This window comes from Streptomyces sp. NPDC055966 (genome assembly GCF_042269865.1).
In the GTDB taxonomy this organism is placed as follows: domain Bacteria; phylum Actinomycetota; class Actinomycetes; order Streptomycetales; family Streptomycetaceae; genus Streptomyces.
Genome location: NZ_JBHJYK010000001.1, coordinates 507,187 through 564,263, shown reverse-complemented (window position 1 = coordinate 564,263; position 57,077 = coordinate 507,187). Strand labels below are relative to the sequence as shown.

Below are 57,077 nucleotides of genomic sequence, written 5' to 3'. Positions count from 1 at the left end.
CGGGGCGTTCGCCCACGCGGCGGGCCGCTGGACACCCACAATCGGGCGCACCGCTCGGTCGGCGGCGCGCTCGGCCGAGCCGCCCGGTGTGGCCGACGACCGGCACGGTCGGACCGTCGCCCGGTACGCGAAGCTCCCGCCGAGCCGGATCCACCGGTACGCATGCGTCCGCCCGCGGGCAGGGGAAGAGCCCCGGCGCTCGGAGTGTGTGCCGGGGCTCTTGGGTGTCCGCGGACCGGACCGTCGTGCCGGTCGGACGATCCTGCTCGTCGGCCTGATCAGTGGCCGTCGTTGGAGTCGCCGTAGCCAGGATCGTCCTGCTTGCCCGTCTCGCTCATGTTGACACAGGTGTTGCCGAAGGACGGGTTCAGCAGGGCGATCACGTTGACGGTGTTCCCGCACACGTTGACCGGGACGTGGACCGGGACCTGGACCGCGTTGCCGGACGCGACACCCGGGGAACCGACGGCCGCGCCCTCGGCTCCCGCGTCGGCGAGGGCCAGACCGGCCCCACCGATCACCACGGCGCCGGTGCCGAGAGCGACGACGGCTGCCTTCGCGATGCGAGACATCACGTTCTCCTTATGCGTTGCTCGGAAAGAGTGCGGCGGCAGACCAGCTGCCGCACTTTCCGTTCAACGGCGCCGCGTGGGGGTGGTCACGGTGATCGTCCGGGGATCACCCTTTTATCGTCCGGTTCCCTCGTGGCCTCAGGGCAGCCGGCGTACCGGAGAGCCGGCCAGATACGCCTGGATGTTCTCCACGGCCTGGCCGTAGTACGTCGTGTAGTTGGCCCGCGAGACATAGCCGAGGTGGGGCGTGGCGAGCAGCCGGGGCGCCGTGCGCATCGGATGGTCCGCGGGCAGCGGCTCGACGTCGAAGACGTCGACACCCGCGCCCGCGATCCGTCCCTCGTGCAGCGCGGCCAGCAGCGCGTCCTGGTCGACGACCGAGGCCCGGGCGGTGTTGACCAGGTAGGCGGTCGGTTTCATCAGGGCCAGTTCGGCGGCGCCGATGAGGCCGCGGGTGCTGTCACCGCCGGGCACCTGGACGGACACGAAGTCGCTCTCGGCGAGCAACTCCTCCTTGGACGCGGCCAGTTCGACTCCGTGCTCCGCGGCGCGCTCCTTGGTCAGGCGCGGACTCCACGCGCTGACACGCATGCCGAAGGCGAGCCCGACCCGGGCCACCCGGCCGCCGATCCTGCCGAGGCCGAGCACCCCGAGCCGGGCGCCGTGCAGGTCGACGCCGACGGTGGACTGCCAGGGGCCGCCCGTGCGCAGCGCGGTGTTCTCCTCGACGATCCCGCGGGCGAGGCCGAGCAGCAGCGCCCAGGTCAGCTCGGCCGGCGGGATGCCCGAACTCTGCGTGCCGCACACGGTGACGCCGTACTGCTCGGCGGCGGCGTAGTCGATGACGCTGTTGCGCATCCCGGAGGCCACGATCAGCTTCAGCCGGGGCAGCCGGGCGAGCAACGACCCGGGAAACGCGACGCGTTCGCGCAGGGTGACGACGATGTCGTACCCGGCGAGTGCCGCGGCGAGCTCGTCCTCGCCGGCGAGATGCTCGCGCAGCGCGACGACCTCGACCTCCTCCTCGACCACCGACCAGTCGGCCAGCGCGGCAGCCACCCCCTGGAAGTCGTCCAGCACCGCACAGCGAAGTCGCATGTCGACTCTCCTTTCCCCGCCGCGACTGTAATCCCCGACCGGTTCTTCGAAGGGAGGGGAGGGGAGGGGAGGGTGGGTACGGCGGAGGGGGCGACGACCGGGCGTCACCCGTACGGCATGTGTGGCGCGTGCGGCAGGTGAGGCGTTCCGGCACACCCTGACGGCTGGCACCCCACGAGCACGGAGCAGATCGTTCGGGTTGGCCGGGAAGCGCTGCCGGACCGCGTCGAGCACCGCCTGGAGGAGGCCACCCGGGCCCGAACGGGCGCCCCGGATCCGGCCGAATCCGTCCCGCCCCCTGTCCACCGGCAAGCGGAGACGATCTCCACATCTGCCCACCCTGCCCCTGACCAGCAAAAAGCCCTCCCGAGGGAGGGCTGTGCACGGGCGCCCCCGGCAGGACTCGAACCTGCGGCCAAGCGCTTAGAAGGCGCCTGCTCTATCCACTGAGCTACGGGGGCCTGGTGGCGGGACCAAGGATAAAGCTCCCTGTTCCTCGACCCTGTCGCTTCGCCTCCGTGGCTCGATGTGGAGGTTCGGTGAAGCGGTCCTGATAATCGCAGGCAGGTACGAATCGTGCATCGCTTTTGGCGTCCGACGCACCGGGTGTTGTGCACTCGTTATGCCTGGACAGTGCCCGCGTCCCAGTCGTCCCTTCTGCCGGTTCTGTTCCGTCGGCGCGCAGACATGTCTATATGCTTCAGAATTCCCCTAAAATTGGGCATTCTTCGCATGTGGTGACCTTGGACGTTCGGCCTCAGCTGCTCGACACACTCTCCGCGCTGCGCGACCGTGTCGCCGCCGCACGCTTTCCGCTGCCCCTGGCCGGGGCCCCACGCGCGCGTGCCAACCGCGACGAACTCCTCGCCCAGCTCGACGACTATCTCCTTCCTCGCCTGCGGGAACCCGAGGCGCCGCTGCTGGCGGTCGTCGGCGGGTCCACCGGTGCCGGCAAGTCGACGCTCGTCAACTCCCTCGTCGGCCGCAGGGTCAGCGAGGCGGGCGTACTGCGGCCGACGACCCGGACACCGGTCCTCGTCTGCCATCCGGAGGATCAGCACTGGTTCCGCCGCATGCGTGTGCTGCCCGATCTCGCGCGCGTGTGGGAGCCCCGGCAGGAGGCAGCGGACGATCTCCTGCTCCCCGGCGAGGACCCCGCGCGCGTGCTGCGTGTCGAGACCACCGAGACGCTCCCGCCCGGAATCGCCCTCCTCGACGCCCCCGACATCGACTCGCTGGTCGCCGACAACCGTGTCCTCGCCGCCGAGCTGATGTGCGCCGCCGACATCTGGATCATGGTCACGACGGCCGCCCGCTACGCGGACGCCGTCCCCTGGCACCTGCTGCGCACCGCCAAGGAGTACGACGCCACCCTCGTGACCGTCCTGGACCGGGTGCCCCACCAGGTCGTCTCCGAGGTCTCCCGGCAGTACGGCGCCCTGCTCGCCAAGGCCGGGCTCGGCGACGTACCCCGCTTCACCGTGCCGGAACTGCCCGAGTCGGCCTGGGGCGCGGGCCTGCTGCCCGCCACCGCCGTCGCGCAGCTGAAGAGCTGGCTCGTCCATCACGCCCAGGACCCCGCCGCTCGCGAGCAGGTCATGACCCGTACCGCGTCCGGCCTGCTGAACTCGCTCAAGTCCCGCATGCCCGAGCTGGCCGGTGAGGCCGCCGCCCAGTACGCCGCCGCGCTCCGGCTCACCTCCGCCGTGGAGGCCGCCTACGACAGCGAGCACGCGCGCGTACGCGACCGGCTGCAGGCGGGCGCCGTGCTCGCCGGGGACGCCCTCAAGCGCTGGCGGGCCTTCCCGCTGGACTGCGCCGCCGGGGAGCTCCTCGACGCGCTCGTGGAGAGCCTGGCGGCGCTGCTGCTGTGCTCCGTCACCGCGGCCGACGAGCGCGTCGACGAGGCCTGGCGGCGCGAGCCCGCCGGAAACGACCCCGCCCTCGCCGCCGGCGACTCCACCGTGGAGAGCACCGAGCACCGGATCGGCCTCGCCGTACGGCGCTGGCGGCGCGAGCTGGAGGAGTACGCGGAGGAGGAGTCGCGCGACCTGGAACGCAGCGCCGCTCCCGATCCGGAGGCCGTCGCCGCCCTGGTCGCCACTGCGCTGCTGGGCGGACGCCGGGCGCGCACCGCGGGCGAAGGGCTCGCCGAGCGGCTCGGCGCCCATGGCGCGCTGCGGCTGCGCGACCGGGCCGGACGGCTGCTGGGCGAGCGCGTGGACCGCGTCATGCAGCGCGAACGCGAACGGCGCCTCGCCCCGCTCGACGCCCTCGACGTCCATCCCGAACCCCAGGCCGAACTCATCGCCGCGCTGTCCGCACTGCTGAAGGAGAGGTGACCGGTGACCGCCGTCACTGACCAGGACCACACGGATCACACCGACCACATGGGGCGCACGGGGCGCACGGAACGCACGGAGCACGACGGCAACGCGCGCGTGGAGCCGATCGAGAGGGCCGCGGACGGCCGGGCCGGCGCCGACGACGCCGACGCCATCAAGGGCGCCGGAGGTGCGGACACGGCGGTCGAGGCCGCCGTACATGAGCCGTACGCGCGCGTGGCGGACTTCGCCGGCACGTACGAGGACACCCGTCACAGCAATCACAGCAATCGCAACAACCACAGCGGTCACGGCAGTCGCGCCGGTCACGTCGATCGCGATGTCTACGAAGACGACGAGGGCGGGGAGGAACGGGGCGAGGCGCACGAGAGGGGCGGCCCGGCCGGCGCCCCGTCGTACCAGCGCCGGCTCCCGCCGCCGCACCCCCGTGTCCCCACCGCACCCACCGCCCCCGCCACCCCCACCGCGCCCTCCCCCCGGGACCCCGCCGCAGGCGCCGGTCCCGAGGCGGTACGGCCGGCCGAGTCGGTGAAAACAGCCGGGTCGGCGGGGCCGGGGGAGCCGGGCGAGTCCGGGGAGCCGTGGGGCGACGGGCTGATCGCCCGGCGGCTCACGGAGGCCACCGCCGCCGCCTTCGCCGCCGAACGCGCCTCCGTACTGGACGGCGGCGGCCGTGGCTCGGGCGGCCAGATCCCCGCCCCGCTGGCCTACGACGGCACGCTGCGCTCCCGCCTGGACGCGCTGCGCGAGCTGGTCGGGCTCTCCCGGACCCGGCTGGACAGCAGCACCCTCGCCGAGGCGGGCCGGGTCCTGGAGGAGGCGGCCGCCCGCCGGAAGCTGTCCGGCCGGCACACCGTCGTCGCCATCGCGGGCGCGACCGGCAGCGGCAAGTCACAGCTGTTCAACGCGCTCGCCGGAGTGGCCATCTCGGAGACCGGGGTACGGCGTCCGACCACGGCCGCGCCCATCGCGTGCAGCTGGAGCGACGGCGCCGCGAGCCTCATCGACCGGCTGGGCATCCCGGGCCGGCTGCGCCGCCGTCCGCTGCACACCCCGGAGGGCGAGGCGCAGTTGCGCGGGCTGGTCCTGGTCGACCTGCCCGACCACGACTCCGCCGCCCCGGAGCACCGTAAGCAGGTCGACCGGATCCTGAAGCTGGTCGACGCGGTGATCTGGGTGGTCGACCCGGAGAAGTACGCCGACGCCGTGCTGCACGAGCGCTATCTGCGGCCCATGGCCGGCCACGCGGAGGTCATGTTCGTCGTCCTCAACCAGGTCGACCGGCTGCCCGGGGACGCCGCCGACCAGGTCCTGGACGACCTGCGGCGGCTGCTCGACGACGACGGCATCGCCCTCGGCGAGCACGGCGAACCCGGCGCCACCGTGCTCGCCCTGTCCGCGCTGACCGGCGACGGCGTCGACGAACTGCGCGATTCGCTCGGCCAGTTCGTGGCCGAGCGCGGCGCGGCGGCCCGCCGGGTCGCGGCCGACGTCGACGCCACCGCGTCCGGGCTGCGGCCCGTCTACGCCGCCGGGCAGCGGACGGGCCTCAGCGAGGACGCGCGCGAGGAGTTCGCCGCGCGGCTCGCGGACGCGGTGGGCGCCACCGCGGCGGGCGAGGCCGCCGAGCGCGCCTGGCTGCGCAACGCCAACCGGGCCTGCGGCACGCCCTGGCTGCGGCTGTGGCGCTGGTACCAGCACCGCGGCGAGTCCACCACCGGCCGCCACCTCGTGCGGGCCCAGCCCGACGAGGAGGCGACGGCCCGCCAGCGCGTGGAACAGGCGGTCCGTACGGTGTCCGACCGGGCCTCGGCCGGGCTGCCGGCGCCCTGGGCGCTGGCGGTGCGCGAGGCGGCCGTACGGGGGTCCGAGGGGCTGTCCGAGGCGCTGGACGAACTCGCCGAGCGGGCCGGTCTGCCGCCGGGGCGGCCGCCGCGGCCGGGATGGTGGCCCGCGGCGGTGCTGGTGCAGGCGGCGATGACGCTGTTGCAGGTCGTGGGCGGCCTGTGGCTGGTGGGCCAGATCGCCGGTGTCATGGCACCCAACCTGGGGGTTCCGGTGCTGCTGATGGTGTGCGGGATCGTCGGCGGGCCGCTGGTGGAGTGGGGCTGCCGGATGGCCGCGAGAGGCCCGGCGCGGCGCTACGGCCAGGACGCGGAACGGCGATTGCGGGAGGCGGCCGCGAGCTGCGGGCGGGGCCGGGTGCTCGATCCGGTGGCGGCGGAGCTGTTGCGGTACCGGGAGGTACGGGAGCAGTACGGGCGGGTGGCGCGGGCCGTCAGGGGGTGAGCGAAGGGGGGCGGTGGGGGGCGAGGAGGCCGACAGGGGGGCCGAGGACGGGGCGGCGGTCCGGCGGTCCGGCGGGCAGGGTCCGGTGGTCCGGTGGGCAGGGTCCGGCGGTCCGGTGGGGCAGGGTTCGGCGGGGTGCGGTCACCCGTGTGGGTGGCGGAGTTTTCCACAGGCGGGGTGGTCCTCCACAGCGCTCAGCGGGCCCGGCCCGGCGGCGGCAGTCTGGGGTCTCGGCGATCGCGGTTCGCAGCGCGGTCGCCGTGACACAGCCGTACGGGACGGGCCCGTAGGCGTGCTGCCCGTCGGCCGCAGGAGGCAGGGCGGGGGAGGGGAGCGAGGACATGAACGAGACCGTGGTCTGCGTGGTGGGCAACGTGGCGACCCAGCCGGTGTACCGGGAGCCGGCGTCGGGTCCGTCGGTCCGGTTCCGGCTGGCGGTGACCTCCCGCTACTGGGACCGGGAGAAGAGCGCCTGGACGGACGGGCACACCAACTTCTTCACGGTGTGGGCCAATCGCCAGCTCGCGGTCAACGTGGTCGCGTCGGTGGAGGTGGGCCAGCCCGTCGTCGTCCAGGGCCGGCTGAAGGTGCGCACGGAGGTGCGCGACGGGCAGCAGCAGTGGGCCTCGGCCGACATCGACGCCGTGACGATCGGCCACGACCTCGCGCGCGGTACGGCGGCCTTCGTGCGCGCGGCCAAACCGGAGGCACAGCCGGCGGTGACGAGGCCGGAGCCGAACTGGGAGACACCGCACCCCGCGGACTCCCCGGCCGAGACCAAGGTCGGGGCCGGGCAGGAGAAGCGTCAACAGGCCCAGGAACCAGCCATGGTGACATGACGTCAGTGACCGAAACGGGTCGTGCGGCCCGGTTCCGCCCGGACGCCCAACACCCCGTACGAACCGGTGGATTTGTCGATATGCCCAGCTCATGGACGGTCCCGGCGATAACGATTACGGATCGGATCGACCATCGGAACATCCGACCGGCAGGAGAGGCCCCACGTGATCCATAGGATGCCGGGCATGCCCCCCGGGGCGCCGATTCTGCTGGTGGGACCGCCCCCCACGTCCAACGGGTCCTGCTCGAAGGGGAATTCTGTGCTTGCTGCGTTCTCTGGGTTCCACCGGTCCGCCCTCGCGGAGCGCCTGGCCGCCGCCGCGGCGGTGTCCGGCATCGTGGCGGCCGGTGTGCTGTCCGGTGCCGGTACGGCCGCGGCCGAGGGGACACCACAGGCCCAGGGCGGCGCGACGGCCACGATCAACGGCCTCAAGACGTACGGCGAGGCCGTGGTCCACGAGACCGGCGGCGACCAGCGGGTGGAGGCGGGCCTGTTCGAGATGTCCGTCGACGGCGGCGGCACCTTGCAGACGTACTGCGTCGACCTGCGCACCCCGACCCAGCGCGACGCCCCGTACCAGGAGACGCCCTGGAGCAGCACCTCGCTGGGCACCAACAAGAACGCGGGCAAGGTCCGCTGGATCCTCCAGCACTCCTATCCCCAGGTCAACGACCTGGTCACACTCGCCCGCAAGGCGGGTGCGGGCAACCTCACCGAGCAGGACGCGGCGGCCGGCACCCAGGTGGCCATCTGGCGGTACTCCGACGGCGCGAAGGTCGACGCCGTCGACCCGCAGGCCGAGAAGCTCGCCGACTACCTGGACCGGAGCGCCCGCGCTCTCGCCGAGCCGCAGGCCTCGCTCACCCTGGACCCGCCCGCCGTCTCCGGCCGGCCCGGCGCTCCGCTGGGACCGGTGACCGTGCACACCAACGCGGCCAGTGTCGCGGTCGGCCCGCCGGCGGACGCGGCCATCAGCGGAGTGCGGATCACCGACAAGACCGGCAAGGCGGTCACCACCGCGAAGAACGGCAGCCAGCTGTACTTCGACGTCCCCGAGGCCGCGACGGAGGGCACCGCCCAGCTGACCGTACAGGCGTCGACCACCGTGCCGGTGGGCCGCGCCTTCGCCTCCGACAGCCGTAGCCAGACCCAGATCCTGGCCGGCTCCAGCGAGTCCACGGTCTCGGCGACCGCGAGTGCCACGTGGGCGGCCGAGGGCGCCATACCGGCGGTGTCGGCGCACAAGAACTGCGCCAAGAGCGCCGTGGACATCATCGCGTCCAACAACGGCGACAAGCCCTTCACCTTCGAGCTGATGGGCGCCGAGCACACCGTCCCCGCGGGCGCCACCCGCACGGTGTCGGTCCCGCTCCAGGAGGACCAGGCCTACGACTTCACGATCACCGGCCCGAACGGCTTCAGCCACCGCTTCACCGGCGTCCTCGACTGCAAGACCCAGGGCGCGATCACGACCCAGCAGGCCAAGGCCCACAACGCCCCCCGCCCGGCCACGGTGGGCGGCACCACGGCCCCCGACACCAACCTCGCCACGACGGGCGGTTCGGCGATCACGCCGCTGATCGCCGGCGCGGCCATCGGCCTGGTCGTCATCGGCGGCGCGGTCCTGGTCGTCCTGCGCAAGCGGGAACAGACCGACGGCTCATGACCACCGCCGCCCGAGAGGGCGGCAGCCGGTCGGCTCGACGGCTTCGGGTCGGCTTCGGATCACTTCGCACGCCTCGTCAACCGCGATTGCCCTGTCAACCCGTCAACCGTGACCGACCCGTGCCTCCGACGTGGAACGGCCGCATCATCTCGTTGTCCTCGTGTTCGGCGAGGTGGCAGTGCCAGACGAAGCGACCGGGAATGTCGAACCGGGCCTTCACCCGGGTGACCTCTCCCGGATACGCGATCACGGTGTCCTTGGAGCCGCGCTCCCAGCTCTCCGGCGGAACCGGTGATCCGTTGAAGGGCTGCCGGTTCACCACCTCGAACGCCACCTGGTGGATGTGGATCGGGTGGGCGTCCTCGGTGAAGTTGTGCAGCTCCCAGATCTCGGTCGCGTTCAGCCTCGGGTTCTCCGTGACCGGGTCGGCCCAGCCGAGCAGCGCCGGACCGCCGACGGCGTCGAGCATGCCGAGCAGGGTGTGGACCGGTGAGTTAGGCGGTACCAGGGGGCTGCTGGAGGTCACTTCGTTGAGCGACAGCCGACGGATGGCGCTCGCCCGGCCGAGCGGTTTGCGCCCGGGCAGCCTGAGCCGCTCCGGCGGGACGCTCCTGTCCCTGCTCACCAGCGGGCCGACCACGAACTTCAGCACCTGCCCGGTCGTGGCCGGATCCGCCACGGGGAAGTCCACTCCCGGCTCACCCCGTCCGAAGGGCTGGTCCGCTCCCTCGTTGACGAGGTACAGCTCGGTGCCTTCCGGGATCCCGGTGAAGTCGACGACGACGTCGGCCCGCTCCGCGTTGGCCAGCAGCAGCCGCTCCAGCCGTACCGGTGCGTGCAGGAACCCGCCCTCGTTGCCGATCTGCCAGAACGGCACGGCCGAACGCGCCGGACGGGCGGCCGGACTGTCCGCGATCTTCAGGATCAGGAACCGGGCATTGCATCCGTTGAGGAAGCGCAGCCGGTAGCGACGGGGTTCGACCGTGAGCTTCGGCCAGGTACGGCCGTTGACCACCATGGTGTCGGCGAAGAACTCGGGGTTCCAGCTGGGGGACACGTCCGTGGTGGGGAGGTACGGCCCCGCGAACCCGTCGAAGAATTCCCGGCTCGCGGGGTAGAACAGCGAGCCGTCCGAGTGGAAGGAACGGTCCTGGATGGCCAGCGGGATCTCGTGGTACCGGGTGCCCGGTGGATCACCGGCGGCGGGAGCCGGTCCGGGCAAGGCCCCCTCGGGCAGGTCGCACTCGCCGCCGCGCAGCAGATAGAACCCGGCGAGTCCGGAGTAGATGTTGAGCCGGGTCATCCCCAGCGCGTGATCGTGGAACCAGAGAGTCGTCGCCCGCTGGTCGTTGGCGTACTGGAAGGTCGCGGTGCCCGGCTCCCATGCCACACCGTGCGCACGGGCGGACTCCTCGCGGAACTCGTCGTAGAACGAGCCCACGGTGGCGAATCCGGACGGGGTGTTGTTCGCGCGGGGCAGATACCACGCCTGCGTGTGGCCGTCGCTCTCCTCGGTGGAATGGCCGCCGTGCAGATGAGTGACGATCGGCACGGGACCGGTGTACACCCCCGGCGTCGAGGCGAACACCGGCCGGGAATCACGCCCGGTCCTGCCGCCCGGCGGGTTCGCCCAGTGCAGGGTGGGATCGACCGCCAGCACGTGCGGGCGGAACCGGCCCGCACCGTCGACGAGATCGTTCACCCACGTGACGCGGACAGGCCGGTCGGCCGTGGCCTCGATGGTGAACGACGGGTAGTGGAACGTCCTTTCGTCCTCCAGCGAGCCGTATCCCCACACGGTGGTGGACGGCAGGGTGGGCGGCAGGACCTGCTGGGCGAACTGCCGCACGCCGATGACGTACGTGTCGATCGAGCCGGTGCCGTGCCCCTTCGGGCGGCGAGCCTGCGGTATCACCGGCGGGATCACCAGCTCCGTGACGTATTTCGGGATGGTCGTGGGGTCCAGGGCGGGAGCCGGGACTCTGCCGCCGTTCGCGACCCTCCGGGCCCCCGCGGTTTCCTCCGACAGCGCCACCGCCCCATCGGGCGCCGGAAAGAGCGCGGCCGCCCCACAGACGGACCCGGCCATGAGCAGGTCTCTTCGCCCGATCATTTCTCCCGCCTTCTGCGCTCCGAAGACGTCGACCTCTTACTCACACAATGCTATGCAACGAATACGGTATGTAATGCCCTGATGCCCCGTGTGTCGCCGGCCGCCCTCCGCCTCCCGGATCGATCTAGGATCGTCTGTCATGGACATAGTGGAACTCTTCCTCGTACTGGGCCTCTTCGCCGGTATCGCGGCCGTCCAGAGCCGTCTCTCCGGCATGGACAAGCGGCTGGTGCGCATCGAGCGCCGGCTCGCTCTGGTCGCCGACCGGCTGGGGCTGGAGGAATCGGACGAGGAGCGCGCGCAGCGAGATCGGGTCGAGGCGCTGGTGCGCGAGGGCAAGCAGGTCGCGGCCATCAAGGCGTACCGCGAGATGACCGGCGCCGGCCTGAAGGAGGCCAAGGACGCGGTGGACCGGATGGCCGGCCTCTAGCCGCTCACCGCCCCGCCCGGCCACACCATCGGCAGATGCCGGTAAAGCCCCAGGTCAGAGCCTCCGCCCTTTACGGGTTTCCGCACAGGGGTGGCCGTACGGCAAGATGGGGTGTTACTTGCCAGGAGAGGGCACGAAAGGGCCCCTCACCAGCGGTTTCTTCGCCAATGAGGGGCCGTGTCAGGCGGCTTGGGCCGTCTGTGGGCCGTCGGTCGGGGGGAGACGCTTCAGGGGCCGATTGCGGGTGGCTTACCCGCGACGCTTCAGAGGCCGAGATCGGCATGCATGACGGGCAGGTGGTAACCCGACACCGTTGCCAGGGAAGTCGGCCGCCCCCCCCAATCCGGCCAAAGGGAGGACTTAGCAGCCCATGTCCGCCTGGCCCCGGGCGGGCTGCGGCCCCGGAGTGCCTAGGCTGGCACCGCTATGGAAGGACGGTGCCATGGACGCTGACTCCCGGACCAGGGCCGCGATCGAGGAGCACTGGCGGGCCTCGGAACGCGGGAACACCGAAGCCGAGCATGCTATCTACGCCACGGACGCAATTCTGGACTACCCGCAGTCAGGTGAGCGGTTCCGGGGCCGCGCGACGATTTCCGCGCAACGCGGCGGGCACCCGGCCGAGCGGCACTTCACCGTCCAGCGGATCACCGGCCATGCCAATCTGTGGGTGAGCGAATGCGTCATCACCTACGACGGTGTGCCTTCGTACTCGTTGAGCATCATGGAATTCGCTGACCAGCACGTGGTGCACGAGACGCAGTACTTCGCCGACCCCTTCGGCGCACCAGCTTGGAGGGCCGCGCTTGCGGAGCCGATGCCGGGCCGGACCATCGCCGGAGCCTGATTCTTGGCCTGGCTCGGCAATCATGGGTTCGCCGAGTCAGGACACAAAGAAACCCCTCATCGGCAGGTTTCCCACCGATGAGGGGCCAACTCAGGCAGCCTTGGCCGTCTCCGGGCCGTCATGAGCGTGACCGGCGGCCTGGTACATCGCGGAGATGGCTTTCCGGGTCCGCGTCTCGCTGGACGGCATGAGGTGCGTGTAGACGCGGAGGGTGAACCCTGGGTCGGTGTGGCCGAGGTAGAGGCTCAGCGCCTTGATGTTCTCACCGGCGTCCAGGAGTACCGAGGCGTAGAAGTGGCGGAGGGCGTGCATGCCGTGTTCGCGGGCCGCCGCGTAGCGCTCACCCTTCTCCGGGGTCGGGATGATGCCGGCGGAGGCCAGCGCAGGCTTCCATGCCTGGTCGTTGAATCCCTGGCTCCAGATCGCTGAGCCGATGCCGCTCGTGAAGACGAGGCGTTGTGTGACCTTGGGGCCGGTCGGTGTCAGCCAGGGCAAGGTCACCTCGACGGGCGGGAAGCGCTCCATGTGCTCGCGGAGGGCCGCCGACACCTCGGGGTCGAGGGGGACGTCACGGAGCTTGCCGCGCTTGGGCGGGGCGAAGACGAGCGTGCCGCGAACCTTCTTCACTTGCTGGCGGACGTACAGCCAGCCCAGGTCCCCGATGTTGTCGACGGCCAGGCCGAAGATCTCGCCCTGTCGCAGGCCGCATCCTGCGCCGAGGTCGACCATGGCCCGGTAGCGCTCGGGGAGGTCAGCCCGTACGTCGAAGACTTGTTCAGCAGACCACGGGTGCACGCGTGTCGGCGTCGGACGGGGCGCCTTGACCGATCGGGCCCGGCAGGGGTTTGAGGGCAGCAGGCGGTCATCCACGGCCGCGTTCAGCACGGAGGAGACCGCGTCGAAGATGAGGCGCCGGTACTGGGCTGACGCCACTGCGTCTTCCAACTGGCGGTTCCAGTCACGGATGTGTTCGGGCTGGAAGGAGCCGATGGGGCGGGTGCCGAGGTAGGGGAGTGCGTGCAGGCGCAACCGACCCTCGACGGCAGCCCGGCTTGTCAGATCAGTCGTGAGCGAGGCGAGCCAGCGATCCGTGTACTCCCGGAACGGGTCTGCTGCACTATCTACTGACAGCGGTACCCAGGGGAAAGCATGCGGATTATTCTCGCGTACTCAACGACGCTGGAATGAAGTCCGAGGCTCAACGCCTGCTGGATCTGGAAAAAGAAACGCCGTTCTGAAACTCTGGCAACTGCGACATATAAACTGCAAAGCCCCTGCCGCGCGACTCCGCGGGGGCGTCGTGCGGCAGGGGCCTTCATCGGCTCGTCTCAGTTTCCGTCTCATTCAGACCCGTTCACCGCTGTTCAGACGAGACCACGAGTCCGGTACGACGCGAGGCCAAGACGTCCATGAACGCCGGTGAACGCGCCCGGACTCAGCCCACCGCCCCACCAACACAGTTGGAAAGCGTGCGTCTGCTCGGTGCGCGGCCGGCGCTGGCAGGTCTCTCCTTAGCCATCGACGAAGCCCGACCGTTGGTTAGGTCCCGGGTCGTGCCCGGGCCACCCCCAACAGAGCCGGGGATGCAGCTGCTCTACAGAGTTGGACACCTCGGAAGCCGACCGCGCGTCTGAGACCCTAGCCATGGGCACTGACAATGCGCCTCGCGAGCAGAGCCCCTGACGCCACGCGTCCGCACCACAAGCGCACCAGATCGAGCGGGGAACAGCGGGGAACCACGGTGAAAGCGGTCTGGCCCGGTAAGGCCTCACCGTGAATGTCCGCGCAGGTCAGTGCCCGAACCGGCCGCAAGTGACCGCAGCTTCCCAAGCTGATGTCCTGCATGTGACCGACGCCCGGGTACGGGCGGCGCGCCATGTCGGACGACTGACCTCAGTGCGACGGTCGGCTCACGGTTGGCGCAGGCGCGCGGTACGAGCCGGGAAGCGGCCTCGGCGCTCACCGGTGGGAGGCCGGTGATGGCGACGTTTCCCCCGTGCGCTACGGTGACTCGTTTTTGTCGCGCACCTATGGGGGGTTTGATGCGGCGAACCACAGCAGCCGCGAGTGTCGGCACCGTACTCGCGTCACTTGTCCTGGCTGGCGCCTCAACGGCGTCGGCAACAGCCACCGGGTCACTCACCGTCACGACGTTGGACCGGAGCGGCAAACCAGTTTACGCCCAAGTGGAGGTCTACAACCCGAAAACGTTCGACTTCCGCATCATCGAGGGCAACAAGGCGACGTCGCTTCCCGACGGCAGCTACGAGCTCGTCACGTCTTTCGGCGATGCCGGAGACGAGCGTGCCACCGTCGGCGGTCACAGTGTGACGGTCTCCGGGGCCACGAAGACCACTTTCGACGCCCGGCAGGGCCGCCCGGTCAATGTCTCGCTCAGCCCGAACCCTGGCAACGGATACGACCACACGGTCAGCGCGTACGTCTGCACCTCCGACAACGGCCCCGCCAACATGGGCACGTCGGCGCCGGCGGGTGACCTGTATGTCATCCCGACAAGCAGTAAGGCGTACGAGCTGTCCTACGGGACCACGTACCAGCCGCAATCGGCGACCGGCGGGGACTTCTGGCTGGCGTCCGCCACGCACACGGGCGGCGTGCCGTCCGGGATGTCCGCGACGCTCAAGCAGTCCGGGCTGACTGCCCTGAAGGTGTCCGCCCGTTCGGGCCCCGACAGCGGACAGGCGCGGTTCTCGTTCGACTACCAGGCGACGACGAGCACCGACAGCTGCTCGATGTCCACGAACTCACTCCAGTTCCAGCGAGAGCTGCCCAACTACTTCACCGCTCACCTCCCGCCCGGCCAATGGGAGGTAGGCCAGCAGAGCCACGACTTCGTCTTCGACGGGTTCCACAACTACGCGGCCGGCAAGACAGCCTCGCTGACCCTCGGCCACGCGGTGTGGGGGCCCGGTGGGCGGCTGCCCAACACCTGGTACCACCAGCTGTACTTCGGGTCCATCAACCCGTTCGCCGACCCGACCCTGCCGGAGGGCGGGACGCTTGCCACCGGCACCGTGACGCTGACCCACGCGGGCAAGACGCTCTACTCGCACGCCTACGCCCACTCGGAGGGCATCGACGCGCATCCGCGGATCCCCGATGCGGGCTGGTACACGATCAGTGAAGTCGGCCGACGCAGCCTGCCGTCCGGTTCACTGTCGACCACCTCCAGCCTCACCCTGCACTTCTACGCGGACCCCAGCAAGAACGACCAGATCCGCGACTACATCACCCGGTTCTGGCCCGACGCTCTGAACACCAGGAACCAGGCGGCCCCTGGGTCAACCACGACCGTCGTCCTCGGCATGCAGCGCAACGGCACGGACGACAGCACAGTGAGCCAGCTGTCGGACAGCGTGAAGTCCGTGCATGCCTGGTACACCACCGACAACGGCGCCACCTGGCACGCCACCACCGCGAAGCCGTCCGGCGGCAACTGGACCATCGCCGTCCACAACCCGTCATCCGGCCGCGTCGGCCTGCGCTCCACGGTCACCGACACCCACGGCGACAGCTCGACGACCACGGTGTACAACGCGTACGCCATGAGCTGAGGGCTGGGCGTGGCAGCAGCCTTCATGACCTTCAATGACCGATCTCTGCAAAGCTACGGACCAGGAGGTCGCTGACATCCACGGCTGACATCAACGACGCCGAACGGGGACGCACACCAGCGTCTCGGTCCGGCTGTCACACCGGCCGACGACCGCCGCCGGAGCAGGCTCGGATCGAACTCCTAAAGCGAGTGTCGCAGGTGCGAATCCCGCCGATAACTGGATGTCAAAGGCCCCGGACCAATCTTGGTCCGGGGCCTTTGACATCCAGTTATCGGCAAGCGCGAGGTCAGCCGACGGTGTAGGCCTGGTTGGAGTAGGTCTGGGGCCGGAGGGCTGTCCTCCGGCCCCGCGCCGTGTGGCCGTCAGTAGAGATTTTGGTAGTTCTGCCAGCCGGCGCCAACCTTGATTCGTGCGCCGAACGTGCCGTCTCCGCGGCCGGGGTTGACCCAGATATTTCCGGCGGAGTCGCGTTCCAGCAGGTCCGCCTTGCCGTCACCGGTCACGTCGCCCACGCCGGTGATCGTGTTGTATGCCTGCCCCCAGTCGGCGAAGACCTCTTTGCGCGCTGCGTAGTTGCTCTTGCCGTTGCCGGCCATGAGCCACAGGTTCCGCTTGGAGTCGTACGCCAGCAGGTCCCCCACCCCGTCACCGGTGACGTCCCCGACCGCGATCAGCTTGCTGTACGCCAGGCCAGTGCGCAGCAGCGTCCGCGCCCCGAACCGGCCCTGGGCGTTGCCCGGGTACAGGTACAGGTTGCCGTTCGACGCGTTCCACGCCAGCAGGTCCGGGTACCCGTCCCCGTTGGCGTCCCCGGTGTAACCGAGCCACTTGAACTGGTTCCAGCCGGTGCCCAGGTCGGTGTAGGCGTTGCCGTTGGACAGGGTCGAGTACACGCGCAGATCACCGGACGGCGTGCGTACGAGCACGTCGTTGGTCTTTCGGTCGCGCAGAGGACCGAACGGCACCACCGTGGTGCCGGCGGGCCAGGTCGACTTGTCTTTGAGCGGGATGAAGGAGCCGTTTCCGGTGCTGTCCTTGTAGGAGAAGGTGGTCGCCGAGGTGCGGACCAGGATGTCGCCGAAGGTGTCCGGCAGGCCGTTCGCCGACTGGAAGTCGTGGAACGCCGGTGCGCCGCCGGGCAGCAGGGTCGTACCCGTGGCGGTGGCGTCCGGTCCCCGGCCGTCGGCCGGCCGTGCGGTGATCTTCCACGTGTAGGGCCCGATCGAGGGCCGGGTGATGCCCGGCTCGGTGCCGTCCCATTGCGCGGTGAACTGCGCGCGGGCTGGACCGCCGGCGACGGTGCTGACGACCCTGCCGGTGGCCAAGCTCGTTACGGTCAGCGCCCAGGAGGCGATCGGCCGGGAGACCTGCCACGTGCCCCGCCACCCCGTGCCGTCGCTCCTGACGCCGGTCGTCTGGCCGTACAGGGCCACGTCGGACGGCGACACCCCGCTGGGCACCACGTGCACCGTGCCGTCGCTGCCCGCGTACGCGATCCCTCCACCGTACGGGTCGACGGTCCAGCCTTGTCCCAGCACGGGGTCGGTCAGGTCGGCGACCTTGCGGGTCTGCGCCGTACCGCTGGTGACGTCGGTGACGCTGAGGGTGCTGCCGGAGGCGGTCGCCACGAACCCGTCGCCGAGCGCGGTGTCCCCGTCGGCGGTCCACGGCACGGGCACCGACGTGCGGGTCACCGTGTTGTAGACCCCGGCGCCGCCGTCGGCCGTGGCACAGGCCCAGTAGAGCCACGGGCCGTTCGCCCGCAGTACCGACAGCGGGCAGTCCGCGACGGTGAAGGTGCCGGGCGCGGGGGCGGTGGAGGGGGACGTGTTCAGGTTGACGCCGGTGACCGTGCCCGGCGCGGTCTGGGTCCACAGGGTGGTCGCGGACAGCGCGAACGTGCTGAACGGCCGCTCCTCCGCCTCGACGCCCGTACCGACCTGGATGATCCGGGTCCCTGCCGGTGTCAGGCCGCTGAACGCCTCGGTCGAACCGGCCACCTGGACATCGCGCAGGTCGGACAGGCCGGTGGAGAACTTGGACCCGGCGCCCGAAATGATGTCGCCGTTCGCCGTGTCCACCTCGACCGGTGAGCCGTCGACGGACGCGAACAGCGCGTCACCCTGCGGCAGAGCAGTCAGTGAGGTGGTCGCACCCGTGGTCCCCGCGGCATCGACGGGCAGCTCTGTGTGCTCCATCCGGGAACTGCCCGGGGTGTACGGGCTGGTGTAGGCGGCGTCCAGTTCCCCGTTCGCCAGCGCGAGGGCGTCCGGCCGCCAGGTGGTCACTGGGAAGTCCGCGATCGCGGTCGAGACCACGGAGCCGTCGGAGGCGGCGGTCAGCACACGCATGGTCGTGCCGGACGCCGATGTCTGCGCGACCACGACCTTGCCGTCCGGGGACTCCTGATCGGTGGGCGGCACGGTGGCCGGGTATCCGGTGCCCAGGGACTGGCCGGGCCCCCCGTTCAGCGGGAGCGCCGACAACGTGAAGCCGGAACCCCCTGCCGACGTGACCACGATGAGGTTGTCCCCTACCACGCCGACCGGGCGGGACGGGCCGGGCAGACTCAGGGTGACAGACACCGGGGACGCCGTGACGTCGCTTGCGTCGAAGACCCGGACGTCGCCGGCGGCGTTCAGAAAAACGAGCTTGCCGTCACCGACAGCGAACTGTCCCGTCCCCGGCAGCGAGGACGCGTCGATCACGGAGTTACTGCCGTCAGCGTTGATCCACAAGTAGTACTGGGCGCCATTCTGCTCATAGCCGATCAGCATGTGATCGTTGTCCCCGCCGCCCCAGACCGAGCTGCTGAACACGGCGCCGGTCGGCGCGGCGACCGGGGTGAGGGTGCCGTCCGGCGAGGCGAGTGCCAGCCCCCTGCCGTGGTTGGACACCAGGGCCTTTCCGGCGAAGGCGCCGTACACGTAGCAGTCGCAGGCCGTCTGGCGGCTGCCGTCGGAAAGGCTTTCGAACACCAGCGGAGTGCCGCTGGCGCCGTTGGCGTAGAACGCCACCAGCCCGTTGCCGGCGTACCGGGCGTCCCGGGTGCCGGCCGGGAACGCCAGTTGCGTGGTCGTCCCGGAGGCGAAGTCGGTCCAGGCGTAGCTGTTCCCGTAACTGCCGTGCAGGACGCCGGACGAGGAGACGCCCGCGACCTGGCCCGGGTCGACGGAGGCCGGAACGGTCTCGGCCGGCAGGGTGATTGGCGCGGTGACCGGTCCTGGCGCGGCGGTGTCCGCCCAGGCGACGGGACCAGCGAAGGTTGCCGCGAGCACGGTCGCGATAGCCGCGGCCAGCAGACGGCCGCGTCTGTGAGGGTGTTGAGCCACCCGTTCCTCCCCATGAAGGGAGCGCACCGGGCGCTCAACGCCGGCCATGGTGGGGGGAAGGGGAGCACGCCGGCGGCCGGTACCCGGTCCGCTCAAAGTCACGACAGTGTACGCATCTTCCCCTGCGCCACAGCAGGCCCCCACCCCACGCCCGCACGTGATATCGCGGGCCTGAAGTACGGGTGTGGCCCAGCGGTGTTGGCGCGGGCGTTGGACCGGGCGCCGTGCGCGGTCTCCCTGGGCAGCGTCTCCATGTGGTTCCACATCACGGGAAAGCCCCGCCAGCGCCAGGGCTCAGTGGACGATCGGCCGAGCCGCAGGCCCAGTTGGCCAGCGTTCTGCCTGGCGACCGGCTCATTCAGTCGGCCAGCGGCCTCTATGACCCTCGTTGACCGATCTCTCTAGAGCTACGGATCAGAAGGTGTCCGTGGCCCATCCGTGTCCGATCGTGCGGGGAACCACGGGGAACAGCGGAGCCCATCGCGCTCCGACCCGGGTCGGGGAGTTGCCAGGTCAGCGGGCATCCGTATACGCGACTTCCAAATTGGGGACAACGCGGCTTGGTCGCCAACTGAATCAAGCCACCGCGTACACCGCGTCGCGGCTGTGGTCTGTAGCGTCTGACCATGCGGAAGCGGGTGACCATCGTTCTCATAGCTTCTCTGGTCAGTGCGGCGGCGATGTACGAGATCTACTACATATCCCCGTTCGGGCGTCACGATCGAGAAGCCGCAGCCTATGAGCAGTCCATGCGTAGCCGTGCGTTGCAGGTTGAGGGGACAAGAGTCATCGATGGGTCGGCTCATGTGACATCCAGTCCAGGCAACGGCGGGTACTGCTGGCTGCTGTCGACACTGGAGATCTTCCCCAGGCTGGCGACAGCCGACCGTGGAGCTTGGGCCGTCTCTGGGCCGTCCGAGGTCACCCGATGCTAACCAACAACGACAGAAGCCCACGGCATCTGAGCAGCTCAGAGCCGTGGGCTTTGTCAGTCCCGCTTTGTCAGCGAGACCGGTGATCAGTAGACCGGCAAGTCAGGCCGCACTAAGCGTGCTGTGGCAGTCAAACGCGCCGTCCCCTTCAGGGGCGATGAGGGTCGCTCGCTGCCAGGAGGTGACCGCGGCTGGTTGCGACGCGGAGCACGTCTCGCAATGCCCCGGTCAGTTCCTTGGCCAACCGTCGCAGGTCCTCCGGGCCCTGGTCGTGATCGTCGAGGGCGCCCGAGGCGTGTTCCAGCAGCTCGGCTGCCGTTCCTAGTAGTACCGCTTCGATGTTGTCCGCCAGGCGGGACATGTAGCCGCCTCTGTCGTTGGTGTTCAGGTAGCAGGGCTTGCCTTCCGGCCCCGACCACGGGAGGAGTCGTAGTTCGTTCGGTGCCGTCATCCCTGCATCTGCCTCTCGTCGGTCACGTGGTGGGTGGTGAAGACCGCGTCAACGCGATCCCCTGGGAACGCCAGAAGGGCGGCCTCGATGACTCGCCCGGCGGCGTCGGTCGCGACGCGCGTGATCGCGAGGACTGCCTTGGAGGAGCCGCTCCGGAGGGCCGATGCTTCGTCCTGCGTTGGTGGGCGGGCGCATACCGTTTCCCGGACGGTTGCCGACGGTGAGCCCAGAACGGCAAGTCGTAGAGCGGTCTCCTGCCAGGAGGGTTCGTCGTCCAGCACTCCAGCCGGTACCAGGTCGCGCGGGATGTAGATGCGGGCCAGTCCGCGCGGTGACTCTTCCTCGTGGCTGACGCAGAAGAATTCAGTGAGTGGACTTCCCGTCGGCACCTTGAGCAACGTCGTCAGATGACTGTCTGCCGGAACCGTGGTGGTGCGCACGGTGACACGCAGGGCCGCTTCAGCAGCGGTCCAGGGGTCCAGCGTCCCCCATCCGCCGACGTACACGATCTTGCGTGGTCGGCGGCGAACAAAGTTGCCCTTGCCGTGGATCTTCTCGACAAGGCCTTCGCCCTGGAGGACTGCGAGGGCGCGCCGCAGCGTCACCGTGCTGACCTTGTAGCGGTCGGCGAGGCCGGCCTCGGACGGGAGACGTTCGCCGGGCTTGATGCGACCGGTTGTGATCTGCTGCCGAAGATCCTCGGCGATGTCGTGATGGCGTGAAGACACGGCCCGGATCACCGCCTTCTCAGCATCCGTACGGCGGCGAGTCGGGTTCGCGTGTGTATGGTCAGCAGCTCGCCCGACTCGAAGAGGAGTTGCTTGGCGCCGTTGGACAGTTGGAAGAGGTTGCCCACGCGGCATGCCCGGCCGCCGACCTGGATGATGTCGCCGCGCTGAACAGTGGTCGCGGTGACCTCCACGTTGGATACCAGCTCGCCGCCGGGAACGGGAGCGTTCACCGCTGCACCTCCCCGGGCGTGGACTGGTCGTATGTCGAGTGACATGGGCAGTCGCATGTCTCGTAGACAACCGGCAGGTCGACCGGTGCCGGGGCGGGGGAGGACTCCGCGCAAGCGGGGTGTGTACCGATCCGGCACGCGGTCGATCGGTAGGAGGCAGCCGAGGCACCCTCGACGCGGGGCTGTTGGCGGGAAGGCATCAGTGGACCCCCGCCAGGGCCGACCAGACTTCAGCCGGCAGGTGGGAAGCGACGACCACCGGGCGCGGACGTACTCGTTCCTCCCGAGCCAGCACGTACGGGCGGACGAGCGCGTTTTCCTCACCTCTGAGCGGGTGTCGGTGGTTCGCGGTGTCGGAGGCCCGGCCCAGGACGACCGTCGACGCGTCAGCGGACGCACGGAGGGCGGGTGCGGCCGGCGACCTGAAGGGCGTTAAGGGGCGGCGGTGCCTGCCCCTGGGAAAGTACCGCGCTCTGGTGAGCGAGACGGCACGGCGGATACGGTTGAGCACGCTACTCAGCTCCTATCGCTGATGGCAGGTCCCCCGACATCGCCCGTCGTGGGGACCGCTTTGCGTACGACCGCCCAGAGGGTGCGGCCGTTCAGGCTGGTGGCGACGAGACCGAACCGATCGGCTTCCGCCACCGCTTCCAGAACCTCCCGCCATAAATCGGCGGAGAGCGAGTCCGGCACTTCCGCTTCGACCGATGCGTACCGGTCGTGCTCCTCCACTCGCACGACGAGCCCGACGGCGGACAGCCGGGCAGCGATGGCCGCCGCGCTAACTCCCGAAGCGGGCACAGGGCAGCCTCCGTCACCGACGAATCACTTTCAGTGAAGCTAGTTAACTAGATTAGAGCTAGTGGACTAGATTTTCCATATGCCTGAGCAGCCGCCCTATCTCCGTATCGCCGACGAACTCAGGCGGCGGATCGCGGAACACGTATGGGAGCCGGGGGACCGTCTGCCCTCCCGTGCCCAGATCGGCCAGGAGTGCAGCGTGGGCGAGAACGTCGTCCGTCGCGCGCAGGAGCTGCTGATCTCCCAGGGTGTGCTGGAGGGGCGGGCGGGATCGGGAACGTATGTCGCCGAGCCCCGGCAGCGAGTCCGGGTCGTCCGGTCGTCGGCCCGGGAGCAGCCGAGTGGATCACCGTTCCGCGCGGATATGAAGGCCGTGGGCAGGCAAGGTGATTGGGAGAGCCGGACCGATGCCAAGGTCCCGGCGCCTGCGGACATCGCGGCGCGGCTCGGCATCACCGAAGGCAGCCTGTGCGTCCGGACGACGTACGAGTTCCTGGCCGACGGCAGGCCCGTGCAGCTGTCCACGAGCTGGGAGCCGTACGACCTCACCGCCGGCACTCTCGTCGTCCTCCCCGAGGGAGGGCCGCACGCCGGGGCGGGCGTCGTGAACCGCATGGCCGCGATCGGCGTCACCGTCAGCCATGCCGTCGAGCAGCCCGAGCCGAGGCACGCGACCGCCGAGGAGGCGTCGATACTCGGCATCCAGAAGGCCGCGCTCGTCACGCACATCCGGCGGACGTACTACAGCGATCAGGGCCGGCCCGTCGAGACGGCGGACATCGTGGTGCCCGCTGCTCACTGCGAGATCGTGTACGAGATCCCGATCAACCGTTAGTCGGCGCCCTCGCCAGCGAGCCAATCTGCGAGCGCGGAGAAGTCGGCTTCTACGAGGCCTTTGGCCGGGTCGACGCGGTGAAGCAGCGACGCCCCAGGGTGCTGAGCAGCGACCCAGACGCGATCCACGGCGCTGATCTCGTCGTCGACCCAGATGAACGGTCGACCGTCCGCCCACTCGACCAAGGGGCGAGTCTTCCAGTGCAGGCCGCGCGGTCCCTCGTCGGCGCCTGCATCCGGCCACTCCACCACAGGCAGCTTCGGCAGTCCGAGGCGCGGGGCGACGACTTCGTTCGCTTCCTCCATCCACGTCGTGGCCCAAGCGAGACGACAGCCCAAGGCCAGCAGACGCGGTCCGATCCTGGGATCGAGCCGATCAAGCAGCGGGTTCCCCTGGTCGACCGATGCCGAGGAGTCGTACGACGCCCCGAACGGGATCAGCGGACCGTCGACGTCGAGGAAGAGGATGGGGCGCTCCGCCGTGCCTGTCACAGCGGCACGGTAGCCCCGGAACAGCGAGGGGGACCCGACTTCCCGGGCCGTCCCTGGGCCGTGCGAGGGTGCCCGAGGGTACTCGACAGCGACCGACAGTGACAGACGAGCTACCGTCGTCACCGCAGAAACGCCAGGTCAGAGCCCCCGGACCAAACGGGTTAACACCCAGGGCTGGCAGTCAGGCAAGATGGGGTGTATCTGCCCACTGCCAGATTTCAAGCTGCCGGACGGTTTCTCTTGGCTGAGTTCATTTACACCATGCGCAAGGCGCGTAAGGCGCACGGCGACAAGGTGATCCTCGACGATGTCACCCTGAACTTCCTGCCGGGGGCGAAGATCGGCGTCGTCGGTCCGAACGGTGCCGGTAAGTCGACCGTGCTGAAGATCATGGCAGGGCTGGAGCAGCCCTCCAACGGCGACGCCTTCCTGACGCCGGGCTACAGCGTCGGCATCCTGCTCCAGGAGCCCCCGCTCGACGAGGCGAAGACCGTCCTGGAGAACGTCCAGGACGGCGTCGCCGAGATCAAGGGCAAGCTCGACCGGTTCAACGAGATCGCCGAGCAGATGGCGGTCGAGTACACCGACGCCCTCATGGACGAGATGGGCAAGCTCCAGGAGGAGCTCGACCACGCCAATGCCTGGGACCTCGACGCCCAGCTGGAGCAGGCCATGGACGCCCTCGGGTGCCCCCCGGGCGACTGGCCCGTCACCAACCTCTCCGGTGGTGAGAAGCGCCGCGTCGCGCTCTGCAAGCTGCTGCTGGAGCAGCCCGACCTGCTGCTCCTCGACGAGCCCACCAACCACCTCGACGCCGAGTCCGTGAACTGGCTGGAGCAGCACCTCGCCAAGTACGACGGCACCGTCGTGGCCGTCACCCACGACCGGTACTTCCTCGACAACGTCGCGGGCTGGATCTGCGAGGTCGACCGCGGCCGCCTGCACGGCTACGAGGGCAACTACTCCAAGTACCTGGAGACCAAGGCCACCCGCCTCAAGGTCGAGGGCCAGAAGGACGCCAAGCGCCAGAAGCGGCTCAAGGAAGAGCTGGACTGGGTGCGGTCGAACGCCAAGGGGCGGCAGGCCAAGTCCAAGGCCCGTCTCGCGCGCTACGAGGAGATGGCTGCCGAGGCCGACAAGATGCGGAAGCTGGACTTCGAGGAGATCCAGATCCCGCCGGGCCCGCGGCTCGGCAACATCGTGGTCGAGGTCGACAAGCTCAACAAGGCCTTCGGGGAGAAGGTGCTCGTCGACGGGCTCTCCTTCACGCTGCCGCGCAACGGCATCGTCGGTGTGATCGGCCCGAACGGCGCCGGCAAGACCACGCTGTTCAAGATGATCCAGGGCCTGGAGACCCCGGACTCCGGCGACATCAAGGTCGGCGAGACCGTCAAGATCTCGTACGTCGACCAGAGCCGCGAGAACCTCGACCCCAAGAAGACGCTGTGGGAGGTCGTGTCCGACGGACTCGACTACATCAACGTCGGCCAGGTCGAGATGCCGAGCCGCGCGTATGTGTCGGCCTTCGGGTTCAAGGGCCCGGACCAGCAGAAGCCGACCGGTGTCCTCTCCGGCGGTGAGCGCAACCGGCTCAACCTGGCGCTGACCCTGAAGCAGGGCGGCAACCTGCTGCTCCTCGACGAGCCCACCAACGACCTCGACGTGGAGACCCTGTCCTCCCTGGAGAACGCGCTGCTGGAGTTCCCCGGCTGCGCCGTGGTCGTCTCCCACGACCGGTGGTTCCTCGACCGGGTCGCCACGCACATCCTCGCCTACGAGGGCGAGTCCAAGTGGTTCTGGTTCGAGGGCAACTTCGAGTCGTACGAGAAGAACAAGGTCGAGCGGCTCGGCCCGGACGCCGCGCGTCCGCACCGTGCCACCTACAAGAAGCTGACCCGGGGCTGATCGATCTTGCGGCACATCTACCGCTGCCCGCTGCGCTGGTCGGACATGGACGCCTACGGCCATGTCAACAACGCGGTCTTCCTCCGCTACCTGGAGGAGGCCCGCATCGACTTCATGTCCCGCCGGGGCGCCGAGTCGAAGGACGGGTCGGTGGTGGCACGCCATGAGATCGACTACCGCCGCCAGCTCGTCCACCGGCCCACGCCGGTGGACATCGAGCTGTGGGTCACGCACATCCGGGCCGCGTCCTTCACCGTCGCCTACGAGGTGAAGGACGCGGACGCGGTCTACGTCCAGGCCTCGACCGTGATCGTCCCGTTCGACTTCGAGAACCAGGCTCCGCGCCGGATCACCCCGCAGGAGCGCGAGTTCCTGAAGCAGTACACGGACGACACGGACGAGACAGGTGACGGCGGGGAGGCCGTCGCGGCATGAACGTGCTGCACCTCGCCGACGAGACGGAGGCGGCGGACCTCGCCGCCTTCCTCTCCCGGCTGCTCCACTACGACCGTGGAGCCGCGGTGCGCCTCCAGGCGGCCGGCACGGCGCTCGCCGTCTTCGGCCGCCCCCCGTCCTTCGAGGTGCTGGCCGTGCGCGCGGTGCGGCTGGCGAAGCCGTACGAGGACGGGCTGGAGGTCACCCTCGACGTGACCGTCTCCGCCGGTGAGCTGCTGGAGTCCGTGGACGAGCGCGCGGCCACCGCCGCCGTACCGGCCGCGGTCACCGGTCCGCCGTGGGCCGGGGTGCTGCCGCCGCGCGGCGGCTGGCGGCCCGAGCCGGGGCTGCCCGTCCCGGACGCGCTGCGGGCGACCGTCGCCGCCGCGGTCAGCGAATTCCGGTCCCGTACCGAGGAGTTGGGGCCCGAGGGGCGTACCCGCGCGGAGCTGGACCGGATCGGGCGGGACATCTGGTCCCGGGAGATCGGCCCGGCCGGCCTCCCGGTGCGGGCCGTGCACGCCGCCCAGTCCCTGGGCTTCCTGCGGCCGGGCACCGAGGCCGCCGACACCGGGCTGTTCTCGTCCGGGGCGTGGCTGCGGCTGCGTACGCCGTACGGCTCCGTCGCCGTCCGCAGGGCCGGGCTCGGCCCGCTCGGCGTCAGCGTCCGCTGAACCCACGGAACCAGCGCGCTCAGTCCGGGGTGTTGACCATCGACTGGGCGGCGTACGTCAGGTAGTTCCACAGCGTCCGCTCGTGCTCCTCGGGCAGCCCGAGCTCGTCGACGGCCACCCGCATGTGCCGCAGCCACGCGTCGTGTGCCGCGCGGTCCACCTGGAACGGCGCGTGCCGCATGCGCAGCCGGGGGTGGCCGCGGTTCGCGCTGTACGTCGTGGGGCCGCCCCAGTACTGCATCAGGAACAGCGTGAGGCGCTCCTCGGCGGGGCCCAGGTCCTCCTCCGGGTACATCGCCCGGAGCTGCGGGTCCTCGGCGACTCCCGCGTAGAAACGGTGGACGAGCCGACGGAAGGTCTCCTCCCCGCCGACCTGCTCGTAGAAGGTCTGCTCCTGAAGCGTGCCGCGCCGAATCTCATTCACCCGTACATCGTCTCAGACCCGGTGACCCAGGACTCAAGGCTTAGGACCTCCGGGGCGCTGCGCACCTACTGTGGTCGCATGGGCGCGTACGACACCGAGACCGCCGCTCCGGCCGCCGCCGCGCGGGCCGCGCTGGTGCGGGAGATCGACGCCGACGGGGCCTTCGCCGAGGACCCGGTGTGGCGGGAGGCGTTCGCCGCCGTGCCCCGGCATCTGTTCGTGCCGTACTACTACGTCGCCGGACGCGGCGGTCACCGGCGCCGCTGGGGCGAGAGCCCCGACCCGCGGGCCCGCGAGGAGTGGCTGCGCGGCGCCTACGCGGACGCCCCGCTCGCCACCCGGCTGCGCGACGGCGAACTGGTCTCCTCCAGCAGCCGGCCCTCCCTGATGGCCCGGATGCTGGCCGCGCTGCGCGTCGCGGACGGGAACCGGGTGCTGGAAGTGGGCGCCGGCACCGGCTACAACGCGGCCCTGCTGGCCCACCGGCTCGGCGACGACGACCTCGTCACCACGATCGACCTGGAACCGGAGATCGCCGAATCGGCCCGCCGGCATCTGACGGCGGCCGGGCACCGTCCGTTCGTGGCCACCGGCGACGGCGCGCGCGGCGTGCCCGAACGCGCCCCCTTCGACCGGATCATCGCCACCTGCGCGCTGCCCACGGTCCCGCGCGCCTGGCTCGCCCAGTGCCGCCCCGGCGCCCGCGTCCTGACCCCGCTGGCCACCGGGCTGCTGACCCTCACGGTCCGGGACCGCGCCCACGCCGAGGGCCGTTTCCTGCCGCCGGCCGTCTCCTTCGTACCGCTGCGCGGCGGGCGGCGGGCGCAGTCGCGGGGGCCGTCGCTCGCCGGGCTGCCGGGCCGGGTCCGCGAGCAGGACACGTTCCGCTTCCTGCTCGCCCTGACCCGGTGCGTGCTGGAGCCGCGGGAGGCCTGCGCGCTGTGGGAGCGCGAGGGCGGGCCGGGGCGCGAGCGCTACGGCGTCACGGTCGGTGCCGAGCGCGCCTGGGCGTGGCTGGACGACCCGCGGGGGCCGTACGGCTGGCCCCTGCCGTGACACGGCCCCGGCCGTGCCCGGCTCAGCCGCGGCGGACGGTGATCGTCGTCCAGGCGCCCACGTGCACCCGGTCGCCGTCCTGCAACGGGACCGGCACGAACGGCTGGATCGGCTCCTCGGAGAGGTTGACCGTGGTGCCGTTCGTCGAGTTCTGGTCGACGACCGCCCAGGTGCCGTCCGGCTGCTGCACCAGCACCGCGTGCTGGTGCGAGACGCCCGGGTCCTCCGGGGGCACCGCGAGGTCGATGTCGGGGGTGTCGCCGGTGGAGTGCCGGCGCCGGCCGATGGTGACCTGGTTGCCGCTGAGCGTGCGCTGCTGCTCGGGCGAGTACGCGGGCAGGTTGAGCCCCGCGGCCTCGGGGCCCGAGCGCTGCATCATCGCCATGAAGTACTCGCGGTCCGGACCGATGGTCGCCGTCCAGGTCGCCGGACCGGCGGCCGGCGGGAAGCCGGCGCCGGGCGCGGGCGGCTGGGAACCGGGCTGCGGGTAGCCGTAACCGCCGCCGGGGCCGCCCTGGGGGCCGCCGGGAGCCGAACCGTGTCCCGGTCCGGCCGGACCGGCGGACGACGGCGGGGAGAGCACCCAGTCGTCCTCACCGCCGCCGAAGGAGGGGCCGCCGCCGGGCGGGCCGCCGGCCGGGGGCCGGGCGGTCTCGCCCGGGAACGCGGGCGGGGCGGGCGGACCGGACTGCTGGAACGCCTGCGGGGCGCCGCCGGGACCGGCGGGCGGGGTCGGACCGGGCGGCGGGGGCACCGGACGCGAGGGGTCGGCGCCGAAGCCCGAGGGGCCGCCGGGAGGAGTGGGGGCACCGGGAACGGAGGGAGCACCGCCGAACGACGGCACACCCGTGGGACCGCCGGGACCACCGGGGCCTCCGGGACCACCCGGGCCCTGACCCGGGCCGGCACCGAAGCCGGACGGGCCGGACGGACCACCCGGGCCGCCTTGTCCGCCGGGACGCTGGCCCGGCACCTGACCGGGACCGGCACCGAACCCGGGAGGACCGGCCGGACCGCCGGGGCCGGCCGGACCCTGGCCTTGGCCCGGCCCCTGGCTCTGGCCCGGAAGCTGTGCGCCGCCGAACGCGGGCGGGCCGGGAGTCGTCGGCGGGCCGGGCGGTGTGCGCTCACCGCCGAACGGCGTCGGTCCCGACGGCTCGCTGCCGAACGACGGGATCGGCTCGGCGGGCCGGTTCACCTGCGAGGGCCGCGAGCCCTGGTACTCGTACCCGTCGCCGCCGCCGTACGTCGCGCTCGGCGGGTCGAAGCGGGGCTGGGGCGGGCGCGGGGCGGCCGGGGTGTACGAGGTGGCCGTGTTGGTGAGGAAGTTCCACCGGCACTCCTCGCAGAACGGCGCGCCGCCCTCGCGGGGCGTACGGCACTGCGGGCACAGCTCGGGCTCCGGGGCCGCCGCGGCCGGTGGCCGGCCGCCGGCCGGGCCGCCCTGCGGCGGGAAGCCGTAACCGCCGGCGGGCGGGGGCGGCGGGGGCGGAGGTACGGCACCGGCCATGCGGTGACCGCAGACCTCGCACCAGTCGTCGGAACCCGACTGGTGTCCGTTCGGGCAGGTCGGCATGTCGGCGCTTCCCCTTCTCCTACGTTTCCAGGGCTACTTCTTTACACGAACAGTCTTTGTGGACCGGGTTTCCAGAGTCATCTCGTCGGCCTCGGCCACCCTCGTCTTCAACCGCACAGTACCTGTCGCGGCGTCGACCACGTCCACCACCTTCGCAAGCAGTTTCGCAGTATCCGCGTTTCCGGAGATGCTGGCGAGCTGAACGGCACGCCCCAGTTTGGCCGTTGCGCCATCGAAATCGCCCGCTTTGCGGAGATCGAGACCCTTCTGGATGACGTGCGCCAGTTCGGCCTGTCCGGTGTAGTGGGCGACTTGGGGGTTGATCGAGGTGGAGGCCGTCATGTCGTCGGTCCACACCGCCCGCACGAGGCCCTGTGCCCCGAGGTTCTGTACCGAACTGTCCCCTTGTGGCACGACCAGCGAGACCCGGGCGGCGAGCATCTCCTGGCCGAGGCCGGCCGCCGGGACCTCCACACACAGGTGGTAGTCGCGGGACTCGTCGCCCCAGGACCCGGTCGGATAGTCCCCGGCGCGCGGCCCCGCCTCGGTGCGGCGGGCGGTCAAGTCCTCGACGGAGGGCGCGACTTGCTTGACGAACCGGATGGTCGTGCCGACCGGCGTCCACACCCGCAGACAGACGTCGGCGACCTCCTTGCCCATCGCCGTCTCCATCATCCGCGTGAAGTCGGCGGCCAGATGCGCCGGATCGGCGACGATGTCGGCGCCGCCGAGGAGCGCGGAGGCGATCCCTGTGACTTCTTTCACTTCCCAGTCGGTGCCCACGCCCCGCGCGTCACAGGTGAACCGCCCCGCACAGGCCTCCAGGGTCGCCCGCAGGTCCTCGGGAGACTCGTGTTCGTTGCGGCCGTCGGTGAGCAGGATGCCGTGCCGGATGGTGACGTCCGCCGAGTTCAGCAGCCGGTCGGCCAGCCGCAGCCAGCTGCCGATCGCCGTACCGCCGCCCGCGCTCAGCCTGCGCAGCGCCTGCTTGGCCTGCTCGCGGGTGGCGTGGTCGGCCACCGCGAGCCGCCCGCCGCCCGGATAGACCTCCTGTGCGACATGCGTGCCGCCGATCACCGCGAAGTGCGTGCCGTCGCGCAGGGTGTCGATCGCGGCGGCCGTGGCGTCGCGGGCGCCCCGCATCTTGGTCGGCGGATAGTCCATGGAGCCGGAGCAGTCGACCATGAGCGCCACGGCGGCGGACGGGCCGCGGCCCTGCGGGTACGCCGCTGCCGCGGCGCTGCCGACCGTGCCGCCGCCGGTCGAGGTCACGGTGACGATCGCGTTGACCTCGCGGCCGCCCTCCGGCAGGTACTCGTTCTGGTAGACGTCCATGGAGAACTGCGGCACGTTCGACTTCGAGAAATTGGCCATACGTACTCAAATCCCCCTTGAACGCCCTGCTGACGCAGGGCGATGGCTGTGAACGGGCCGGTCCCCTCCGGCCCGTGGCCCCAGGCCCGTGGCCTCAGGCCGATCCTGCCCCCTGGGCCGGTGCCGGGAACGGCACGACGGCCACTGTTACGTTGTCGTGGCCCCCGCCGTCCAGGGCGTGGCCGACCAGCACCCGGGCGCTGTGCAGCGGGCGTTCGGCCGCGTCCGCGGGCACGGCCTCGGCCATCTCCCCGGCCGTCTCGGCGTAGTTCCACAGGCCGTCGGTGCACACGATGACGACACCGGGCCGGTCCGGCTTGAAGGACGCGGTGTGCGGCTCCAGCTCGTAGGCGTCCGCGCCGAGCCATCCGGTGATCGCGTGGGCGCGCTCGTCGGCGTACGCCTCGGCCTCGCTCATCAGTCCCGCGGCGACCATCTGCGCGGCCCAGGAGTCGTCCTCGGTGAGCCGGGCCGGGGGCGCGCTGCGGTCGTCCGGCACCCAGTAGGCGCGGCTGTCGCCGACCCAGCCGACCACCAGCAGCCCGGGGGTGACCACCGCGCCGACGATCGTGCAGGCCGGCGCGTTCTGGTGCGGGGCGTGCTCGCGGGCCGTGGCCGGCTCCTCGGCGAGCGCGTCGACGGCCTGTGCGGCCGCGACGATCGCCTCGTGCATGGCCGCCTGCGGGTGCGTGCCGCGCGGCAGGGCGGCCAGCAGCAGGTCCCCGGCCGTCTCGGCGGCGGCCAGCGAGGCGTCGTCGGGCCGGGTGGCCGAGGAGACGCCGTCGCAGACGATCGCGACGCCGGCCGGGGTGCCGTCGGGCAGCGCGGTGCGGCCGACGGAGAAGGCGTCCTCGTTGCGGTGGTGGCGCAGGCCGCGGTCACTGACGGCGGCGATCGGGCCCGACTCCCGCTCCACGTGGTCGCGTTCGCGGGGCTGGGCGTGCCCGCAGTTCTCGCAGTAGCCGTCGTTGTCCACCCGGCCCGCCCGGCAGGCCACGCACACCTGTGCGGGCTCCGGCTCCTCCTCCGCGGCGGCCTCGGCGGCCACGCGCGGGTCGGGCGCCTGCAACGGGTACTCCTCGGGTTCGGCGGGCCGGTCGAAGCGCACCCCGGAACCGGGCCGCGCCTCCTCGCCGCCGTGCTCGTGCAGGGGCGTGTCACCGGAGTCCGTGCCCGGCAGGTCACTCGGCAGATGCACCGCGTCCGGGGCGCCGGAGCCCGCCGGCTCGGGGGCGGGCCAGGCCACGCCGTCACCGCCGTCCCCCGCGCCTCTGTCGTCCTCGGCGGCGCCGGTCATGGTCAGCGTCGGCTGGTCCTGCGGCGGCGCCGGTACGACGGAGAGGTCGTACCCGCACGCTCCGCAGAAGTGGTCACCCGGCTCCACGGGCTCCGCGCAGCTCGGGCACTTCGACAGTGCGGCCTGCTGGGGCATCTGCGACATCAACTACACCCACGTCCGGGGGCGGTAACGGTTGGCCCGTTCCACCAGTTCGATCCTCTCCTCGCCGCCGGGCGCCAGCCGGGCCAGCGTGCGGTAGGCGCGCTCCAGGCCGAAGCGGAGGCCCCGCTCGTCCAGACCGCTGCCCAGCAGCACCCGCCCGCCGGCGGCCGGCGCGGTGCCCTGGCCTCCGGAGAGTATCCAGTCCAGCGCCGAGCCGAGGACTTCCGCCGCCAATTGCTCGCGCCGCGCCGGATCCAGCCCGTACGCGTCGAGCGCCTCGACCTGCCCGGCGGCGGCGGTCAGGTCGTCCAGGAACGGTACGTCGCCCGCGCCCGCCGAGCGGTGTCTGAGACGGGCCCGGACGGCGGCGACCCGGGCGGCCGTGAAGTGGATGGAGGACTCCGGCACCGACTCCAGGGTCCGCACGGCGCCGTGCCGGTCCCCGGCCGCGAGCCGCACCCGGGCGAGCCCGAAGGCGGCGCTGACGAAGCTCGGGTCGGTCGCCCACACCAGCCGGTAGTACTCGGCCGCGTTGTCCAGCTGGCCCAGCACCTCCGCGCACAGGCCGAGCGCCAGCTTGGGCGCGGCCTCGCCGGGGAAGGCGTCGTAGATCGCGTCGAAGGCGAGCGCGGCGCCCTCGAAGTCGCCGGTGACCAGCGCGGCCAGCCCCCGGTACCAGACCACCCGCCAGTCGTCCGGCCGCTCCTCGTCCAGCGTGGCGAGGCTCGTCAGCGCGCTGTGCCGCTCGCCGCTCTCCAGCAGCGCGCGGATCCGGCGCAGCCGGGTCTCCACGGTCTGCGTCGGCGCCGTGTCGAGGGCGCCGAGCAGTTCGGCGGGCGCGGAGGTCATGAGGCCCGCCAGGAAACCGGCGTTCGGGTCGCCGGGATCGACCAGCGGCACCGGCAGCGCGAGCGCGCCGGCGGGCGTGTCGACGGGCTTCACCAGCGAGGCCGGGGGCAGCGCGGGGACGGCCGGCGCGGCCTTGCGCGGCTGCCGCGCACCCAGCCGGGACACGTCCGCGTCCAGCCGGGGGAACAACTCCCGGTCGGTGACCTTCACTTCGGGCCCGAACAGGGTCGACAGCGCGGGCCGTGCCTGGCCCGTCTGGAGGGAGACGACCTCGCGCAGCACCCCGGTCAGCTGCTCGGCCATCTCCTGGGCGGAGCCGAAGCGGCGGGCCGGGTCCGGGTCGGTGGCGCGGACCAGGAGCCGGTAGAAGGACTCGTAGCGGCGGAAGACGTCGATGGTCTCCGGGTCGGGCAGGGAGTCGACGTAGACGTTCGTGTAGCCCTGGAAGTCGAAGGTGAGCACGGCGAGGGTGCGACCGACCGTGTAGAGGTCGGAGGCGACCGACGGGCCGGCCTCGGCGACCTCCGGCGCCTGGTAGCCGACCGTGCCGTAGATGGCCGACTCCTCGTCGTCCATCCTGCGCACCGCGCCCATGTCGATCAGCTTGAGCTGGTCCTCGGACTGGATGGCGTTGTCGACCTTGAAGTCGCAGTACAGGAGGTGGCGGCTGTGCAGATGGCCGAGGGCTTCGAGGGCCTCGATGCCGTAGGCGCAGGCCTGTTCCACCGGCAGGGGGTCGCGGCGGCCCTGCGGGGTGCGGCGGGCGTTGGCGATCTCCTTCAGGGACTTGCCGCCGACGTACTCCATGACGATGTAGCCGTCGAGGGAGCCGGTGCGCTGGTCGAGGTGCTCGACGAAGTTGTAGATCCGCACGATGTTGGCGTGCTCGATCTCCGCGAGGAAGCGCCGCTCGGAGATCGCCGCCGCCATCGCGTCCTGGTCGCCGGTGTCCAGCAGGCCCTTGAGCACCACCCAGCGGTCGGACACCGCCCGGTCCACGGCGAGGTAGATCCAGCCGAGGCCGCCGTGCGCGAGACAGCCCGCGACCTCGTACTGGCCGTGCACCACGTCCCCGGCCTTCAGCTTCGGCACGAAGGAGTACGGGTGCCCGCACTTGGTGCAGAAACCTTCCGTGCGGCCCGGCCGATCGCCCCGGGCCCGCCCGACCGGCACCCCGCAGTCCGCGCGCGAGCAGAACCGCTTGCGCTCGGGCACCTCCGGGTTGTCCAGCACCATCGCGCGCGGGTCGGGGCGCGGCACCTGCGGCACGCTGACCAGTCCGGCGCCGAGGCGCCCGCGCGTCGGTGTGCCCGACGAGGAACCGGAGCTGCGCACCGACACCGAGCGGCCGGTGGAGCGGCCCGACGAGGACCGCGACAGCCGCCCGGACACGGAGCGGCGAGACTTCGACGACTGGGACGACGAGCGCGAACTGCCGCTCTCCACCGCGCCCTTGGTGACACCGGTGGGCGTCGAGCCGACCATGCCGCTCGCGGAGACGACCGGCGCGAGCCCGCACGTGTCGCAGTACAGCTCGCCGCCGCCGACGTCGTCGTACGACCCCTCGCAGCCCGGCCGCTGACAGCTCTGCCCCGGCTGACTCATGACTGCTCCCCCTTACGGTCCCGCGGCGCCCCCGGCCCGCCCAGCAGATCGGCGGCCAGCCGCTGGTAGCGCAGCACGGCCTGTTCGGCGACCCGCAGGTCGCAGGGCGCGCTCCACAGCATCCGGCGGGCCGCGTCGTACCGCTCGACGAGGAACGGGTCCTCGGCCAGCCCGTGCCGGGCCACCTTCGCCTTGTAGGCGTCGAGGCGGCCGCGCAGCTCGGCGCGGACCGCGAGCGGCGCGGTGACCGCCGTCAACGACTCGCGGGCGCGCAGCAGTTCGTCCTCTGCCTTCTCCTCCAGCGACTCCAGCAGCGGGGAGAGCCGGTGCCACTGCGCCTGCCTGCGGTACTCGGCGGCCGCCGCCAGCTGCTCCTGGAGCACCGTCGGCGGGCCGCTGACCACCGGCACCTCGGTCGCCGCGATCTTCGCCAGCACCTCGCCGCGCGCCGTGCGGGCCTCGGCGAGCGTGCGGTCGGCGCGCGAGAGCACGTCCCGCAGCCGGATCAGCCGCTGCTCGGCGTCCTGCCGGACCGTCAGCACGGCGTCGATCTCCCGGCGCACGTCCTCCAGGGCGCGCGCCTCACGGTCGTACACCGTGGTGTCCGGACGGCCGCCGCCGGGCGCCGAACTGCCCTCGGCCGGCACCCAGAACGCGAGCGGGTCGGAGACGACGTCCTCGCGCAGCTTCGTCAGTATGCGGGTGATCCGCTCCAGGTCGTCGCCCGCAGGATGCTCGCCGGGGCGCACGCCCACGGAGTGCGCCAGCTCGCGGGTGCGCCGGAGCTCGGCGGCGAGTAAATCGATCCGGGCGGGCAGCGCCGACCACACCGCGTCAGCGGCGACGACCAGGTCCAGGCTCGTCGCGTACAGCTCGTTCATCCGGTCGACCAGGGCGGCCAGCGAGAAGGACTCGCTCAGCGTGCTCTCCCCGGCGACCGTCACGCCCTCGCCGCGGAGCAGTTCGGTCAGCTCGGCCAGGTCCTCCCGGCTGGACCAGCGGCGCCGGGCGCGGATGTCGTGGGCGGAACGCAGCGCGGCCGCGTAGGCGTCGAAGTACGTCCACAGCCGGGTGATCCGGTCCTCGGCGCCCTGCCAGCGCTCCTTCGTGACACCGGTCAGCTCGGCGCCCTCCAGGAGTCTGCGGCCCGCGTGGTCCTGCAGGGCCAGCAGCGAGGTCTCGATCGCCTCGTGCTCCTGGCCGAGCCGCGCCAGCGCACGGTCCACCTCGTCCCGGTCCATCACCGGCCCGGCGGGGTCCGTGACGCCCATCGATCACCTCTCGCTGCTGTGGGGTCCAAGTCGGGTAGGGGGGTCGAACAGGGTCAACTGGTGCGCAGGTAGCGCGGTGCGGGCGGTGTCGACGCCGTCGAGTCCTTACCCAGTGTCGCCGACAGCCAGGTGTCGTACGAGTTCTGCCAGCCGTTCGCGCGGTAGTCCACGAGCACGCGGTTGACCCGGCGCACCAGATCGGCCGCGTCCTTCTTCATCGCCACTCCGTAGTACTCGGTCGTGAACGGCGCGCCCTTGAGTTCCACGGTCGGGTCCTGTGCGGCCTGGCTGGCGGCGAGGGCGCCGTCGGTCACCACCGCGTCCACCTCGCCCAGTTGCAGCCGGACCAGGCAGTCCAGCTGGTTGGGGACCGTGGTGGAGATGTCGGTGGAGGCGGGCAGGACGCCGGACTTCCGGTCGTCGGACAGCTTGGTGTACGCCGTCGAACCCGACGCCGTGCACACCTTCTTGTGGGCCAGGGAGGAGTTGTAGCCGGTGACGGACGACGACTTGGGCGCGAGGACCTGCTGGCCGGTCTTGAAGTAGGGCGCGGAGAACGCGACCTGTCCCAGCCGCTCGCACGTGATCGTCATGGTGCGCACGACCATGTCGACCCGTCCGTCCTGGATCGCGGAGATCCGCTGGTTGGTCGGGATCGCCTTGAACTGCACGGCGTCCGGGTCGCCGAGGATGTCCTGCGCGATCCGGTGCACCAGGTCGATGTCGAAGCCCTCCAGCTCCGCGCCCTCGGTGTTCGGATTGCGGTAGCCCCAGCGGTAGCTGTTCTGGTCGACGCCGACGATCAGCTTGCGCCGCTCGCCGGTACGGGCCTTGATCGCGTCGATCGTCGGCCCGTCCGCGCCGGACGGCGACAGGGTCTGGTCCTGCGCCCCGGAGTCCTGGCACGACCCGGCGTCGGCCTGGATGCCGTGGGCCACGGACGGTCCGGCGTGCTGTGTCTGCCGCGGCGCCCGCTGGGTGCACGGCAGCAGCAGGACGAAGCCCAGCGCCAGCGCGCACAGCACCGCCATCGCGCCGACCCCGCCCCAGCCCCGCAGGGCGGCCCGTACACGGCTCGCGTACATCGTCCCGCCCCCTGTCACCGGTACTCCGAGAGTCTGCGCCCGATGCCGGCCACCGCACCGGCCGCGCCGATCAGCGCGAGGACGGCCGCGCCCGCCGGCAGCGGTGCCAGGGCGCCCCGGCCGTCGGTGGCGGCCCGCTGGAACTCGCCCTGCTCGTGGTCGATGGCCCGGGCGAGCGAGGTGTCGACGCCGTCGAAGCACTCGCCGGTGGTGCCCTTGGCACCGATGACCTTGTCCAGCGCCTGCTGGTAGTTGCCGTTCTCGTCGTCGTCGCGGACCGTGCCGTGGCGCTGCTTCCACACCGCCATGTTGCTCTCGGCCGTCTGCACCGGGGCGCTGCCGCCCCGGTCGTCGGCGAGCTGCGCCGCCCGGGTCAGGCCCTTGCCGAGGGCGGCCATGTCCTTGTCGAAGTCGTAGTAGTAGGCGTCGTACTGCTGTCCGTTCACCGTGAGGGTCTCGGCGCCGCGCGCCACCAGGCTCAGGTTCTCGTTGCCGCGCGCCTTCAGGGAGGCGATCCGGGCGTCGTGCAGCACGGTCAGCGAGCGGATCCCGTGGTCGTAGGAGCCGTTCAGCTCGGCGCGGGCCACGGTGTGCCCGACGACCAGCCACAGCAGGGCGACGGTGGTGGCGGCGGAGGCCGCGACCAGGCCGTGGTTGAGGACGCGGTTGGTGCGCCGGTAGGTGCGGTGCTGGGCCCAGCCGAGCCCGGCCAGGGCGAGCACGCCGAGCCCGATCGCGAGCCAGGGGTACGGCGTCGCGTCGCCGTAGTCGGCGTCCAGCCGGGCGTTCTCCGTGGTGTAGAGGTCCTCCGCCGCCGGGAGCATCTCCTGCTGCATCTTCTCGTTGGCGTAGCGCAGGTACGCGCCGCCGACCGGATAGCCCTGCCGGTTGTAGGTCCGGGCCCGCTCCACGAGCCCCTTGTACTCGGGCAGGAGACCGTTCAGCCTGGCGATCGTGGCCTCGGAGGCCGAGCCGGGCTCGGCGTTCGCGGCGGCCGTCACCAGGCCCTTCGCGGCCGTGCTGATGTCGTTCTCGTACCGCGTGCGGGACTGCGGCGTCTCCTGGCCGCCCGCCAGGAACCCGCTGGAGGCGGCGGTGTTGGCGTCGGCGAGCGACCGGTAGATGTCGGCCGCGCCCGAGCTGAGCGGCTGGCTGCGGTGCAGCACGTCGTCGGCGGCGGCCGAGCGCGCGTCGGCCTGCCAGGCGGCGCTCGCCCCGAACGCCACGACCAGCAGCGCCAGTACGGCCCCGATGATCCGCAGCCGGCCCGGCTCGGTGGTGGCCGCGGCCCGCACCCGGTCGACGCCCTCGGCGAAGGCGGTGCGCCGGGCGGGCGTGGCGGGCGAGCCGGGCGCGGGCCGGCCGGGCTGCGGGGGAACGCCCGGGGCGGCGGCGGGCATGCCGGGGCCCACCGGTGGCGGCGCCGTGCTGCTTCTCGGCGGGTGTGTCACTCGACCTCCCCCAGGGTCCTTCGTCGCCGCCCAGTATCGCGGCACGCACCGGCATCCGCACCGGCCTTCACTGGATCTTGATTGGATCGCAGTGTGCCCCACATGAACAGAGGAGTGCGCCCACTATGAACACGCCCTGTGCAGCTGTTCGGTTCCGTCGGGTGGAGGTTCCGCCGGGTGGAGCCGGTCACGACTCCCAGTACGTCCGTGCCCTTTCCTGGGCCCGCGCGTCCGCCCCCAGCCGGTCCAGTCCCAGCAGGGCCGCGCCCAGGACCGGGCTCGCGGTCACGACCCGGACGTCGGCCTTGGGGGCGCGGGCGGACAGCAGGTCCCGGATGCCGTCGTCCAGCAGGGCGTGACCGGCCCTGAGGACGCCGCCGCCGAGCAGCACCGGGGTCTGCTCGCCGAGGAGGTCCAGACGGGTCAGGGCCACGGTCGCCAGCACCGTCACCTCCTCGGCGAGCCGGGTGACGATCGCGCGGGCCACCGGGTCGCCCTCGGCGGCCGTCGCGAACAGCACCGGGGTCAGCTCGTGCCGGCGGTCGTCGTCGAGCCGGTCCAGGTGCAGGGCCTCGATGAGCGCGTACATCGTCGGCAGGCCGAAGTGGGCGGGGAGCGTGCGGGCCAGGGCCGTCGCCCCGCCCCGGCCGTCCTCCGCGCGGGCCGCGTGCCACAGGGCCTCCTCGGCCAGGGCCCACCCCCCGCCCCAGTCGCCGGAGATCCGGCCGATGGCCGGGAAGCGGGCGGTACGGCCGTCGGGGCGCATGCCGACGCAGTTGATGCCGGCGCCGCACACCACCGCGACGCCCCGGGGCTCGGCCACGCCCGCCCGCAGGATCGCGAAGGTGTCGTTGCGGACCTCCACCGTCGCCCCCCATCCGCGCGCCCGCAGCGCGGCCGCCAACTGCGCCTCCTCCACCGGGAGATCGGCGTTGGCGAGGCACGCCGAGACATGCGCGACGGAGCTCACGCCCGCCTCGGCGAAGGCCAGCCCGACCGGGTCGGCCAGCGCGTCCAGCGCGGCCGGCACGCCCACCACGGGCGGCCGGAAGCCGCGGCCCCGGGCGGTGGCGAGGACCTCCCCGGCGGCGGTGACCACGGCCACGTCGGTCTTGCTGTTGCCCGCGTCGACGGCGAGGACGGTCGGGGTCTCGGTTGCGGTCAGGCCCACGCGAGGTGCTCCCGGTTGTGTGCGATCAGCTGGTCGGTGAGGGTCTCCGCATACGGGTACTGGCCGATCAGCGGGTGGGCGAGCAGCGCCCGGAAGACCCGGTCGCGGCCGCCGCGCAGCGCCGCCTGAAGGGCCAGCTCCTCGTACGCCGTCACGTTCGCGACCAGACCGGCGAAGAGCGGGTCCAGGTCCGGCACCGGCAGCGGGGCCGGGCCGTGCGGGCCGACCGCCGCCTGGACCTCGATCACGGCGTCGTCCGGCAGGAACGGCAGCGTGCCCTTGTTGAGGGTGTTCACCACCTGGTACGGGCTGCCTCCCCCGCCGAGCAGCGCCGCCGCGAGGTCCACGGCCGCCTCCGAGTAGAAGGCGCCGCCCCGCCTGGCGAGCAGCGCGGGCTTCTCGTCCAGGGCCGGGTCGCCGTACATCGTCAGCAACTCCCGCTCCATCGCGGCCACTTCGGAGGCCCGCGACGGCTTCGTGCGCAGTTCGCCGACGACCTCGTCGTGGGCGTAGTAGTAGCGCAGGTAGTAGGACGGGACCACGCCGAGGCGGTCCAGGAGCGGGCGGGGCAGGCGGACGTCGTCGGAGATCGCCTCGCCGTGCTCGGCCAGCAGCTTGGGCAGGACGTTCTCGCCCTCCGGGCCGCCGAGCCGGACGGCCGTCTCCCAGGTGAGGTGGTTGAGGCCCACGTGGCCGAGGTGGACGTCGGCCGGGGCGACGCCCAGCAGGCTCGCGAACGTGCGCTGGAAGCCGATCGCCACGTTGCACAGTCCGACCGCCCGGTGCCCGGCCTGGAGCAGGGCGCGGGTGACGATGCCGACCGGGTTGGTGAAGTCGATGATCCACGCGCGGGGGTTGGCGCGGCGGACCCGTTCGGCGATGTCCAGCACCACCGGGACCGTGCGCAGCGCCTTGGCCAGCCCGCCCGCGCCGGTGGTCTCCTGGCCGACGCAGCCGCACTCCAGCGGCCAGGTCTCGTCCTGCGCGCGGGCCGCCTGGCCGCCGACGCGCAGCTGGAGCAGCACGGCGTCGGCGCCGTCGACGCCCGCGTCCAGATCGGAGGTCGTGACGATCCGCCCGTCGTGCCCCTGCTTGGCGAAGATCCGGCGGGCCAGCCCGCCGACCAGCTCCAGCCGCTCCGCCGCCGGGTCGACGAGGACCAGCTCCTCGACGGGCAGGGTGTCCCGCAGGCGGGCGAAGCCGTCGATGAGTTCGGGGGTGTAGGTCGAGCCGCCGCCGACCACGGTGAGTTTCATATCCGGGTTAACCCTTCACTCCGGTGAGCGTGACGCCCTCGACGAACGCCTTCTGGGCGAAGAAGAACACGAGGATCACGGGGGCCATGACCAGCACGGTCGCGGCCATGGTGAGGTTCCAGTCGGTGTGGTGGGCGCCCTTGAACGACTCCAGGCCGTAGGACAGCGTCCAGGCGCCGGGGTTCTCGGACGCGTAGATCTGCGGGCCGAAGTAGTCGTTCCAGGCGTAGAAGAACTGGAAGAGGGCGACGGCCGCGATGCCCGGCTTCGCCATCGGCAGGACGACTTTCACGAGCGTCCGGAGGTCCCCGCAGCCGTCCACCTTCGCCGCGTCCACGTACTCGTTCGGGATCGTCATCAGGAACTGGCGCAGCAGGAAGATCGAGAACGCGTCGCCGAACGCCATCGGGATGATCAGCGGCCACAGTGTGCCGGACAGGTCCAGCTGCTTCGCCCAGAAGAGGTACATCGGGATGATGACCACCTGCGGGGGCAGCATCATCATCGAGATCACCAGCATGAGTGACAGGCTGCGGCCCCGGAAGCGGAACTTGGCGAGCGCGTACGCCACCGGGATCGACGACACCACGGTCAGCACGGTGCCCAGACCTGCGTAGACCAGCGTGTTCTTCCACCAGGTCAGGAAGCCCGGCGTGTCGAAGACCTGCCGGTAGTTGCCCCACTCCCAGGTGTGCGGGACCAGGTCCCGGCCGAGGGCCTGGCTGTCGCTCATCAGCGAGGTGAGGAACACGAAGACGAAGGGCAGCGTGAAGAACAGCGCGGCGGCGACACCGAGGGAGTGCACCGCGACCCACTCCAGCAGCGCCCGGCGCCGGGCGCTGCGCGCGGCGGCCGTGGCGGGCGCCGTCAACTCCACCGGCTTGTCCAGTACTTGGGCCATGGTCAGTCACCTGCCTGGATGAGACCGCCCCGGCGCCGCATCAGGAACGCGGTGAACACCATCGACAGGGCGAAGAGGACGAGGGCGACGACACACGCGGAGCCGTAGTCGAAGCGCTGGAAGCCGAGGTTGTAGACGAGCTGGGGGAGGGTGAGCGTGGACTTGTCGGGGTAGCCGGGCTCGAACTGGGTGCCGGCGCCCTGGATCACGCCCGAGGCGACCTTTCCGGCGATCAGGGGCTGGGTGTAGTACTGCATCGTCTGGATGACGCCTGTGACGACGGCGAACATGATGATCGGCGAGATGTTCGGCAGCGTCACGTACCGGAAGCGCTGCCACGCCGACGCGCCGTCCAGCTCGGCCGCCTCGTACTGCTCCGTCGGCACGTCGAGCAGGGCGGCCATGAAGATGACCATGAGGTCGCCGACGCCCCACAGCGCGAGCAGGGCCAGGGCGGGCTTGGACCAGGCGGGGTCGTTGAACCAGCCCGGCGCCGGGACGCCCGCCTTCTCCAGGATCGAGTTGACCGGGCCCGTACCCGGGTTGAGCAGGAACGCGAACGCCATGGTCGCGGCGACCGGCGGGGCCAGGTAGGGCAGGTAGAAGAGGGTGCGGAAGATCCCCGTACCGGTCTTGATCTTCGTGATGAGCAGGCCGACGCCGAGCCCGAAGGCCACCCGGAGGGTCACCACCACGAGGACCAGCCACAGGGTGTTGCGCAGGGCGGGCCAGAAGAGGGGGTAGTGCTCGAAGACGTAGGTCCAGTTCTTGCCCCCGCTCCAGGTCGGCGGCCGGAAGCCGTCGTAGTGCATGAAGGAGAAGTAGACCGTCGAGATCAGCGGGTACGCGAAGAAGACCGCGAAGCCGATCAGCCAGGGCGACATGAAGGCGAGCGTCCTCAGCGCCGAGCGGCGGCGCTTGGCCGCGAGAGTGACCGTACTCATGGGCCGCGTCGCCTACTTCGCCTGCGCGATGTCCGTGTCGATCTGCGCGGCCGTCTTCTTCAGGCCGGCCTTCAGATCGGTGACCTTGCCGCTCTCGTAGTCGTAGCCGAACTGCTGGATCGTCACCAGGTACTGGCCGCCGTTGACCGAGGCGGGCGTGGTGGTCGAGTCCGGGTCGGCGGCGATGTCGAGGAACGTCTTGAAGCGGGGGTCGTACGTCAGCTTCGGGGACTTCAGCGCGGCGAGCGTGGAGGGCACGTTGTGCAGGTCGTTGGAGAAGCCGACCACCGCGTCGGTGTCCGTGCTGATGTACTTGACGAATTCCCAGGCCGCGTTCTGCTTGCGGCTGGCGGCGGCGATGCCCGTGATGGTGCCGGTGATGTAGCCCTTGCCGTACTGCGCCGCCCGGTCGTCGGGGACGGGCAGCGGAGCCACGCCGATGTCCAGGTTCGGCTGGGCGGCGAGCGCCATCCCGAGCCGCCACTCGCCGTCGAGCTGCATGGCGACCTGGCCGGTGTGGAAGGGGTGCTTGGCGCCCCACTCGTCACCGAGCGTCGAGCGGTACTTCTCCAGCTTCTGGAACCCGCCGAGTTCGTCCACGAGCCGCTTCTGCAGGCCGAACCCCTGCTCGAAGGCCGGGTCCTTGGCGATGTCCGACTTTCCGTCCGTGCCGAAGTACGTCGGCGAGAACTGTGCGAAGTAGTGCTCGGTGGTGGTCTCCCAGCCGTGGTAGTCCGGCATGAAGCCAAGCTGTTTGTACGAGTCCCCGTCCGGGATCGTCAGCTTCTTCGCGTCGGCCTCGAACTCGGACCAGGTCTTCGGCGGGCTGGTGATGCCCGCCTTCTTGAACTCCGTCTTGTTGTAGTAGAGCCCGTACGCGTCACCGAGCAGCGGCACCGTGCAGCGGTCGCCGTCGAACTGGGTGTACTCGTTCATCGTCTTCGGGAAGGTCGCGGCGGGGTCGATGCCCGACTTCTTGAAGAAGGGGTTCAGGTCGACCAGCGCGCCCGAGGAGCAGAACTTGCCCACGTTGTTGGTGGTGAAGGAGGAGATGACGTCGGGGGCCTTGTCGCCGCCCGAGCGCAGCGCCTGGTTGATCTTGTCGTCGGTCACGTTGCCGACGACGTTCACATGGATGTTGGGGTGCGCCTTCTCGAATCCGGCGATGAGGGTGCGGACCGCCTTGACCTCGTTCGGCGCGCTCCAGGCGTGCCAGAAGTTGATCGTCGTGTCCTTCGAGGCGTCGTCCGTGGCGCCCGAACCGGACTGGCCCGTACAGGCGGTGGTGAGCAGGGCCAGGGAGGCAATGGCGGCAAAGGCCGCCTTTCGGGCGGCGCAGGGTATGACTTCGGGCATGGCGAGGTCTCCCAGGGGGACGGGAAAAGGGGTGTTCTTCCGAGGTGGGGCTCAGCGCGAGGTGTCGAAGACCTCGTCGCGGGTGGTGACGAGCGCGGACTCCAACGCGCCGCGCAGTACGGGGTGTTCGCGGACGTCGCCGACGAGCAGCCGGGGCCGGGCCGCCGCCAGCTCCTCCAGCTCGGCCTGGACGAGGGCGCGCAGCACCTCGCCGCCGGCCGCGAGGGCGGGGCCGCTGAGGACGACGAGTTCGGGGTCGAGGACGGAGACGAGCGAGGCGAGACCGATGGCCAGCCGGGTCGCGTAGGTCTGGAGCAGCTCGCGGTAGGGGCCGGTGGCGTGATCGGCGGCGCGGGCGACGAGCGTGGCGGCGACCTCGGCGTGCGGCCCCGTCGGCAGGTCCTCGATGCCGAGTTCCCGGGCCAGTTTCGGTACGGCCTGGGAGCCGGCCAGCTCCTGGTAGCCGCCGCTGTTGGCCTTGGTCACCTGGCGCACCAGGGGGGTGCCCGGCACCGGCAGGAAGCCGACCTCGCCGGCGCCGCCGGTCCAGCCGCGGTGCAGCCGGCCGCCGAGGACGAGGGCGGCGCCGAGCCCCTCCTCGCTCCACAGCAGCACGAAGTCCTCGTGGCCCTTGGCGGCGCCGAGCCGCTGTTCGGCGAGGGCGACGAGGTTGACGTCGTTCTCGTACTCCACCGGCATCGGCAGGGCGGCGGCGAGTTCGTCGAGCAGGGTGGGGGAGTGCCAGCCGGGCAGGTGGGAGGCGTAGCGCAGCCGGCCCGTGCCCGGGTCGAAGGCGCCGGGGGTGCCGATGACGAGCCGGTGCACGTCGGACCGGGCGAGCCCGGCCGCCTTCACGGCCCCGTCGAGCGCGTCGGTGACCTGCTGGACGACGGGCTGGGCGGGATGCCGTCCGGGGGTGGGCAGTTCGTACTCGCCCACGGTGTGGCCGGTGATGTCGGCGACGGCGGCGCGGATGCGGTGCGGGGCGACGTCGAGGCCGGCGGCGTACGCGGCACCGGGACGGACCGCGTACAGCTGGGCGCTGGGCCCCGGCCGCCCCTCGCTGGTCCCGGTCACCCGGACCAGTCCGGCCGCCTCCAGTCGGGCCAGCAGCTGGGAGGCGGTGGGCTTGGACAGGCCGGTGAGCTTGCCGATCCGGGTGCGGGACAGCGGTCCGTGCTCCAGGAGGAGGTCCAGGGCGGCGCGGTCGTTCATGGCGCGCAGGACGCGCGGGGTGCCCGGCGTACCGGCGGTTCCTGCCATGGGGGTCCACACCTGCCTCTCCAGCCGCCCAGCTTCCCAGTGACCTGGCCGGACGTCCAGTCTCGATCACCGGTTGCCGGTCGCCGTAGATCATTGTTAGGAAGGTTTCCTATTCGGGTGGGAGGAACGTAAGCCCAGGACGAAGGGGGCGTCAATAGACAACGGGCCCGAGGAGACGGAGTCGTTACCTCGGGGGCGGGGACCGGGGCTCAGTTGTCGAGGAAGGGGGTGGTGTCGAGGGTGGGGTACGGCGCCGAGAGGGGGAGCGGTTTGCCGAGGCTCACCTTGGTGTCGGTGTCGTAGTACGCCTCGGTGGGGTCGTCGCCGGGGAGGATGGGGTCGGTGTAGCAGTGGGCCGTTTGGGAGTGGCGGTTGATCAGGACGTAGACGGGGACGCCGGCGGCGGCGGGGGTGCGGAGCTTGGGGCCGGTGTCGGTCTCGTGGTTGGTGGAGGTGACTTCGCCGACGAGGGCGAGCATGTCGATGGGGTACCAGCCCTTGTTGGCTTTGCGGTACGACTCGTCGAGTTCCGTCGGCTCGCGGCGGAGGATGTAGAAGTCGGGGATGACAAGGGCCATCGTGCTGCCGTCATTGTGGGCGGCACGGAAGCCCATGCCCATGCCCGCCAGGTCGATTCCGGCGGTGTGGAAGTGGACAGCGAGCCTGACAGCGCCATTGCTGTGCTTGAAGTCCGACTGCGGCGGCATGATGACCGACCCCTCGACGAATTCCGGCCGAATCGGCATCGGCGACGCCTCTTCGAACGTGATCAACAAATCGATGGGGTCCACCTGCGTCATGACCGGCTCCATGATCGGTTCGGCGCTCATCCCTGGTTCTCCTCACGCTGATGCCAGGCTAAGCCCGCGCTGGGCGCCCCGGCAGAACGATGGGGCACCCCGCACGCCATCGGCGTCGGAATGCCCCATCCGTTCACTCGAACGAGCGTGCTGAACCGTTCCGCTCGCTACTTGGCCGGAGGCTCCGGCTGCTGCGGAGCGATCGGCGCCGTCGCCTTCGTCTGCGCGGAGTCCGCGTTGGAGAAGACCGAGGGGGCCGCCACCGAGGCCGTCGGGTCCGGGGTGTCCGCCGCGTCCTCCGCCGCGGTCGCGCCGCCCACGATGCGTATCTGCGCCGCGTCGAACGCCCGCTTGATCCGCCAGCGCAGCTCGCGCTCCACCGGCAGCGCCTTGCCCGGCATCGTCTTCGCCGAGACCCGGACGACCATGGAGTCGATCAGGACCGAGTCCAGGCCCAGCACCTCGATCGGGCCCCACAGCAGCTCGTTCCAGGGCTCTTCCTTGCTCATCTGCTCGGCGACCGCGTCCAGCGTGTCCTTGACCTTGTCCAGGTCCTCGCTCGACCGCACCGTCACGTCGACCCCGGCCGTCGCCCAGCCCTGCGAGAGGTTGCCTATCCGCTTGACCTCGCCGTTGCGCACGTACCAGATCTCGCCGTCCGAGCCGCGCAGCTTGGTCACGCGCAGCCCGACCTCGATCACCTCGCCGGTGGCCACGCCCGCGTCGATCACGTCACCGACGCCGTACTGGTCCTCCAGGATCATGAACACGCCGGACAGGAAGTCCGTGACCAGGTTGCGCGCGCCGAAACCGATCGCCACGCCGGCGACACCGGCCGACGCCAGCAGCGGCGCCAGGTTGATCTTGAAGGTCGACAGCACCATCAGCGCCGCCGTACCCATGATCAGGAAGCTCGCCACCGAGCGGAGCACGGAACCGATCGCCGCCGACCGCTGCCGGCGCCGCTCGGTGTTCACCAGCAGCCCGCCCAGCGCGGTGCCGTCCACGGCCTGCGCGGTCCGGGCCATCCGGTCGATCAGCTTGGTGATCGCCCGCCGCACCACCGCTCTGAGCGCGACCGCGATCACGACGATCAGCAGGATCTGCAGCCCCATCGCGAGCCAGGTCGACCAGTTCTGCTCGACCCAGCTCGCCGCGTTCGTCGCGCTCTCCTGGGCATCCTGGAGAGAGGGGACGGCCGGTGCCGTCGACCCGGAAGGGGCGGGGGACGGCGACGCACCGGCGGCCAGGAGGACGACGGGCAAGGACGACACGGCAGGTACCTCCAGGTGCTGCGAGTTCCGTACCGGTGGGGCGGTCAGGTGTTCCAGGGACTTTCAAGGTCACGGAAAGGTCACCGGACGGACTGACCACCACACTAACGGGGCATTGTGTGTGCCCCGCGCGATTACGCCAAGGAGGGCCGCGGGGGAGACGGGGCTCACCCTGGCTTGAACAGGCCATGATCCGGGGGATGTATCCGGTGTGGTCGAAAACACTCCCAGCCCGTTACCGGGACATGGTGGCGCGTTCACCAGGCATGAGGGGAGACTGACCTCAGATCGTCCCGGCGCGAGCCACGCGCCGCCGACGCCCAAGGAGGCACCCGTGCCGCATGTCCTGGTCCTCAACGCGTCGTACGAGCCGCTCGGCGTCGTACCGCTCCGCCGCGCGCTCATCCTCGTCCTGGAGAACAAGGCCGTCTCCTTGGAGGAATCCGGCGCCTATATGCACAGCGCGACCGTCACAGTCCCCGCACCCAGCGTGGTCCGGCTCAAGCGATTCGTACGGGTTCCCTACCGGGGGCCCGTTCCTCTCACCCGCCGCGCGCTCTTCGCCCGCGACGGGGGCCGGTGCATGTACTGCGGTGGCGTCGCAACCAGCGTCGACCACGTCATCCCGCGCAGCCGCGGGGGCAAGCACGTCTGGGACAACGTGGTGGCGTCCTGCCGCCGCTGCAACCACGTCAAGGCCGACCGCCACCTCGTGGAGCTGGGCTGGCGCCTGCGCCACAAGCCGGCCCCGCCGACGGGCCTGGCCTGGCGCATCATCGGCACGGGCCATAGGGACCCGCGCTGGTTGCCCTACTTGCAGCCGTACGGCGCGGACGACGCCCTGGCCCGGATCGACGGCATCTCCGCCTGACGGTCCGGGCTTCTGCGTACGTTGCCGGGCCGCATGCCGTCGGCATGCGGCCCGGGGGGAGGCGTGCCCCACTCGGCCGAACCAGCTGACTACACGATCACGAGCCGCCCGCCGGGCTCGTCCGTCAGGCACGTCAGCAGTGCCCACACCGTCTTGCCCACCCCGGACCGTGGCCCCACGCCCCAGTCGTCCGTCAGTGCCTCGACGAGTGCCGGCCCGCGCCCGAACTGATCCTCGCCGGTCGCGTCGCGCGGGCACGGCAGCCGCTCGCCGCGTGGGCCGCATGTCTACTGTGCGGGTGGAGAACGCGGGCGAGAGCGCGGAACACGGCGCCTTCTTCGACCGTACGGCCCGGCTCAGCCTCGCCCAGCACGACTCCGCCCAACTGATCGACAACATCTGCCGGGAGTTCTGGCTCATGCCCGAGTTCGACTTCGTGACGTCCGGCTGCAGCAACACCGGAGGGAACTGCGTCGAAGTCGCCCGCAACCTCCCCCGCACCGTCGCCGTCCGCGACTCCAAGACCCCCGACGGCCCGATACTCCGCCTCGCCCCGCAGACCTGGACGGAGTTCACCGCGTCGCTCCGCTGAGTCGAATGTGACGAATGGCATGTTGTTCCCTGCCGTACGTCTGCCGTCGCGCTCACGGGGTAGGGCTGCGGTAACCCACAAGGTCGCCGTACCCGAAAGGAGGCCCCCGTGTCCGTCTTCTGCGCGGAGAGCGCCTGCACCCAGGCCCCGCTGACCAGCGAGCCGCCCCTGCCCGACGCCGAACCCCTGACCAGTGAGCCGCCGCTCGCCGAGACCGCCCCGCTGACCAGTGAGTCCGACGCCTTCGGTACGGGGGTGTAGGTGACCGCGGCGCTTGCGGACACGGACCTGTCCCGGCTCGCCGAGCTGCACGGGGTCGCCACCTCCTACCGCCCCGCCCCGGACCGTACGGTCGCCGTGCCCGCTTCCGCCGTGGTCGCCGCCCTGACCGCCCTCGGCGTCGACGCAGCCGGCCAGGGCGCCGTCCGCGCCGCGCTCGCCGCCCGGGAACGCGAGCTGCGCGAGCGCCTGCTGCCGCCGACCGTCGTGCGCTGGGCCGGTGATCCGAGGGGGCCCGCCGCTCTCGCCGCGCTGCCTCCCGGCACCCGGCTCACCGTCACCACGGAGGGCGCGACGGAGGACCGGGAGTGGGACGCGAGCGGGGAACTGCCGCTGGGAGTGCACCGGTTGACCGCCGTCGCGCCCGGCGGGCGGACCGGCCGCGCCCACCTCGTCGTCGCCCCCGACCGGCTGCCCGCCCCGGCCGGCCGCTCCCACGGCCTGCTCGTCCAGCTGTACTCGCTGCTCTCGCGCCGCTCCTGGGGCATGGGCGACCTCGGTGACCTCGCCGAGCTGGCCGGCTGGGCCGGGCGCACCGCAGGCGCCGGATTCGTGCAGGTCAACCCGTTGCACTCGGCCGTACCCGGCGCCCCGACCGATCCTTCGCCGTACCGCCCGTCCTCCCGCCGCTTCCCGGACCCGGTCCATCTGCGGATCGAGGACGTACCCGAGTACGCGTACGCCGAGGAGGCCGAGGGCCGGGAACGGCTGGCGGTGCTGCGGGAGCGGGCGGCCCGGCTGCGCGCCGACGTCCTCGACAAGGGCGGGCTCATCGACCGGGACGCCGTGTGGGAGCTGAAGCGCGAGGCCCTGGAGACCGTCCTCGCCGTACCGCTCGGGCCGGGGCGGCAGGCGGCGTACGACGCCTTCCGCGCCGCCCACGGCCGGGCCCTCACCGACCACGCCACCTGGTACGCCCTCGCCGAGACCCACGGCGCCGACTGGCACGGCTGGCCCGAGGAACTGCGCGACCCCCGCTCGGCCGCCACCGCCCGGGCCCGCGCCGAACTCGCCGACCGCGTCGAGTTCCACACCCGCCTCGCCTGGCTCACCGACGGCCAGCTGCGCGCCGCCCAGCGGGTCGCGGGGGAGGCCGGGATGTCCGTCGGGATCGTGCACGACCTCGCCGTGGGCGTGCATCCGCAGGGCGCCGACGCCTGGGCGCAGCAGGACGTGTTCGCCGCCGGCATGTCCGTCGGCGCCCCGCCCGACGCCTTCAACGCCCGCGGCCAGGACTGGGGCCTGCCGCCCTGGCGCCCCGACCGGCTCGCCGCCTGCGGCCACGCCCCGTACCGCGAGCTGCTGCGCGCCCTCTTCCGCTACGCCGGCGCCCTGCGCATCGACCACGTCATGGGCCTGTTCCGGCTGTGGTGGGTGCCCCGGGGCAGCGCGCCGACGGAGGGCACGTACGTCCGCTACGACGCCGACGCCATGCTCGCGATCCTCGCCCTGGAGGCCGGCCGCGCCGGGGCGGTCGTCATCGGCGAGGACCTGGGCACCGTCGAGCCGGGCGTGCGCGAGGCGCTCCAGCGGCGCGGGGTGCTCGGCACCTCGGTCCTGTGGTTCGAACGGGACTGGGAGGGCGACGGCCGCCCGCTGCCCCCCGAGCGCTGGCGCGCCGACTGCCTGGCCACCGCCACCACCCACGACCTGCCGCCCACCGCCGCCCGGCTCACCGGCGACCACGTCGGCCTGCGCGACCGCCTCGGCCTCCTCACCCGCCCGGCGGCCGAGGAGCGCGCCGAGGCCGACGCCGACACCGCCGAGTGGCTCGCCCTGCTCGGCAGCCTGGGCCTCCTGGACCGGCCGGGCGCCGGACCGCCCGGTTCCGACGAGGAGGAGGAGATCCGCGCCGTCCACCGCTTCCTGCTGCGCACCCCCGCCCGGCTGATCGGCGTCTGGCTCCCGGACGGCATCGGCGACCGCCGCCCCCAGAACCTGCCGGGCACCTGGGACCAGTACCCGAACTGGCGGCTGCCGATCGCGGACCGCGACGGCCGCCCCCTGCCACTGGAGGAACTGACGGCCGCGCCCCGACTGCGGGCGTTACTCGATGTATTCACACAGGTCAGGCGCGGGTGAACGGCGCGTACGGGACCCCGGACGCGCGCCGTCACGGGTGATTCGCTAACTTGAGAACGTGGACAAGAAGAACGCCCTGCGCGCCGGCGCCCTGGCCTCCGGTACGACGCTGATGATGCTGCTCATGTCGTCCCCCGCGCTCGCGCTGACCCGCGACGACGGTGACGACCCCGGCAAGGGCCTGAGCGTCGTCCAGACGCTGGGCCTCTACGTGCTGATCCCGCTGGCCCTGTTCGCCGTCATCGCCGGCCTGGTGATGGCGCTCGACAAGTCCAAGATCCGGACCGTCAAGCCGTCGTCGGACACCGCTGCGAAGTCCGGGGCCGACGCCAAGGCCTGACCGCACACCGGTTCTTCCGCCGGGGGCGCCCGTCTTCCCGCCGTATGCGCGCATCGCCGTGTCCGGGTGGGGGCGGCGCCCCCGGCGTTTTTGTCGCCGCAAACTCCTCGGCGCTCAGCCACGCGGCAGCAGGAGGCGGGAGAGGGCGGCGGTGCAGAGGAGGAGCGCGGCGACGGCGAGGAGGCCGACGCGCATGCCGGGGAGGGAGAAGTCGCCGCCGGGGCCGGAGAGCAGGCTGCCGAAGAGGGCGACGGCGAGCGCACCGCCGGTCTGGCGGAAGGAGTTGAGCAGCCCCGACGCCGTCCCCGCGCGCTCCCGGGGCACCGCGTCCATCAGCAGCGCGGTCAGCGCGGGCACCGCGAGCGCCCCGCCGATGCTCAGCGGCAGCAGCAGGACCAGGACCAGCCACACCGGGGTGTGCACGGCCAGCGGCAGCATGGCCAGCATCGCCGCGCTGAAGACCAGCTGACCGGTGACGATCACCGGACGCCGCCCGATCCGCTCCGCCATGCGCGGCGAGATCAGGTTGGTCGCCGTCACCACCGCCGACATCGGGACGAACATCAGCCCGGCCGCCGTTCCCGACATCCCGCGCAACTGCTGGTAGTACAGCCCGAGCAGGAAGATCCCGCCGTAGAAGGCGGCGTTGACGGCGAAACCGACCGCGAGCGGGACGGCCACCCGGCGGTTCCTCAGCATGCCGAGCGGGACCATGGGCTGGCGGTGTCGGGTCTCTGTCGCGTAGAAGGCGTAACCGGAGACGACGGCGAGCGCGGCGGCGGCCAGGACGGGGCCGCTGGTCCAGCCCCGGTGGCCGCCCTCGATCACCGCGAAGGCCAGCCCGGCCAGGGCCAGTACGGCGGTGAGCTGCCCGCCGCCGTCCAGCGCGGCGGGCCGGCGCGGGGAGCGCGGCACCCGGACCAGCAGGCCCAGGATCACCGCGCCCACCGGGAGGTTGAGCAGGAACACCGCCCGCCAGCCTGCCGAGTCGGTGAGCAGCCCGCCCAGCACCGGGCCCGCGGCCATCGCCACCGAGCCGCCGACCGTCCACAGCGCGATGGCGCGGGCGCGCGCCCGGACGTCGTCGTACGCCTGCCGGATCAGCGCCAGCGAGGCCGGCATCACGACCGCGGCGGCGGCGCCCTGCGCCACGCGCGCGCCGACGAGCGCGCCGATGCCGGGCGCGAGCGCGCAGCCGAGCGAGGCGAGGGTGAACAGGGCGACGCCCCAGGCATAGGCGCGGCGGGCGCCGGTGCGGTCGGCGAGGGCGCCGGCGGAGAGCATCAGGGCCGCGAACATCAGGGTGTACGCGTCCACCACCCACTGCAGCCCGGCCATCCCGCCGCTGAAGGAGTGCCGGATCGCGGGCAGGGCGATGTTCACGGCCGAGACGTCGATGGTGATCACGGTGAACCCGAGCAGCGAGGCGACCAGCGCGAGACCGCTCCTGCGGGGCGCGGCGGGGGCACCGCCCGGTGGCGCGGCGGGCGCGGCTGGTCGGGCCCGGTCCGGCCGGCGTCGCCGGACCGTGAGCGCCGATGCCTCGGGGGCGGGCCCGTGAGCGGTGGCGGTGGACCGGGACGGGGTGGTGGTCACAGTGACTCCCTTTGATCTACGGGTGGTTGACGGCTCGTCAGTGGTGACGGGGACGGGCGGCGGCGCCCGCCGGGGCCGCGGTCCGGTGTCGTGCACCCCCTGGGCCCCGGCGGCCGGGCCGCCCGCTCCGGGTCCAACTGTGGCTGCGCGCACGGCCGTCCGGCAGACCGCGTCGTGCCGGGGGTGCCGCGTTCCAGGCCCTGACACGGCCCCCCACGTTCCCGGCCCGCCTGCGACAATGGCCGGATGGCAGCAGCATCAGCGGACACCCGGGGCACTGAGCTGGGCAGGTATCTGAAGGCCCGCAGGGCGCAGGTACGCCCGGAGGAGGTCGGTCTTCCGGCCGGCGCGGGCGTGCGCCGCACTCCCGGACTGCGCCGGGAGGAGCTGGCCGCCCTGGCCGGGGTGAGCGTCGACTACTACATCCGCCTGGAGCGCGGCCGGGAGACCAACCCTTCGCCCGCCGTCGTGGACGCCCTCGGCCGCGCTCTGCGGCTGCGCGGCGACGGTTACGAGCGCCTGCACGAGCTCGCGGAGCTGGCCGCGGGCCGGGTCTCGGAGCTGCCCGTCTGCTCGGACCACACCGTCCGCGACTCGGTACTGCGCATGCTGGAATCGGTGCGCCCGCTGCCGGCCTACGTCGTGAGCCGCTACAACCGCGTACTGGCCGCGAACCCGCCCGGCCGGCGGCTGCTGCCCGGGCTCTGGGACTGGCCGGAGGACCAGCGCAACCTGACCCGCTACCTCTTCCTCCACCCCGTCGGCCGGACGCTCTACGAGCCGTGGGAGGAAACCGTCGCCCTGTCGGTGGCGCACCTGCGGGCGGTCGCCGGGGCCGACCCGGACGATCCCGAGCTGACCGCGCTGGTCGGCGAACTGGTGCTGAAGTCACCCGAGTTCGCAGGGCTGTGGGAACGGTACGACGTCTGCGAACGCGGCGGCGGACAGAAGACCTTCCGGCATCCGAAGGCCGGCCCGATGACCCTGACGTATGAGGTCATGCGACTGGCCCGGACGGGCGGCCAGCGGATGGTGGTCTACCAGGCAGCCCCCGGCAGCCCGGACGAGCAGGCCATGTTCGGCCTGGACTGCGCGGCCGCTCGACCGGTGGCGTTGCCGGAGCCGGAGCCGGAGCCGGAGCCGGTGCTCTCGGGGCGTCGGCCGGAGGCGGCCGCCGAGCCGTGTCCCGCCTGCGCGCAGACCCCGGCCCACGCCTGATCGCGGCCCGCCGGGCCCTGTTCAGGGGTTCGGCGCCGTCAGATACCGCTGCACGGTCGGCCCGAGCCACGCCAGCAGCTCCGCGCGGGTCAGCTCGACGGCCGGCGGCAGGCGCAGGACGTAGCGGGTGAAGGCCAGCCCGAGCAACTGCGCGGCGCACAGCGCGGCCCGCGCCGCGAACTGCTCGGGGTCGGGGCACGCCTGGCGGGCCACCGGCAGCAGCTGTTCCCGGAAGATGGTCTGCATCCGTTCGGCGCCGGCCTGATTGGTGGCGCCGACCCTGAGGACCGCTGTCAGTTCCTCGTTCTTCTCCCACAGGTCGAGGAAGTGGCCGACCAGTGTCCTGCCCACCTCGTCATGCGGCACTTGCCCCAGGTCGGGCAGCCGCAGATTCAGCGTGACGGCCGCCGCGAACAGCCCCTCCTTGCTGCCGAAGTACCGCATCACCATCGACGGGTCGATCCGCGCGTCCTTGGCGATGGCCCGGATGGTGGCCCGCTCGTAGCCGTCGGTGGCGAACCGCTCGCGGGCGGCGTCGAGGATGGCGGACCGCGTGGCGTCGGAGCGCCGCGCAGGGCCGCCCGTGGCCTGCGTCGCGTCCTGGTTCTTCTGTGCGCTGCCGTTCATAACAACGAGCGTAGGCCAACACTCGTAGGCCAACAAGTGTTGACGCGCTCCGCGGCACGGTCCTACCGTTGCCTACAAGCGTTGGCCTACAGGTGTTGGCCAACAGGTGTTGTCGCCCCAGGAGGCCACCATGAACGGCACCACTGGACACGTCGTCATCGTCGGCTCCGGCCCCACCGGGCTGCTGCTCGCCGGTGATCTCGCCGCCGCCGGCGTCCCGGTCACCGTCCTCGAAAAGCGCCCCCACAAGATCAGCAACCTCTCCCGCGCCTTCGTCCTGCACGCCCGCACCCTCGAACAGTTCGACGCCCGCGGGCTGGCCGACGGCCTGGAGGCCATCGGCCGGCCCCTCGACCACCTCCTCGCCTTCGGCCGGCTCGACCTCGACCTCGGCGTCCTCCCCTCCCGCTTCCGGCACCTCCTCGTCCTTCCGCAGTACGAGATCGAGAAGGTCCTGGCGGAGCGGGCCGTCGAGGCGGGGGCGGAGTTCCGGTACGACACCGAGGTGACCGGGCTCGCCCAGGACGCGGACGGGGTCACCGTCGCGGTGCGCGGGCCCGACGGACGCACCGAGACGCTCCGGGCCGCGTACGTCGTCGGCGCCGACGGGATGCGCAGTGCCGTACGGCAGGCGGTCGGGCTGCCGTTCCCGGGCAAGTCGGTGCTCCGGTCCGTCGTCCTCGCCGACGTCCGGCTCGCCGAGGAGCCGCCGACCCTGCTCACGGTGCACGCCGTGGGCGACGCCTTCGCCTTCCTCGCGCCCTTCGGCGACGGCTACTACCGGGTGATCGGCTGGCACCGCGGCCGCGACCTCCCCGACCACGAGCCCGTCGACCTGGCCGAGGTCAAGGAGATCACCCGGCTCGCCCTCGGCCGGGACTTCGGGATGCACGACGCCCGCTGGATGTCCCGCTTCCACAGCGACGAACGGCAGGCGCCCGCCTACCGGGTGAGCCGGGTCTTCCTGGCCGGCGACGCCGCGCACGTGCACACCCCGGCCGGCGGCCAGGGCATGAACACCGGGCTCCAGGACGCGGCCAACCTGAGCTGGAAGCTGGCCGCGGTCGTCGCCGGGCACGCGGACCCCGCGCTGCTCGACACCTACCAGGCCGAACGGCACCCGGTCGGCAGGGCGGTGCTGCGCAGCAGCGGCGGGATCATCCGCCTGGCGATGGCCAAGCGCCCCTGGACGCGCGCAGCGCGCTCCGCGCTCACCCTGTTCCTGAACACCGTGGGCCCCGCCCGGCGCGCCCTCGCCGCCCAGGTCACCGGCATCGGCTACCGCTACCCCGCACCCCGCGGCGCCCACCGCCTCACCGGCACCCGGGTCCCGGACGTCGCCCTGGCCGGCGGCGGCCGCCTCTACGAGGCCCTGCGCGGCGGCCGGTTCGTCCTGATCACCCCGGAGCCCGGCGCGGCGGACCCGGACCGCACCGGCCGGCTCACCGTGGCCCACTGGGCGAGCGACCGCCGTACGACCGTGCTGGTGCGCCCCGACGGCTACGCGGCCTGGGCGGCGGACGGCGCCGACCCGGAGCGCACACGGGCTGCGGTCGCCGCGTACCTCGGCGGCCAGCCGGCCGGCGGCCCTCGTCAACCGTTCAGTTCTGCTGAAAAGAACGGTCGTAAAGTTTCGATGGACCTGACAGGTCGCTCCTTGCGACGGTAGCGGCACGGACCCGCTGCCGCCTCGCCGAAAGGACCCCCGTGACCGCCGTCCTCCCCCGGACCGCCACCACCCCCACGACCCCCACGACCTCCCCCTCCACCTCCACCGCC

48 protein-coding genes, 1 tRNA gene and 1 pseudogene (2 of these 50 only partly in view) are annotated in these 57,077 nt (G+C 71.7%); 21 read left to right on the top strand and 29 right to left on the bottom strand.

The window, feature by feature from the left end; all coding sequences use genetic code 11:
- Positions 1 to 82, top strand: a pseudogene (locus tag ACFC8N_RS02600) (tyrosinase family protein) (its annotated part extends 364 nt beyond the left edge of the window); the annotation flags it as partial.
- Between the two features lie 196 nt (positions 83 to 278).
- Here the strand turns inward: ACFC8N_RS02600 and ACFC8N_RS02595 are convergent.
- From ACFC8N_RS02595 to ACFC8N_RS02585, 3 genes are all read right to left on the bottom strand, one after another.
- Entirely contained in the window at positions 279 to 572 is a 294-nt protein-coding gene (locus ACFC8N_RS02595; protein ID WP_356022971.1) for a chaplin, read from the bottom strand.
- 138 nt (positions 573 to 710) lie between these two features.
- Positions 711 to 1,670, bottom strand: coding sequence for a D-2-hydroxyacid dehydrogenase family protein (locus ACFC8N_RS02590; protein ID WP_376285670.1), 960 nt, complete (start codon positions 1,668 to 1,670; stop codon positions 711 to 713).
- A 388-nt stretch (positions 1,671 to 2,058) separates the two neighbouring features.
- A tRNA-Arg gene (locus ACFC8N_RS02585) sits at positions 2,059 to 2,131 on the bottom strand.
- Positions 2,132 to 2,404: 273 nt separating this feature from the next.
- Between ACFC8N_RS02585 and ACFC8N_RS02580 the strand changes: the two genes are divergently transcribed.
- The 4 genes from ACFC8N_RS02580 (at position 2,405) to ACFC8N_RS02565 (ending at position 8,811) form a co-directional block, all read left to right on the top strand.
- The gene (locus ACFC8N_RS02580; protein ID WP_356022966.1) at positions 2,405 to 4,012 is read left to right on the top strand and encodes a dynamin family protein; all 1,608 of its coding nucleotides are present in this window, start codon (positions 2,405 to 2,407) and stop codon (positions 4,010 to 4,012) included.
- 3 nt (positions 4,013 to 4,015) lie between these two features.
- On the top strand, positions 4,016 to 6,304 hold the full coding sequence (locus ACFC8N_RS02575) for a GTPase (RefSeq protein ID WP_362819630.1): 2,289 nt from the start codon (positions 4,016 to 4,018) through the stop codon (positions 6,302 to 6,304).
- A gap of 341 nt (positions 6,305 to 6,645) precedes the next feature.
- Entirely contained in the window at positions 6,646 to 7,143 is a 498-nt protein-coding gene (locus ACFC8N_RS02570; protein ID WP_376285666.1) for a single-stranded DNA-binding protein, read from the top strand.
- 309 nt (positions 7,144 to 7,452) lie between these two features.
- Positions 7,453 to 8,811, top strand: a complete 1,359-nt coding sequence (locus ACFC8N_RS02565) for a Cys-Gln thioester bond-forming surface protein (protein WP_376286252.1) — start codon at positions 7,453 to 7,455, stop codon at positions 8,809 to 8,811.
- 94 nt (positions 8,812 to 8,905) lie between these two features.
- Here ACFC8N_RS02565 and ACFC8N_RS02560 read toward each other — a convergent pair whose 3' ends face one another.
- Entirely contained in the window at positions 8,906 to 10,924 is a 2,019-nt protein-coding gene (locus ACFC8N_RS02560; RefSeq protein ID WP_376285663.1) for a multicopper oxidase family protein, read from the bottom strand.
- 139 nt (positions 10,925 to 11,063) lie between these two features.
- Here ACFC8N_RS02560 and ACFC8N_RS02555 point away from each other — a divergent pair, with 139 nt between their 5' ends.
- On the top strand, positions 11,064 to 11,354 hold the full coding sequence (locus ACFC8N_RS02555) for a ribosomal protein L7/L12 (RefSeq protein WP_376285661.1): 291 nt from the start codon (positions 11,064 to 11,066) through the stop codon (positions 11,352 to 11,354).
- Positions 11,355 to 11,796: 442 nt separating this feature from the next.
- Positions 11,797 to 12,201, top strand: coding sequence for a nuclear transport factor 2 family protein (locus tag ACFC8N_RS02550; RefSeq protein WP_376285658.1), 405 nt, complete (start codon positions 11,797 to 11,799; stop codon positions 12,199 to 12,201).
- Positions 12,202 to 12,291: 90 nt separating this feature from the next.
- Here ACFC8N_RS02550 and ACFC8N_RS02545 read toward each other — a convergent pair whose 3' ends face one another.
- Positions 12,292 to 13,332, bottom strand: coding sequence for a tyrosine-type recombinase/integrase (locus ACFC8N_RS02545; RefSeq protein ID WP_376286249.1), 1,041 nt, complete (start codon positions 13,330 to 13,332; stop codon positions 12,292 to 12,294).
- 1,055 nt (positions 13,333 to 14,387) lie between these two features.
- Here ACFC8N_RS02545 and ACFC8N_RS02540 point away from each other — a divergent pair.
- Positions 14,388 to 15,776, top strand: a complete 1,389-nt coding sequence (locus tag ACFC8N_RS02540; RefSeq protein ID WP_376285655.1) for a hypothetical protein — start codon at positions 14,388 to 14,390, stop codon at positions 15,774 to 15,776.
- Between the two features lie 365 nt (positions 15,777 to 16,141).
- Here ACFC8N_RS02540 and ACFC8N_RS02535 read toward each other — a convergent pair whose 3' ends face one another.
- The 5 genes from ACFC8N_RS02535 to ACFC8N_RS02515 all read right to left on the bottom strand — a co-directional run bounded on the left by ACFC8N_RS02535 (position 16,142) and on the right by ACFC8N_RS02515 (position 22,256).
- A complete protein-coding gene (locus tag ACFC8N_RS02535) occupies positions 16,142 to 19,111 on the bottom strand; it encodes an FG-GAP-like repeat-containing protein (RefSeq protein WP_376285652.1) in 2,970 nt (989 codons plus the stop codon).
- 1,080 nt (positions 19,112 to 20,191) lie between these two features.
- Positions 20,192 to 20,494, bottom strand: coding sequence for a hypothetical protein (locus tag ACFC8N_RS02530; protein WP_356022944.1), 303 nt, complete (start codon positions 20,492 to 20,494; stop codon positions 20,192 to 20,194).
- Positions 20,491 to 21,222: a GntR family transcriptional regulator gene (locus ACFC8N_RS02525; RefSeq protein ID WP_376285649.1), complete on the bottom strand. Its 732-nt coding sequence runs from the start codon at positions 21,220 to 21,222 to the stop codon at positions 20,491 to 20,493. Before ACFC8N_RS02525 ends, ACFC8N_RS02530 begins: the two co-directional genes overlap by 4 nt.
- 8 nt (positions 21,223 to 21,230) lie before the next feature.
- Positions 21,231 to 21,455: a hypothetical protein gene (locus ACFC8N_RS02520; protein ID WP_376285646.1), complete on the bottom strand. Its 225-nt coding sequence runs from the start codon at positions 21,453 to 21,455 to the stop codon at positions 21,231 to 21,233.
- A gap of 516 nt (positions 21,456 to 21,971) precedes the next feature.
- Complete coding sequence (locus ACFC8N_RS02515; RefSeq protein ID WP_362819620.1) at positions 21,972 to 22,256, bottom strand: hypothetical protein; 285 nt, start codon at positions 22,254 to 22,256, stop codon at positions 21,972 to 21,974.
- A 79-nt stretch (positions 22,257 to 22,335) separates the two neighbouring features.
- Here ACFC8N_RS02515 and ACFC8N_RS02510 point away from each other — a divergent pair, with 79 nt between their 5' ends.
- On the top strand, positions 22,336 to 23,091 hold the full coding sequence (locus tag ACFC8N_RS02510; protein ID WP_376285643.1) for a GntR family transcriptional regulator: 756 nt from the start codon (positions 22,336 to 22,338) through the stop codon (positions 23,089 to 23,091).
- On the opposite strand, the gene ACFC8N_RS02505 is transcribed toward ACFC8N_RS02510, so the two are convergent.
- Positions 23,088 to 23,582, bottom strand: a complete 495-nt coding sequence (locus tag ACFC8N_RS02505) for an HAD domain-containing protein (protein WP_376285640.1) — start codon at positions 23,580 to 23,582, stop codon at positions 23,088 to 23,090. The genes ACFC8N_RS02510 and ACFC8N_RS02505 overlap by 4 nt on opposite strands.
- A gap of 240 nt (positions 23,583 to 23,822) precedes the next feature.
- On the opposite strand from ACFC8N_RS02505, the gene ettA reads away from it, so the two are divergent.
- Genes ettA through ACFC8N_RS02490 form a run of 3 tightly spaced genes read left to right on the top strand, consistent with a single transcriptional unit; the run spans position 23,823 to position 26,596 of the window.
- Complete coding sequence (gene ettA, locus ACFC8N_RS02500; RefSeq protein WP_356022932.1) at positions 23,823 to 25,487, top strand: energy-dependent translational throttle protein EttA; 1,665 nt, start codon at positions 23,823 to 23,825, stop codon at positions 25,485 to 25,487.
- A gap of 6 nt (positions 25,488 to 25,493) precedes the next feature.
- On the top strand, positions 25,494 to 25,922 hold the full coding sequence (locus ACFC8N_RS02495; protein ID WP_356022930.1) for a thioesterase family protein: 429 nt from the start codon (positions 25,494 to 25,496) through the stop codon (positions 25,920 to 25,922).
- Positions 25,919 to 26,596, top strand: coding sequence for a hypothetical protein (locus ACFC8N_RS02490; protein WP_356022928.1), 678 nt, complete (start codon positions 25,919 to 25,921; stop codon positions 26,594 to 26,596). The genes ACFC8N_RS02495 and ACFC8N_RS02490 overlap by 4 nt, the downstream gene beginning before the upstream one ends.
- Before the next feature lie 19 nt (positions 26,597 to 26,615).
- Here ACFC8N_RS02490 and ACFC8N_RS02485 read toward each other — a convergent pair whose 3' ends face one another.
- The gene (locus ACFC8N_RS02485) at positions 26,616 to 27,020 is read right to left on the bottom strand and encodes a globin (protein ID WP_356022926.1); all 405 of its coding nucleotides are present in this window, start codon (positions 27,018 to 27,020) and stop codon (positions 26,616 to 26,618) included.
- A 78-nt stretch (positions 27,021 to 27,098) separates the two neighbouring features.
- On the opposite strand from ACFC8N_RS02485, the gene ACFC8N_RS02480 reads away from it, so the two are divergent.
- Entirely contained in the window at positions 27,099 to 28,076 is a 978-nt protein-coding gene (locus ACFC8N_RS02480) for a methyltransferase domain-containing protein (RefSeq protein WP_356022924.1), read from the top strand.
- Positions 28,077 to 28,098: 22 nt separating this feature from the next.
- Here the strand turns inward: ACFC8N_RS02480 and ACFC8N_RS02475 are convergent, their stop codons facing one another.
- The 15 genes from ACFC8N_RS02475 to ACFC8N_RS02405 form a co-directional block, all read right to left on the bottom strand.
- Positions 28,099 to 29,652, bottom strand: coding sequence for an FHA domain-containing protein (locus ACFC8N_RS02475; protein ID WP_376285634.1), 1,554 nt, complete (start codon positions 29,650 to 29,652; stop codon positions 28,099 to 28,101).
- A 33-nt stretch (positions 29,653 to 29,685) separates the two neighbouring features.
- Positions 29,686 to 31,026 carry a VWA domain-containing protein gene (locus tag ACFC8N_RS02470; RefSeq protein WP_356022921.1) on the bottom strand — a complete coding sequence of 447 codons (1,341 nt, stop codon included), beginning with the start codon at positions 31,024 to 31,026 and terminating at the stop codon, positions 29,686 to 29,688.
- 94 nt (positions 31,027 to 31,120) lie between these two features.
- The gene (locus ACFC8N_RS02465) at positions 31,121 to 32,467 is read right to left on the bottom strand and encodes a PP2C family serine/threonine-protein phosphatase (protein WP_356022918.1); all 1,347 of its coding nucleotides are present in this window, start codon (positions 32,465 to 32,467) and stop codon (positions 31,121 to 31,123) included.
- A 3-nt stretch (positions 32,468 to 32,470) separates the two neighbouring features.
- Positions 32,471 to 34,921: a tetratricopeptide repeat protein gene (locus tag ACFC8N_RS02460; RefSeq protein WP_356022916.1), complete on the bottom strand. Its 2,451-nt coding sequence runs from the start codon at positions 34,919 to 34,921 to the stop codon at positions 32,471 to 32,473.
- The gene (locus tag ACFC8N_RS02455) at positions 34,918 to 36,192 is read right to left on the bottom strand and encodes a hypothetical protein (protein WP_356022915.1); all 1,275 of its coding nucleotides are present in this window, start codon (positions 36,190 to 36,192) and stop codon (positions 34,918 to 34,920) included. Before ACFC8N_RS02455 ends, ACFC8N_RS02460 begins: the two co-directional genes overlap by 4 nt.
- 53 nt (positions 36,193 to 36,245) lie before the next feature.
- A complete protein-coding gene (locus tag ACFC8N_RS02450; protein ID WP_356022912.1) occupies positions 36,246 to 37,277 on the bottom strand; it encodes a glutamate ABC transporter substrate-binding protein in 1,032 nt (343 codons plus the stop codon).
- Between the two features lie 14 nt (positions 37,278 to 37,291).
- The gene (locus ACFC8N_RS02445) at positions 37,292 to 38,677 is read right to left on the bottom strand and encodes a hypothetical protein (RefSeq protein WP_362819611.1); all 1,386 of its coding nucleotides are present in this window, start codon (positions 38,675 to 38,677) and stop codon (positions 37,292 to 37,294) included.
- A 238-nt stretch (positions 38,678 to 38,915) separates the two neighbouring features.
- Complete coding sequence (locus tag ACFC8N_RS02440) at positions 38,916 to 39,899, bottom strand: N-acetylglucosamine kinase (protein WP_376285627.1); 984 nt, start codon at positions 39,897 to 39,899, stop codon at positions 38,916 to 38,918.
- Positions 39,890 to 41,155 carry a 6-phospho-beta-glucosidase gene (locus tag ACFC8N_RS02435; protein ID WP_362819608.1) on the bottom strand — a complete coding sequence of 422 codons (1,266 nt, stop codon included), beginning with the start codon at positions 41,153 to 41,155 and terminating at the stop codon, positions 39,890 to 39,892. Before ACFC8N_RS02435 ends, ACFC8N_RS02440 begins: the two co-directional genes overlap by 10 nt.
- A 7-nt stretch (positions 41,156 to 41,162) precedes the next feature.
- Entirely contained in the window at positions 41,163 to 42,056 is an 894-nt protein-coding gene (locus tag ACFC8N_RS02430; protein ID WP_362819607.1) for a carbohydrate ABC transporter permease, read from the bottom strand.
- A gap of 2 nt (positions 42,057 to 42,058) precedes the next feature.
- Positions 42,059 to 43,000 carry a sugar ABC transporter permease gene (locus tag ACFC8N_RS02425; RefSeq protein WP_356022901.1) on the bottom strand — a complete coding sequence of 314 codons (942 nt, stop codon included), beginning with the start codon at positions 42,998 to 43,000 and terminating at the stop codon, positions 42,059 to 42,061.
- 12 nt (positions 43,001 to 43,012) lie between these two features.
- The gene (locus ACFC8N_RS02420; RefSeq protein ID WP_376285623.1) at positions 43,013 to 44,356 is read right to left on the bottom strand and encodes an ABC transporter substrate-binding protein; all 1,344 of its coding nucleotides are present in this window, start codon (positions 44,354 to 44,356) and stop codon (positions 43,013 to 43,015) included.
- Positions 44,357 to 44,407: 51 nt separating this feature from the next.
- A complete protein-coding gene (locus ACFC8N_RS02415) occupies positions 44,408 to 45,619 on the bottom strand; it encodes an ROK family transcriptional regulator (RefSeq protein ID WP_356022896.1) in 1,212 nt (403 codons plus the stop codon).
- Positions 45,620 to 45,828: 209 nt separating this feature from the next.
- Positions 45,829 to 46,449 (bottom strand): Uma2 family endonuclease, encoded by a 621-nt coding sequence (locus tag ACFC8N_RS02410; protein ID WP_376285621.1) that lies wholly within the window; start codon positions 46,447 to 46,449, stop codon positions 45,829 to 45,831.
- 137 nt (positions 46,450 to 46,586) lie between these two features.
- Positions 46,587 to 47,693 (bottom strand): mechanosensitive ion channel family protein, encoded by a 1,107-nt coding sequence (locus ACFC8N_RS02405; protein WP_376285618.1) that lies wholly within the window; start codon positions 47,691 to 47,693, stop codon positions 46,587 to 46,589.
- Between the two features lie 334 nt (positions 47,694 to 48,027).
- On the opposite strand from ACFC8N_RS02405, the gene ACFC8N_RS02400 reads away from it, so the two are divergent.
- The 5 genes from ACFC8N_RS02400 to ACFC8N_RS02380 all read left to right on the top strand — a co-directional run bounded on the left by ACFC8N_RS02400 (position 48,028) and on the right by ACFC8N_RS02380 (position 51,857).
- Complete coding sequence (locus tag ACFC8N_RS02400; RefSeq protein WP_071377809.1) at positions 48,028 to 48,564, top strand: HNH endonuclease; 537 nt, start codon at positions 48,028 to 48,030, stop codon at positions 48,562 to 48,564.
- Between the two features lie 283 nt (positions 48,565 to 48,847).
- Positions 48,848 to 49,156, top strand: a complete 309-nt coding sequence (locus ACFC8N_RS02395; protein ID WP_376285615.1) for a DUF397 domain-containing protein — start codon at positions 48,848 to 48,850, stop codon at positions 49,154 to 49,156.
- Positions 49,157 to 49,264: 108 nt separating this feature from the next.
- Positions 49,265 to 49,417 (top strand): hypothetical protein, encoded by a 153-nt coding sequence (locus ACFC8N_RS02390; protein ID WP_356022886.1) that lies wholly within the window; start codon positions 49,265 to 49,267, stop codon positions 49,415 to 49,417.
- Complete coding sequence (malQ, locus tag ACFC8N_RS02385; RefSeq protein ID WP_376285611.1) at positions 49,418 to 51,517, top strand: 4-alpha-glucanotransferase; 2,100 nt, start codon at positions 49,418 to 49,420, stop codon at positions 51,515 to 51,517.
- 58 nt (positions 51,518 to 51,575) lie between these two features.
- On the top strand, positions 51,576 to 51,857 hold the full coding sequence (locus ACFC8N_RS02380) for a hypothetical protein (protein WP_356022881.1): 282 nt from the start codon (positions 51,576 to 51,578) through the stop codon (positions 51,855 to 51,857).
- Positions 51,858 to 51,971: 114 nt separating this feature from the next.
- Here ACFC8N_RS02380 and ACFC8N_RS02375 read toward each other — a convergent pair whose 3' ends face one another.
- Positions 51,972 to 53,264, bottom strand: a complete 1,293-nt coding sequence (locus tag ACFC8N_RS02375) for an MFS transporter (protein WP_376286247.1) — start codon at positions 53,262 to 53,264, stop codon at positions 51,972 to 51,974.
- A 435-nt stretch (positions 53,265 to 53,699) separates the two neighbouring features.
- Between ACFC8N_RS02375 and ACFC8N_RS02370 the strand changes: the two genes are divergently transcribed.
- Positions 53,700 to 54,671: a helix-turn-helix domain-containing protein gene (locus tag ACFC8N_RS02370; protein ID WP_356022879.1), complete on the top strand. Its 972-nt coding sequence runs from the start codon at positions 53,700 to 53,702 to the stop codon at positions 54,669 to 54,671.
- Between the two features lie 21 nt (positions 54,672 to 54,692).
- On the opposite strand, the gene ACFC8N_RS02365 is transcribed toward ACFC8N_RS02370, so the two are convergent.
- Positions 54,693 to 55,298, bottom strand: a complete 606-nt coding sequence (locus ACFC8N_RS02365; RefSeq protein WP_362819600.1) for a TetR family transcriptional regulator — start codon at positions 55,296 to 55,298, stop codon at positions 54,693 to 54,695.
- A gap of 130 nt (positions 55,299 to 55,428) precedes the next feature.
- On the opposite strand from ACFC8N_RS02365, the gene ACFC8N_RS02360 reads away from it, so the two are divergent.
- Both ACFC8N_RS02360 and ACFC8N_RS02355 read left to right on the top strand, forming a co-directional pair.
- Complete coding sequence (locus ACFC8N_RS02360; protein ID WP_376285606.1) at positions 55,429 to 56,967, top strand: FAD-dependent monooxygenase; 1,539 nt, start codon at positions 55,429 to 55,431, stop codon at positions 56,965 to 56,967.
- Between the two features lie 38 nt (positions 56,968 to 57,005).
- On the top strand, positions 57,006 to 57,077 hold the 5' end (the start) of the coding sequence (locus tag ACFC8N_RS02355; RefSeq protein WP_376285603.1) for a DMT family transporter. It continues 849 nt past the right edge of the window; the window shows 72 of its 921 coding nt (coding positions 1–72); its start codon is at positions 57,006 to 57,008; its stop codon lies off the right edge, out of view.

What these genes read in the sequence shown, in the direction of transcription:
- ACFC8N_RS02595 (WP_356022971.1), bottom strand. Translation starts at nt 572, where the DNA reads ATGTCTCGCATCGCGAAGGCAGCCGTCGTCGCTCTCGGCACCGGCGCC.
- ACFC8N_RS02590 (WP_376285670.1), bottom strand. Translation starts at nt 1,670, where the DNA reads ATGCGACTTCGCTGTGCGGTGCTGGACGACTTCCAGGGGGTGGCTGCC.
- ACFC8N_RS02570 (WP_376285666.1), top strand. Translation starts at nt 6,646, where the DNA reads ATGAACGAGACCGTGGTCTGCGTGGTGGGCAACGTGGCGACCCAGCCG.
- ACFC8N_RS02560 (WP_376285663.1), bottom strand. Translation starts at nt 10,924, where the DNA reads ATGATCGGGCGAAGAGACCTGCTCATGGCCGGGTCCGTCTGTGGGGCG.
- ACFC8N_RS02555 (WP_376285661.1), top strand. Translation starts at nt 11,064, where the DNA reads ATGGACATAGTGGAACTCTTCCTCGTACTGGGCCTCTTCGCCGGTATC.
- ACFC8N_RS02550 (WP_376285658.1), top strand. Translation starts at nt 11,797, where the DNA reads ATGGACGCTGACTCCCGGACCAGGGCCGCGATCGAGGAGCACTGGCGG.
- ACFC8N_RS02530 (WP_356022944.1), bottom strand. Translation starts at nt 20,494, where the DNA reads ATGACGGCACCGAACGAACTACGACTCCTCCCGTGGTCGGGGCCGGAA.
- ACFC8N_RS02510 (WP_376285643.1), top strand. Translation starts at nt 22,336, where the DNA reads ATGCCTGAGCAGCCGCCCTATCTCCGTATCGCCGACGAACTCAGGCGG.
- ACFC8N_RS02490 (WP_356022928.1), top strand. Translation starts at nt 25,919, where the DNA reads ATGAACGTGCTGCACCTCGCCGACGAGACGGAGGCGGCGGACCTCGCC.
- ACFC8N_RS02480 (WP_356022924.1), top strand. Translation starts at nt 27,099, where the DNA reads ATGGGCGCGTACGACACCGAGACCGCCGCTCCGGCCGCCGCCGCGCGG.
- ACFC8N_RS02475 (WP_376285634.1), bottom strand. Translation starts at nt 29,652, where the DNA reads ATGCCGACCTGCCCGAACGGACACCAGTCGGGTTCCGACGACTGGTGC.
- ACFC8N_RS02470 (WP_356022921.1), bottom strand. Translation starts at nt 31,026, where the DNA reads ATGGCCAATTTCTCGAAGTCGAACGTGCCGCAGTTCTCCATGGACGTC.
- ACFC8N_RS02465 (WP_356022918.1), bottom strand. Translation starts at nt 32,467, where the DNA reads ATGTCGCAGATGCCCCAGCAGGCCGCACTGTCGAAGTGCCCGAGCTGC.
- ACFC8N_RS02460 (WP_356022916.1), bottom strand. Translation starts at nt 34,921, where the DNA reads ATGAGTCAGCCGGGGCAGAGCTGTCAGCGGCCGGGCTGCGAGGGGTCG.
- ACFC8N_RS02455 (WP_356022915.1), bottom strand. Translation starts at nt 36,192, where the DNA reads ATGGGCGTCACGGACCCCGCCGGGCCGGTGATGGACCGGGACGAGGTG.
- ACFC8N_RS02450 (WP_356022912.1), bottom strand. Translation starts at nt 37,277, where the DNA reads ATGTACGCGAGCCGTGTACGGGCCGCCCTGCGGGGCTGGGGCGGGGTC.
- ACFC8N_RS02445 (WP_362819611.1), bottom strand. Translation starts at nt 38,677, where the DNA reads ATGCCCGCCGCCGCCCCGGGCGTTCCCCCGCAGCCCGGCCGGCCCGCG.
- ACFC8N_RS02435 (WP_362819608.1), bottom strand. Translation starts at nt 41,155, where the DNA reads ATGAAACTCACCGTGGTCGGCGGCGGCTCGACCTACACCCCCGAACTC.
- ACFC8N_RS02430 (WP_362819607.1), bottom strand. Translation starts at nt 42,056, where the DNA reads ATGGCCCAAGTACTGGACAAGCCGGTGGAGTTGACGGCGCCCGCCACG.
- ACFC8N_RS02425 (WP_356022901.1), bottom strand. Translation starts at nt 43,000, where the DNA reads ATGAGTACGGTCACTCTCGCGGCCAAGCGCCGCCGCTCGGCGCTGAGG.
- ACFC8N_RS02420 (WP_376285623.1), bottom strand. Translation starts at nt 44,356, where the DNA reads ATGCCCGAAGTCATACCCTGCGCCGCCCGAAAGGCGGCCTTTGCCGCC.
- ACFC8N_RS02415 (WP_356022896.1), bottom strand. Translation starts at nt 45,619, where the DNA reads ATGGCAGGAACCGCCGGTACGCCGGGCACCCCGCGCGTCCTGCGCGCC.
- ACFC8N_RS02410 (WP_376285621.1), bottom strand. Translation starts at nt 46,449, where the DNA reads ATGAGCGCCGAACCGATCATGGAGCCGGTCATGACGCAGGTGGACCCC.
- ACFC8N_RS02395 (WP_376285615.1), top strand. Translation starts at nt 48,848, where the DNA reads ATGTCTACTGTGCGGGTGGAGAACGCGGGCGAGAGCGCGGAACACGGC.
- ACFC8N_RS02370 (WP_356022879.1), top strand. Translation starts at nt 53,700, where the DNA reads ATGGCAGCAGCATCAGCGGACACCCGGGGCACTGAGCTGGGCAGGTAT.
- ACFC8N_RS02365 (WP_362819600.1), bottom strand. Translation starts at nt 55,298, where the DNA reads ATGAACGGCAGCGCACAGAAGAACCAGGACGCGACGCAGGCCACGGGC.
- ACFC8N_RS02360 (WP_376285606.1), top strand. Translation starts at nt 55,429, where the DNA reads ATGAACGGCACCACTGGACACGTCGTCATCGTCGGCTCCGGCCCCACC.